We start from the raw sequence: 55116 nt of genomic DNA, 5'->3' as shown, positions 1-55116 counted from the left end.
TTAATAAAAAGGGAGGAAAACAATTAATGGATCATACAAGAAAAAAGGAGGGGGAAAAGAAAAATCATGGATTTTGAGTTTATCCGTGCCTATACTCCGCTGTATGTAGAGGCGGCAGGTATGACACTTCGAATATCTTTTCTGGGAATCCTGCTGTCAGCAGCCATTGGCCTTTTGTGCAGCCTGGTCAAGATTTTTAAGATACCGGTGTTAAAGAGTATTGTAAATGGCTATATTGAGGTATCCAGAAATACACCTCTTTTGATCCAGTTATTCTTTTTATACTTCGGACTTCCTAAAATCGGTGTTGTTTTAAGCTCTGAAAGCTGTGCTGTGACAGGGCTGGCATTTTTAGGAGGAAGCTACATGGCGGAAGCGTTCCGCACAGGAATTGAACAGGTACCGGTCATCCAGTCAGAATCGGGTCTCAGCCTGGGACTTACAAAAGGGCAGGTATTCCGGTATATTATCCTTCCTCAGGCGGTCACCACTTCAGTCCCCGTATTTTGTGCCAACATCATATTTCTTATAAAAGAAACATCGGTGTTCAGTGCGGTGGCACTGGCTGACTTAATGTTTGTGGCAAAAGATCTCATAGGAATTTATTATAAAACAGATGAGGCCCTCCTAATGCTGGTGGCAGCATACTTAATCATTTTGCTGCCAATATCCTTACTCTGTTCCTGGGTAGAAAGGAGGGTCCGCTATGGAGAATTTGGGAATTCGGATACTGTTTCAGGGAAATAATTTTTTAAGGCTGTTAGGCGGCCTTTGGGTGTCTCTCCGGATTGCGGTCATATCCATGATTTTATCCGTGGGTCTTGGAATCCTCCTTGGAATGGTGATGACCAGCAAAAAAAAGCCGGTCCGGTTTTTTACAAGGATCTATCTGGAGACGGTCCGGATCATGCCTCAGCTTGTTCTTTTGTTTCTTGTTTACTTCGGGGCTGCAAAGCATTTGAATGTGAATTTCTCCGGAGAAATGGCAGCAATCATTGTATTCGCCTTTTGGGGAACGGCTGAAATGGGAGATCTGGTGCGAAGCGCCCTGGAATCCATACCGGTCCATCAGTATCAAAGCGGCTTTGCACTGGGTATGACAGAGCTTGCAGTATACCGGTATATTGTGATCCCCCAAACCATTCGAAGGCTGCTTCCGTCGGTCATGAACCTTTTAACCAGAATGATCAAAACCACGTCTCTGGTGGTATTGATCGGCGTGATTGAGGTGGTCAAGGTTGGAAAACAGGTCATCGATTCATCCAGGTACACGGTTCCTGATGCAGCCCTCTGGATATACGGGGTGATCTTCATCCTGTACTTTGCTATCTGTTACCCGTTTTCCAGGGCAGCAGCCCTCCTAGATAAAAAAATAAAGGATTGAGAAAAATGAATCAGGAAAAGATTTTAAAGACAGAAAATCTCAGGAAGTCCTATGAAAACGGGCAGCCGGTTTTAAAGGATATTTCCTTTACCTTGGAAAGAGGAGAGGTCGTGGTGGTGGTTGGGCCTTCCGGCTGCGGAAAAAGCACCTTTTTACGATGCCTTAACATGCTGGAGCCCATTGATTCCGGTACGATCCAGTTTAAAGACCGGATTGCCGACAGGAGTAAACGGGATGTTTATGAAATAAGACAGAAGATCGGCATGGTATTCCAAAGCTATGATCTGTTCCCTCACAAGACCATTCTGGGGAATATTCTTCTGGCTCCTTTAAAGGTGCAGAAGAGAGATAAAAAAGAAGTGTCGGAGGAAGCACAGCAGCTTCTGGCCAGGGTAGGCCTCCTGGATAAAAAGGATTCTTATCCAAGGCAGTTGTCCGGCGGGCAGAAGCAAAGAGTGGCCATTGTACGGGCGCTTATTATGCATCCGGAGATCCTGCTCTTAGATGAGATCACGGCGGCCCTTGACCCGGAAATGGTGCGGGAGGTTTTACAGGTGGTGCTGGAGCTGGCAAAGGATGGAATGACCATGGTCATCGTCACCCATGAAATGGAATTTGCCAGGGCTGTGGCTGACCGGGTCCTGTTTATGGATCAGGGCGTCATAGTGGAAGAGGGCCGGCCGGAAGAGTTTTTTACCTCTCCCCGTACGGACCGGGCAAAGCAGTTTTTAAATACGTTTCATTATGAAACGTTATAAAATAAAAAATCAAATGGAGGATACAATTATGAAAAAGAAATTACTGGGCGCATTATTAGGCTTAACCATGGCAGCAGGTCTTTTGACAGGCTGCAGCCAGGCAAAGGATAATGCAGGAACCACTGGCGGGGCATCTGCAAAAGCAAGAACCTTATCTGAGATCAAGGAAGACGGAACCATCAAGATCGGCGTATTCAGCGACAAGAATCCATTTGGATATGTGGATTCCAACGGAAAAATCCAGGGCTATGATGTGTATTTTGCTAAGCGCCTGGCAAAGGACTTATTGGGAAGCGAAGACAAGGTGGAATTCGTATACGTGGAGGCAGCCAGCCGGGTGGAATATTTAAAGTCCGCCAAGGTGGATGTGATCCTGGCTAATTTCACTGTGACAGATGAGAGAAAGGAGCAGGTGGATTTTGCCCTTCCTTACATGAAGGTAGCTCTTGGCGTCGTATCTCCTGATGCTGCTTTGATTACCGATGTGGCGCAGTTAAAGGATAAGACACTGATTGTGGTTAAGGGAACAACGGCGGAAACTTATTTCTCCGAAAACCATCCAGAAGTTAAGCTGTTAAAGTTTGATGAGTATCAGGAAGCCTATGATGCCCTTCTGGACGGAAGAGGAGAGGCATTCTCCACTGATAACACGGAGGTTCTTGCCTGGGCGCTTCAGAATAAGGGATTTGCCGTAGGGATCGAATCCATCGGAAATCTGGATACCATTGCTCCGGCTGTTCAGAAAGGAAACAAGGAGCTTTTGGACTGGATCAACAGTGAGATCGAAACTCTTGGCAAGGAGCAGTTCTTCCACAAGGATTTTGAGGAAACCTTAAAGTCTGTGTATGGAGATGAAATTGATCCGGAAAATCTGGTTGTGGAAGGCGGCCAGGTTTAAGAGCCGGGATCTGAGAAAAAATATCATCAGCCGTTTTTTGTGGCTTAATGAGAAAAATAACCGGCAGGGCGTCTTGACGTCCTGCCTTTTTCATTTCATAATAGCATTGTTATATAACAGTGTTATAAAAAAGGAGAAGAAATGAGCGCTCAGGTAAATGATACACGTCTGGCCCTTTTGGAGGCGGGCAGGAAGGAGTTTTTGGAGTATGGCTATGAAGGAGCTTCCCTAAGAAGCATTGCCAGGGAGGCCTCTGTGACAACAGGGGCCATTTACGGGTATTTTCCCAGTAAAGAAGCGCTGTTTGATGCCTTGACAGGGGATGTTGCCGATGGGCTTTTGGAAAGGTACAGACAGGTTCATGAAGAATTTGCCGGTCTTCCTCCCAATGAACAGGCGGCTTCTCTGGAGAATATTACCGATGATACCATTCCGTGGATGATCAATTACATTTATGACCAGTTTGATATATTCAAGCTGTTATTTTGTAAGGGCAGCGCCGGAAGCTGCGACAGCTATTTCGCACAGCTTGCCCGGATCGAAGAGAAGTCAAGCTGGGATTTTATCGAAGCCATGAGGGAATTGGGGCATGAGGTCATGGATATTGACGGCACCCTGATCCACATTCTTTCCCGCTCATTTTTCCAGCAGATCCTGGAGTTCGTGGCCCATGATGTCCCCAGAGAAAAGGCACTTTCCTATTCCCTGGTGCTGGGGAGGTTTCAGCACGCCGGCTGGAAGAAGATCATGGGGCTTTGATGGAGTCCATCCTTGAAGTCTGGCAGCCGGAGACGATTGATCTTATACTTAAAAACTTTTTGCCGGAGGATGTTTCCTGGTTCTTTGGGAAAGAGTTTGCACCTTGGTTAGTTAAAACTAACCAAATGTTTTCAGCTCTTCCAACCTGTGAGCAATGTGTTTTTTCTCAATGAAACCTAAGCCCCTGGCAATGGGACCGTGACGATTGACTGGGATGATGTCATCGGTTACGGGCCTTTGGAAGCCATTATGAAAAAAGCAGCATTTTACAAAGAAAGGTGGTTCGTTATGAAACAAAATAATTCTGTGGCAGCTAAGCCCAAAACCGGTATGGCCAGGTTAATGGAGCTTGCAGCTACTAAAAAGCCTCTTATGGTCTCTTCGGTGATCTTGTCGGCGCTGGCGTCTGTCGCCTCGTTTATCCCTTATATCGCCATATACTTTGTGGTGAGGGAAGTCATGGGAGTGTTTCCTGATTTTGAGAATCTTGACTTACAAAGGACCCTTGGGTTCGGCTGGCTGGCGTTTGGGGGCATCCTGCTCAATGTATTGCTTTATTTTGGGGCGCTGATATGCTCTCATCTGGCCGCTTTCGGCACGCTGTATGAGCTGAAGGTGAACTTTGCCTCCCATCTTGCCGGACTGCCCCTGGGATTTCATATGCTGGTGGGCAGCGGTAAGCTGCGAAAGATCATGGATGAAAACATTGAGAAGATCGAAGGTTTTATCGCTCACCAGCTTCCGGACCTGGTGGCTTCCTTTGTGGCTCCGGTGGTCATGGTGATCATTCTTCTGGCAGTGGACTGGCGCTTTGGGCTTGCCGCTGCGGCAGGCATTGTCATTGCTCTTATAATCCAGATGAAAGCCTATGGCAATGACGGGGCGAAAGCCATGATGGGGAAGTATCAGAGCGCCCTGGAGGATATGAACAATGCTTCTGTGGAATACGTCCGGGGGATCACCGTTGTTAAGGCTTTTAAACAAACAGTCTATTCCTTCCGCCGTATGCACAGCGCCATTAAGGAATACACCCGGATGGTCATTCCTTATACCTTAAGCTGGGAAAACTACATGTCATCCTTTCACACAGTCATCAATAACATTTACCTGTTCCTGATTCCTGTGGGGATTCTCATAGGGATGAATACGTCGGATTATGCCGGTTTTGCCACCACATTTATCTTTTACCTGATTTTTGCTCCTTCCATTGCCTCCGTTTTGATGAAAATCATGTATGTTTCCTCCAGCGGTATGCAGATCATCGGCGGAGTGGAGCGCATGGATGAGATCCTGCAGACTCCGCAGTTGTCTCAGCCCCAAAATCCCAAGAAAATCACCGGCCATGAGATCGTATTTGAAAATGTGTCCTTCTCTTACACAGGTCAGGAGGCACAGGCGGTTTCAGATATTTCCTTCCGGGCGGAGGAAAACCAGATCACTGCCATCGTAGGCCCTTCTGGAGGAGGAAAAAGCACCATCGCCCATCTCATTCCCCGGTTTTTTGATGTGACGGAGGGAAGGATCCTGATCGGAGGCGTTGACGTGCGCCAGATGAAAAGTGAATACCTGATGGAAAAAGTCAGCTTTGTATTCCAGGATGTGTTCCTTTTTAAGCAAAGCATTATGGACAATATCCGGCTGGGGAACCAGAGTGCCACCGATGAGCAGGTGATCGCCGCAGCCAAGGCGGCCCAGTGCCATGAATTTATTGAAAAGCTGCCGGAAAAACACCATACAGTCATAGGCACAAAGGGCGTCCATCTTTCCGGGGGAGAACAGCAGCGCATTGCAATCGCCAGAGCTATTGTAAAAAATGCGCCCATCGTGCTTTTGGATGAGGCAACCGCATTTTCAGATCCGGAGAATGAGCATCTGATCCAGCAGGCATTTCAAAAGCTGATGCATGGGAAGACGGTGATCATGATCGCCCACCGCCTATCAACCATCCGCAGTGCGGATAAAATCATAGTCGTAGACAAGGGCAGGCTTATTGAGCAGGGCCGCCATGAAGAATTGCTGGAGAAGCAGGGGAAATATTCTGATATGTGGAACGTGTATACGAAAACTCTTGACTGGAAGATGGACAGAAAGGGGATAAAAAAACATGTATAAATGGAAGGAAGTATTAATGCTCACTGACAAAGGGTATTCAGACCTAAAGAAAGCAGTTGCCGCCTGCACAATCACTAACCTGGCCCTTATGCTGCCTTTTATGGTGACCATCCAGGTGTTTGGCGAGCTGCTAAAGCCGCTGATGGCGCAGGAGATATCCTGGTCCAGGATGTGGTTTTTGTTTGGCTGCGGCATTGGTGCGGCAGTGCTGGTATTTTTAGCCAGTAAAAATGATTATAAAAAAACATACGTTACCTCTTATCTGGAAGCGGAGAATTCAAGGATCAGTGTTGCCGAGCGGATCAGGAAGCTGCCCATGAGCTTTTTTAATTCAAAGGACCTTTCTGAACTGACTACAAACATCATGGCCGACTGTTCCACAACAGAGCATGTTTTAAGCCATATCATTCCGCAGCTAAGCGCCAATGCCATCTCCATTTCCATCATCTGCATCATGATGGCCACTTTTGACTGGAGGATGGCTCTCTCCGTGTTCATTACCGTGCCTGCCGCGCTGCTCATCATCCTGGGCAGTAAAAAGATCCAGGCCCGGTTAAGCGAAAAGCAGGTGGAAGCAAAGCTGAAAGCCTCCGATCAGGTGCAGGAATACCTGGAAGGGATCAAAGTCATCAAGGCCTGCGGATTAGACGGCTCAAAGTTTTCTGCTCTGGATAATGCCCTGCACCTGATGAAGAAAATGGCGATTAAAATGGAATTTGGTACCGGAATTTTTGTTACAGGAGCACAGATGATCTTACAGGTGGGTGTGGGGCTTACGGTTTTTACAGGGACGTACCTGCTGACAGGAGGAAACATCCAACTGATCCCCATGCTGATGTTTTTTGTCATCGTTGTCAGAATATACGGCCCGGTCCTTGTGGAATTCACCCTTTTGCCGGAGCTGCTTTACCACAGGGTCGCCACAAAGCGGATGCGCACGCTCATGACCGTTCCTGTCATGGAGGGAGAATCGGAAACGCCCCTGACACACTGGAATATTGACTTTGAAAACGTTTCGTTCGGTTATAATGCGGAAAATTCCAGGGAAAATATGGTCATTAAAAATCTTACCGTATCCATTCCTTCTGATTCCATTACAGCACTGGTAGGGCCTTCGGGCTGTGGGAAAAGCACCATTTCAAGGTTGATTGCCCGGTTCTGGGATGTAAACCAGGGCAGTGTAAAAGTCGGCGGAATTGATGTAAAGACCCTTGATCCGGAACACCTGATGAGCTATATGTCTTTTGTATTCCAGGATGTGGTGCTGTTTAACGACACAGTCTACAACAATATCCGTATCGGAAACATGGAAGCTACGGAGGAACAGGTCTTAGAAGCGGCAAAGGCCGCCTGCTGCGACGGGTTTATAAGCGCTTTGTCCGATGGATACCAGACAATGCTTGGGGAAAATGGCAGCACCCTTTCAGGAGGGGAGCGGCAGCGCATCTCTATTGCCCGGGCACTTTTAAAAAATGCACCTGTGGTGCTTTTAGACGAAGCCACCGCCTCCCTTGACCCTGAGAACGAGGCTCTTATTCAGCAGGCGATTTCCAGGCTGATTGAAGGCAAAACGGTCATCGTCATCGCCCATCGCTTAAGAACCGTGTCAGGCGCAGATAAAATCATTGTACTCAATGAGGGCAGGCTGGCAGAGGAGGGCACCCATGAAGAACTGATGAACAACAAGGGGCTTTATGAAAGGCTGTACCGGATCCAGCAGGAAAGCATGGGCTGGAGCGTCTAAGAAAAAAAGAAGGAGGTATATGAAATGAAATCGGAATTAAATTCCCAAACCGTACAAAATACCATGCTTTTACCGCTGTGGGGCCGTGCCACGGCCAGTGCGAAAAACCTTGAAATACTAAATGATAAGGAAGCCATTGAAATCATCAAAAGCTGTAATTATGATTTCAGCACCATTGCCAAAACCTTCGGTGAATTCGGCGGAATCTGTTATATCGTCCGTGCCCGGAAAATTGATGATGCCATCCGCAAATTCATCCGAAAGCATCCCCGTGCTTCTATCGTAAATATCGGGGCAGGGCTGGATACCACCTTTTCCAGGGTGGATAATGGAACGATCAACTGGTATAATCTTGACCTGCCTGATGCCATTGCTTTCCGTCAGAAATTCCTTCCCGATTCCCCCCGTAACACAAGCATTGCCAAATCCCTGTTTGATACTTCCTGGTTTGATCATGTTGTTTTTAATCACAGGGACGGCATATTATTTGTGTCGGCCGGAGTATTTTATTATTTCAAGGAAAAACAGTTGAAAGCAATCTTTGAAGCGATGGCTCACCGTTTTCCCGGAGGTGAAATTTATTTTGATGCGGAATCAAGGCAGGCGGTTAAGAAGTCAAACCGTATGGTTGAAAAGACCGGGAATAAAGGCGCCATGATGCATTTTTACGTCAATGATTTAAAAGATCTGGAAAGCTGGTCCCCGGACATCCAAGCCATTGCCTGTGAAAAATACTTTAAGGGCATACCGGTTAACAGGCAGTGGAGCTTTGGTATCCGATTTATGATGAAAATTTCGGACCGGATCAATATGATGAAATTCATTCATCTGCGTTTTTCAGAATAAACAATCAGGTTAAGAATTGCTCCAAAACAGATAGGAGGAGTGAACCCAGGTGAAAACCAGCCATATTATATATAACGTAGATGACTTGTACCAGGCAGTAGAAGAATTTAAGGAAAAGGGATTTGAAGTGGAATATGGGACGAAGAAAAACCCATATAATGCGATTATTTATTTTTCCCAAGGACCTTATCTGGAGCTGCCTGTTTCCCCATGAAATGCAGCTTCCCTTCCTCATGACCTATTTTAACATTGATCCTAAACCTGAGAACTTTATACACCCCAACGGTATAAGACGGATAAAGAACATATCCTTTGGAACGAGGGAAGAGTTGATACCGATTATCAAGGAACTATGTGACGATCCTGTACTGACCCTGTTTACAGGGAACGGAATCAAAGATCTGGAATTTGAATATGCAGTTAAGGAATTATAAAAATTTCATAGCCGCCCTTTCCGATGGACTGCCTCAGCGGAAAGGGCGGCTTTTACTGTTGGGGATTATGGATTATGTACATGTATATTTGGAAAAATAATAAAAAATAGTGCAAAAGTTCAGGATGACAAAAGAAATGTAAGAATATTAAATGGAAAAGTGCACATAAAAATCTTATAATTAGACCATGGGAATTAAAACATTCCTATATAATCGTGAATTCAAATAATTTTATAAAGGAGAGGTTAAATATGAAAAAAAGATTATTAACAGCTTCACTGGCAGCACTGGCAGCATTAAGCTTATCCGCCTGCAGCGGCGGAGGAAAGCCTGCAGAAACTACGGCAGCTCCCCAGGCTTCTGCAGAGACCACGGCTGCTTCTGCCGAAACAAAGGCAGAGGAGTCCAAGGCAGGAGCAAAGGCTCCCGAGGATTACAAAGGAACCGTTGTGGTATATTCTCCCCATGATGCGGACCCGCTTAATGCAGGGGTAAATTTATTTATGGAGAAGTATCCCAACGTTAAGGTGGAAGTAGTGGCAGCCGGTACAGGAGAGCTGTGCAACCGTATTGCAGCCGAGTCCGCGAATCCCATTGCAGACGTATTGTGGGGCGGCGGTGCCGACTCTCTGGCAGCGTTTAAGGATTATTTCGCTCCCTATGTATGCGCCAACGACGAGTTCATCGGCGATGCTTATAAGGATGCCGGTGACATGTGGATCGGTGAAAGCCCCCTGCCTATGGTTATCTTTTACAACAAGGATCTGATCCAGAAGGATGGCCTTGCCATTCCTGAAACATGGGAGGATTTGACAAAGCCCGAATGGAAAGGCAAGATCGCATACTGCCTGCCCTCTAAGTCCGGCTCCGCGTACACCCAGTTGTGTACCATGATCCTGGGCCATGGCGGCAAGGAAGCAGGCTGGGATTTCATTAAGAAATTATATGACAATCTGGACGGCAAGATCGTAGACTCTTCCGGCAAGTGCCACAAGATGGTTGCAGACGGCGAGTTCTACGTAGGACTGACTCTGGAAAAATCCGCAGTCCAGTATAAGGAGGATCCGTCAGTTGGATTCGTATATCCCAAAGACGGAACCAGTGCAGTACCAGATGGGGTTGCTCTTGTAAAGGGCGGGCCCAACGAGGAAAACGCAAAGCTGTTTATCGATTTCGTCACATCAAAGGAGTGCCAGACGGAGCAGAGCAAGAACTGGGGACGCCGTCCGGTAAGAAGCGATATGGAAGTAGGCGAAGGGATGGCGAAGTTACAGGATATCGTGCTGGTGGATTATGATTTTGACTGGGCGGCAAATGAAAAAGAAGTCATTATTGAGAAGTTTAACGACATTATGGTCAATTAATAAAAGGATAGGAATACATTCTGACGAAAAAAGACTGTCCCGGCCCTTCGGGGACAGGACGGTCTTTTGCTGTAAAAGGCAGGAAGGCAGCCGAAGGTTTAAGGAGGAGCGAAAGGTATGAGCCATGCAGTTATTATTAAACAGGCCGTGAAAAAGTACGGTGATTTTACAGCGCTAAATGGGGTGGATTTAGAGATGAAGCCGGGGGAATTTTTCACGTTGCTTGGTCCATCCGGATGCGGCAAGACGACGCTGCTTCGTATGATCGCAGGATTTAATTCTGTGGATGGCGGGGAGATCTGCTTTGATGACAGGGTGATCAACAACTTAGATGCCCACAAGAGGGATATCGGCATGGTGTTCCAGAACTACGCCATCTTTCCCCATTTGACTGTGGCAGAGAATGTGGCTTACGGCCTGAAAGCAAAAAAATATCCAAAAGACCAGATTACAAGCAAAGTGGGGGAGGCCCTGGACCTGGTTCAGATCAGAAACCTAAAGGACAGAAAACCAAATGAGCTGTCCGGCGGCCAGCAGCAGCGGGTGGCCCTGGCCAGGGCATTTGTCATTGAGCCGGGAGTGCTTCTCATGGATGAGCCCTTATCTAACTTAGACGCAAAACTCAGAGTACAGATGAGAACGGTTATCAAAAAGCTGCAAAAACGGCTTGGGATCACCACCATTTACGTTACCCACGATCAGGAGGAGGCTCTGGCTATTTCCGACCGGATCGCAGTCATGAAGGAAGGCAATATCATGCAGGTAGGATCACCGGAGGAGATTTATAAGAAGCCCCGGAACACCTTTGTAGCCGGATTCATCGGAGTATCTAACTTCATTGACTGTGAAGTGGACGGAAGTGACCCGGACAGGGCCGTTTTAAATATTAAGGATGAATGCAGCTTAACCTGCAGGCTGAAATCCGCCTATAGGGGAAAGGGGATTATTTCTGCAAGGCCGGAGCAGATGTTTTTTCATGAAAGGGAGGGACTGACCGGCCGGATCGTCATTTCCACCTTCCTTGGGGATTTCATTGAGTATGAAATCCAATTGAACAACGGGCAGACCATTCAGTTAAATGAATACACAAAGGATGCCGGCGACCTCCGGCCAGACGGTCAGGAAGTGCGGGTGAACTTTGATATCAGTGCGGTAGGTATTTACGATGCCCAGACCCAGGAGGTGATATCATGGTAAAGAAAGGCTGGAAGCTGGACTTCTGGTTCTGGGTGAAAGTGGTGGTGGTTGGATTTATGCTGCTGTTTCTGATTTATCCGTTCTGCACCCTGATTACGCGAAGCTTCTTCTCCGGTAAGGTGGAAGGCTTTACCCTTGAGAACTACATCCGGTTCTTCACGAAAAAGTATTATTATTCCTCTCTTGGGCGAAGCCTGTTCGTCTCCATTATTACCACGGCTACGACTCTGGCCGTAGGGGTTCCCATGGCCTATCTGATGTCCAGATACAACGTTTTTGGAAAACGTCTTGTTCATATATTCATCATTATGAGCCTTATGAGTCCGCCTTTTATCGGCGCTTATAGCTGGATCATGCTGTTTGGGCGTGCTGGTTTTGTGACCCGGTTTTTTGAAACCATAGGCATCCATCTTCCCAGCATTTATGGAAAGCTGGGCATTATTCTTGTTTTTACCTTCAAGCTGTTTCCCTATGTGTACTTATATACATCAGGGGCAATGGGAAGCATTGACTCCAGCATTGAGGAGGCGGCGGAAAATTTAGGAAGCAACAAGCTGCGCAGGCTTTTTACCATCACCATACCGGTCATCCTGCCCTCCATCGCTGCCGGAGCCATTATGGTATTCATGACCAGCCTTGCGGACTTTGGCACACCCATGCTCATCGGTGAAGGCTATATGGTTCTTCCCGTTCTGGTATACAACGAATATATGAGCGAGATCGGCGGAAATGCTCATTTAGCCAGCGCCCTGTCTGTGATTGTGGTACTCTGTTCCACAACTGTGCTTTTGCTGCAGAAATATTTCATAACCAGAAAGAATTATGTCATGACAGCCATGAGGCCGCCTAAGGAAGAGCAGCTTCACGGCCTGAAACGCTTCCTGGTAACATTGCCGGTTCTCCTGGTGACCTTTATCGGCATCCTTCCCCAGATCGTGGTGGTAGTCAGCAGTTTTGTGAAAAGCGATTTTACAGGCTTTAAAAAGGGCTTCAGCATAGAAAGCTATGTGACGATTTTTAACAGGCTGTGGACCAATATCCGCAATACCTTTCTGTTCTCTGCCTCAGCCATTGTGTTCATTATCGTGCTGGGCATGCTGATATCCTACATTGTGGTGCGCCAGAAAGGAATCGCAGGACAGTTGATGGATCTTCTCATTATGTTCCCCTTTGTCATTCCCGGCGCCGTACTGGGCATCAGCCTGATCGTAGCATTTAATAAGCAGCCCATGATCCTTACGGGTACGGCCGCTATTATGATTATCGCCTTTGTAGTCAGGAAGCTGCCCTATACGGTGAGGTCGGGAAGCGCATTCCTGCAGCAGATGGACCCCAGTGTAGAAGAAGCCTCCATCAGCCTGGGTGTGTCCCCCATGAAAACCTTTGTCAAGGTAACAGCAAGGCTTATGGCCCCAGGCATCCTGTCAGGAGCTATCTTAAGCTGGATCACCTGCATCAATGAGCTGTCCTCCAGCGTTATGCTTTACGGCGGCAAAACAAGTACCATATCCGTAGCCATCTATACAGAGGTCGTCCGAAACAGCTATGGAACGGCAGCAGCACTGGCCTCCATATTGACAGTCAGTACGGTCATATCCCTGCTTATCTTCTTAAAAGTAAGCAAGGGGAGAGTTTCGGTTGTATAGCATTCGCCCAAAGTTTTCTTAAGAAGGCTTTGGGCATTTTCAGAAAACAAGGAGGGATACAAAGGATGGTAACATTTGGCACCGGTGGCTGGAGAGCCATTATCGGAGAAGATTTTACAAAAGAAAACATCCAAAAGCTGGCCCTTGCCGTCAGCCTAAAAATGAAAGTGGAACAAGCAGAAGGAGAAGGTATCGTCATAGGATACGACAGACGTTTCCTGTCCAAGGAAGCGGTCATATGGGCCTGTGAAATATTCGGAAAACAGGGAATCAAGGTATTTTTCATAAACCGCAGTTCCCCCACGCCACTCATCATGTTTTATGTAATGAAGCACCGTCTAAGTTACGGCATGATGGTAACAGCCAGCCATAACCCCGCCATTTATAACGGGATCAAGGTATTTACCTATGGAGGGCGTGATGCCGACGAGAAACAGACCCGCGATATTGAAACCTATCTTTTAGAAGCAGAGAAAACGTACCAGCCAAACCACCAGGAGTCCGGACAGATGCCGCCACCCTCCTATTTAGAACTCGTAAAAAAAGGAGTAGTAGAGGAAATCAATCCGTTAAACGAATACCTGGACAATATCATATCCGTCATTGACATGGAGGCCATCCGTTCCCGGGATTTCCGTGTTGCCATTGACCCCATGTACGGAGTGAGTCTTACAGCCTTAAGCACCATCCTTTCCGTTGCCAGGTGCACCATTGAAACCATCAACGACCAGCATGACACGTTGTTTGGCGGAAAAATGCCTGCGCCTACAGAGCAGACCTTGCGGAGTCTGCAAAATTATGTACTGGACCGTTACTGCGATATCGGAATCGCCACAGATGGAGATGCAGACAGGCTGGGAGTCATTGACGATCAGGGCCGTTACCTCCATGCCAACAACATTCTGGTGATGCTGTATTATTATCTTCTGAAATACAAGGGCTGGCGTGGGCCGGTGGTTCGAAGCCTTTCCACCACCCATGTGCTGGACCGTGTGGCAGAAAGCTTCGGACAAAAATGTTACGAGGTTCCCGTGGGATTTAAATTTGTATCTGCAAAGATGCAGGAGACAGATGCCATCATAGGCGGAGAGTCCTCCGGCGGCCTTACAGTTAAGGGACATATTCATGGCAAGGATGGAATCTATGCTGCCTCCCTTCTCATAGAAATGATGGCCGTATCAGGGAAAAAGCTGTCTGAGATAGCAGCAGACATTCGCAGGGAGTACGGGGCAATCCATATGACAGAACGGGATTACCGTTTTACAACCGAGGAAAAGGAGAGGATCAGCCGGATTCTGATGATTGACAAGAAGCTGCCCCAAATGCCATTTGAGATTGATAAAATCTCTTATATAGATGGCTGTAAGGTTTACTTTAAAAACGGCGGATGGGTGATTGCAAGATTTTCCGGAACAGAGCCGCTGCTGCGGATCTTCTGCGAGATGGGGGCAGAGGCGGATTCTGTAAGCGTGTGCAGTTTATTTGAGGAGTATCTGGGGCTTTAAGAGGGTTAGGAAAGTGAAAAGGCTGCTGCAAAAGGAAATCATTATTTTTGCAGCAGCCCCTCTGTGCTTTCTTCATCAAGTATCGAAGCGGATATAGGTGCGGTCGTCAAAGCTGTCATTTCCATTAACCAGACCTTTTGTACCCTTATTTTCCCGAAAACACAGAGGATCTTTTTCTATAAGCGCCCTAAGTACAGCCTCGCTTTCTTCCAGAGTTTCCTTAAGGACGGGATAGCCGTCGCTTGCCAGGACTAACCGGGAGTGCAGAGGTACGGGATAGATGATCACATGACCCGGGTGAATGGGAAAACCGTTCAATACATCATATCCGTAGGCAGAGTCCTCATTGGCGAAAAGAAGCTGGCGGCGCAGGAGGGGAAGGATATATTCCCGTCCTGTATCGTGGTGGGAAAGAGACGCTTCTGTCCGGCTTAAAAGCAGCTCTGTCTGAATATAAAGGCTTCTGATCTGGGATAGCAGGCTGTCAATGGCTTTGCCATGGTGGTAATGGATGCCGTTAATGAGGCACTGACAGTCACCAAAGGCCCATACCTCCCTGCGGCGGAGGCTGTACAGGATGATGACTGCCTGCAGGCGTTCTTCGGGCTTTTCTTCCAGGAGGGAACGGCGTGTGCGGCAGGCCCGGGCCAGGGCTCCGTTTAAATAGTCCATGGCACCGGCTCCGTCAATATTGGGAGCCATGGCGCTTAAGGCGTCCAGCAGCACCTCTTTTGCATAGCGGCCGCTGGTCATATTTCCAGATCCGGTCTGGACGTTTTCAGGCCAGGTAAGGACTCCCTTGCTTGTAACTCCGTCAATCACGGCAATAAAGTTCTCATTTACAAACAACCCATCCTCACACAGGCTGCTTCCGGCGTGTTTTGGGATAAGGGATTGTTCTATGATATGTATTGCCATGGCAGGCACCTCCTATTGTTTATTAGGTAAAGTCTACCATAAATACGGTCTTTTGCCCATGGCAAAATAAGCATATTTTTGATATAATGGATAAAACAAAGCCATATTGCAGACAGGAGAGAGGGAGGCGTCTATGAGACTTACTAACAGCACCAGGAGAAAATGGCCGGCGGTGTGTACGCTGTCTCTTATTTGCTGCGTCCTGCTGTCTTCCTGCCGGACGGAAGCGGGAGGACCGCCCATGGTTTCCCAGGCTGATCTGGTGGTTTACACGGTCCAGGAGGAAGGAATTTATGAGCCTGTAGTCAAGGAGTTTGAGGAGCGCACTGGCTTGAATGTAAAGGTGGTAACCGGGTCTTCAGAGGAGTTTTTTAAAACGTTAGAGGATAGCAGCGGCCCATACGGTGATGCCGGAGAAACATGGGATGTGGTATTTGGCGTGGGAATTGAGACTCTGGAAGAGAAAAAGGAATACTGGGAGGCTTACGAAAGTCCTGAAATCCCATCCATAGCCGGTGGGTTCCGGTGCAAAGATCATAAGTGGACCGGCTTTTCCGCCTGCCCCCTGGTCATCATGTACAACACCAATGTAGTGACATACCGGGAAGTGCCTGCGGGCTGGACCAGCCTGTTGGAGCCAAGATGGAAAAGCCGGGTCGCTTTTATGGATCCCGGCCGGTCGGATATCTATTCTTCGGCTCTGGCTTCGGCTGTCTATACGTACCGGGGAGAGGGAGACTATATGGAACAGTTGGCGGATAACTTAGAATATGTGAGCCTTTCCAGCTTATCAGAGGTAAATTCCGGCATCCTGGATGGCCGGTATTCCCTGGGAGTCACCATAGAGGGAGCGGCCCAGGCCCTGCGCTCCGGGGGAGCAGATGTGGACTACATTTACCCGAAAGAAGGGACCACTGTGCTGGCGGATGGCACGGCCATTGTAAACGGCTGTCCCCACCCGGAGGCAGCCAGGCTTTTTTTGGATTTCACAGTCAGTAAGGATACCCAGAGGATTCTTGTTTCAGATTTAAACAGGCGCTCCGTGCGCATGGATGTACCTCCTCTTCCCGGACTTTCCCCTGTCACCAGGCTTCCCGTCATTGATATGGATTTAAAAGGGCTGTCCCAGGAAAAAGAGGAAATTCTGAAACAGTGGAATAGGGTCCTGTCCATGCACAAAAGGGGGGCCGGAGGATGAGGTGGTACCAAAGGTTTTCTTTTAAGACACGGGTGTTTTTGGGATGTCTGCTGGTCGCTCTGGTGCCTCTTACCTTTTCAAGCGTGGTGGTGACCAGGCTTTTTACCGCTTCCATTAACCGGCAGTTGGCTGTGGAGGGAAACCGGCAGTTGGAGGAGGTAAGCGCAAAGCTCACCCAGCTATTTGAAAGCTGTGAGAAAGCCTGTGAGACTTTTACAGCAGACGGTACAGCGGCCAGGGTGATGATCGACAAGGATGCCATTGAGATGCAGAAGGATTTGTACTTATCCTTATATCAGGCGGTCCAGGAAATATACAGCAGCGCCCAGTTCAGTATTTATGATTCTGGCGGAAAGCTGCGTTTTACAACGGATACCGGTTCCAAAAACACCTACCTCCCCGTCCGCTGGGGGCTTTTAAGGAAGGTCCAGGGAGTGAGGGGGATCACCTATTACAGGACCGATCCCCATCTTCCGGGAACGGATAAAAATATTCTGATGCAGGGAGCCTATTCCCTGGAAAATTCTCATGGAGCCAGAACCGGGTATGTTGTTCTGGATTTTTCCCGGGAAAATTTTAACAATCTGTTAAATGGCTTCTATTCCTCAAGGGATACCTTTCTGTTGCTGGATTCCCATCAAAGGCCCATTTACTGCTCAAGACCGGAGTATGGGGAAGAGGAGATCAATGACATCATCCTCCATGGAATGTCAGGACAGGAGGGCGAAAAGGGGAGGGGAGTGTATACCAGATACTTATGGACCAGGGAACCCTCTCATGGAATCTATGTTATTTTAAGGCGTTCCGCACCGATCAGTGCCGGAGCCATCCGCACCATGGGGACGGTAAGCATTCTCTTATCAGCTCTGGGCCTGATCCTCTGCCTGATGATTTCCGGTGCTCTCTCCAAAGGCATTGCCCAGCCCGTGAGCCAGTTGGATAAGGCTATGGCAAAGGTAAAAAAGGGGGATTTATCCATCCGCATTCATACAAACCGGCAGGATGAGCTGGGAAGGCTGACGGAAAGCTTTAACCAGATGACAGGTGACTTGCAGAAATACTTAGAGGACACGGTTCAGAAGCAGAAGGATTTAAATAAGACCACCATCAAACTGTATCAGACCCAGCTAAACCCTCATTTTCTCTATAATACTCTGGATACCATTAAATGGAATGCCAGAATCAACCAGATTCCGGAAATTGCCATATTGGCAGAGAATCTGGCGGTGATCCTGCGAAAAAGCATTTCCAGCCGCCCCTTCATCACCTTAAGGGAGGAGCTGGAAACCATTGAAAGCTACATACAGATCCAAAAAATCCGTTTTACAGGACGTTTCCTCTATGAAACCGAGATACCGGACCAACTGGAGGACTGCATGGTGCCCAGAATGTTTTTGCAGCCATTGGTGGAAAACGCCATTATCCATGGGCTGGATGGATGTGAGAACGGATACATCTGCATTTTTGCAGATGAGAAAGACGGAGTGTTAAGCATTTCCATCACAGATGACGGGTGCGGGATGGATAAGGAAATGGTGGACTGGATCAACAGTGACAATCCTTTCAAAAGGGATGGGCACCTGGGTCTTTACAATGTGATCCGTATACTGAAAATTTATTACGGACAGGAATACGGGATCAGGGCAGAAGTGACAAAGGAAGGAACCACCATTGCCTTAAGGCTGCCGGTCCAGAGGGAGGTGACGGATGTATAAAGTCATAGTTGTGGAAGATGAGACGATGGTCCGCCGGGGAATCATTTTGACCATTAACTGGGAGGCTCTGGACTGTGTCATAGCAGGTGAGGCTGCCAACGGGGAGGAGGGGGCCTTCCTGGCCAAACGCCTCTCCCCGGACATTATTGTGACGGATGTGAAGATGCCCCGCATGGACGGGGTGGAGATGATCACCAAGCTGCGGGCAGAAGGGTGCGGAGCCAGGTTCATTATCCTGACTGCTTACGGGGATTTTAAGTATGCACAAAGCGCATTGCGCTTAGGGGTCAGTGATTATCTTTTAAAGCCCTTAAAGGATGGGGATCTGGAGCAGGCCATTCTTCATATCAGGAGCCAAATGGAACAGGGAACGGAAAAGTCAGCAGGCGAGGCTGCTGCACCGGTGCTCCGTTTTAATGCAGACAAGAAATCCAAAAATAAATATGTGGCCGAGGCCATCCGGTACATCCGGAAGCATTATCAGGAGAACATCACCATCAGCACTGTGGCGGAATATTTAGAAATCAGCGAAGGATATTTAAGCCGTGTGCTGAAAAAGGAAACGGATTATACATTTACCAGCTACCTCACCTTTTACCGGATGCAGGTAGCCATGTCCCTCCTAAAGGACTGCCGGGTCAAGGTGTATGAGGTGGCGGACCAGGTGGGGTATTCGGATACGGCCTATTTCAGTGCACAGTTTAAAAAGCTTTTGGGAGTGTCGCCTTCGGAATACCAGGAACGATGCGGGAAGTGAGAAGAGCGGTCCTTATGGTATCAGTTGGAATCTATTGTAAATTATTGAATTTTATGGTATAGTGAGAATATAATTCAATAAGGATTCAAAAGACGAAGGAGGTCATTATATGAAATTTTTGAAATGTAACCGTTGTGGTAATATTGTGGCGGTTGTAGAGGAAAAAGGCGGTACGATTACATGTTGTGGAGAAAACATGCATGAGTTGGTAGCCAATACAACAGATGCTGCAACTGAGAAACACGTTCCTGTTATTGAGATTGACGGACAGCATGTGAAAGTTACTGTTGGTTCCGTTGAGCATCCAATGCTTCCTGAACATTACATAGGCTGGATTGCATTAGAGACCGAACAGGGCAATCAGAGAAAGGTATTAAGCCCGGGAGATAAGCCGGTGGCTGAATTCATGCTTTGCGACGGAGATGAAGTAGTTGCTGCATACGAATACTGTAATCTTCACGGGTTATGGAAAGCAGATAAATAAGAAAAAGTGAAAAAGCTCACAGGCCTGACGTCCTGTGAGTTTTTTTTCGGAAAATGGTTGATTTCAGCGGCAGCATAGACGTGAGTACCTGCTTATGGTAGAATGTGAGAAACACAGGAACCAACGCGCTTTTTATGGGAAGTTTGAGAAGTGACTTCAATAGATTATTCTCAGCTTCTGACAGATTATGTAACTAAGGGGGGATTCGTATGAAAGAGGTGTCACCCATGATGATGTGTTTACATGCAAGCCGGGCAAATATAGCAGTTATAGACAATGCGCTTGAGCATCTTCCAATAAAAATAAACCATCACGTTGATGAAGAGCTGATTAAAATGATCCGGGAAGGTGAAGCACAGGAGAAACTGCGTCTGCGTGTGGGAAAGCAAATCAATGAACTAATTGCCCAACAACCGGATTTTATTTTAATTACCTGCACAAATTATATCGCTTTATTGGAAGATATTTCTTTAGGAAGCGAGATACCTATATTAAAAATAGATGAAGTGTTATTTAAGGAATTAGCTGACATTCAGGAGCCATTAAAAATAGTATTTACAAATGAGGCAACTATACAAGGAACCATGGACCGCTTGCAAAGGTTTTGCCAAATGGAGCAGGAAATAGAAATCCTCCTTATTGAAGATGTCTTTGAATGGTACTTGGCAGGAGATATAGTGTCTCATAATCAAAAAGTACTGGATACCTTATTGGAACTTGATGCTGTTAACCATACAATTGCAGTTGCACAATTATCTCTGGCATATGCTGCAGAAATGTATAATCATTTAGCAAATAAAAAGGTAATCAGTCCCCTAAGTGCATTGGAACAATACATTACTCAAGCCATCACATAGGTTTATTTAGCTTTGCCGAAAACAGGGCAAGCCTCTTTGGAAACTGCCTTAAAGGAAATGATAAACAATGGAGAATTTTTGGTGATACCAATTCTTGACTTCTGCCCTGATTTGCTCTAGTATTATTTTGCAGCTTTACTTTAGGATAGGAGAAGACCGTAGAATGAATAAGAAAGAAGCCAATGAAATAAAGAAACTTTTTACTCCGGCCAACTGTGCCATCAGCCGTATCTGCGGCTGCTATGTGGACGGGGAAAAGAACAAAAGAACGGAGATTAAGGAGGCATTTTTATCCCTCCCGGAAGAAGAGGCGTTTAAGTACTTTACTATTTTCAGAAGCGCCCTGTCAGGAACCGTCGGCAAGAACATGGTCAATATGGAATTTCCCTTACATACAGAGGCAGAGGGCGGAACCCAGAATTTTCTGCTGAAGCTTCGGGACAGCCAGTTAAAGGATGATGTCCTCATTGAGGAATTCTATGATAAGGTCATCGCCGGCTACGATTACGGTGAGAATTATTACATCATCCTCATCCATTGTGCCTATGATATTCCTGCAAGGTCCTCAGACGGCCTGGAACTGTATGACGCCTCGGATTTTGTGTATGAATTCATCCAGTGCACCATTTGTCCGGTGAAGCTGTCAAAGGCAGGTCTTTGCTATAATTCTGAATCCAATGTGATCGAAAACCGCAGCAGGGACTGGATTGTGGAGGCTCCTGATACCGGCTTTTTATTCCCATCCTTTACGGACAGGAATACAGATATCCACAGCCTTTTATACTATGCCAAAAACCCGGAGCAGATGCCGGAACAACTGATCGACGAACTGCTGGGATGTGTGATCCCCATGTCAGCCAAGAGCCAGAAGGAGACGTTCCAGGCCATTGTGGAAGAAACTCTGGGAGATAACTGCGACTTTGAGACGGTCAAAAGCCTTCACGAAAATTTAAATGAGATTCTTGAAGAAACAAAGGATGAACCGGCTCCCTTTACCCTGGACAAGTATCAGATGAAACGGCTGTTGGAGAACAACGGAGCCAGCCAGGAAAAGCTGGAAGAGTTTGAACAGCGCTATGGAGAGGACGAAGAACAGTCTGTACCGCCCTTCCTGGCTTCCAATGTGGTCAACACCAAAAGCTTTGAAATTAAAACTGCGGATGTGAGCATCAAGGTAGCGTCTGATAAGACCCATCTGGTGGAAAACCGGATGATCGACGGACGTCCATGTATTGTCATCGGCATCAGCGAGCATGTGGAAATCAACGGGATCACCGTAAGGCCCATTGCAGCGGAAAGGGCGCCGGAGCCGGAGGAATAAAATCACCGGCTTTTAAATGGATGGGCCAGGCCTTTAAAAAAGCTTTGAATGCAAAGGACCACGGTCTGGTCAAAGAGGAAGGCGGCTGCGGCAGATAAAGTCAGGACAAGGCCAAAGGACAGGACGGTACTGCCGGCCATTCCAAAGGCAGGCCAGGCGATGCCAAGCCGTTCCCTGACAAAATAAAGAATTGCCCAGTGGATTAGCAGGATGGAATAACTGTACCGGATTAGGAAGCCCATGAGAAGTCCGGGCTTTGGAAGCCTGTTTTCCAGGGAGCGGAGGAGAAGAAATGCGGAACCTGCCATGAGGGTCATGGCAGGAGCGCCTTTTGCCAGTAAGATAGCTTTGTAATCAGGCCGAAGGGCGGTGCAGAGGATGGTAAACAGGCAGGAGGCAATACCAAGACCCCACCAGGCTTTCCTGTATTTCATGGAAATGGGATGGGAGAAGTAATAGCCAAGCAAAAACACCCCTTCCCATGGACTGATCATCAGCTCAAGGTTTACGGGCAGGCCCAGGGCAGGCAGATAAACCGCCAGACAGCCAAAGACCAGGATCAGGACGGCCAGCCGGTGAAGCATAGGGTCAGGAAGATGCCTTAAGAGAATGGAAAAAAACGGAGCCAGGATATAAAGGGACAAAATGACATAGATCACCCATAAGTGGGGCGCCCAGTCAATGGGACCTGCCGCTATGTCCCTGAAGGCTTTTAAGATCCCGTTTATGAAGCCGGAATTGAAATACTGGCAGGAAAGCAGGATATAAAGGCTGTAATAGCAGAAAAAGGGAAGGGCCACCTGGAGGAATCTTTTATAGTAAAAGGCCCCTAAGCCATCCCTTTGCCTCCTTAGAATCAAAGCTCCGCTGTTCATAATAAACAGGGTGTTGCAGATTAAAAGGATGGAGGAAAGGGACTGCACCCCTATCCAGGCCGTTGTTCCTTCCGGGAGCCTGGCTGTGGAAAAATCCAGGCAGTGGACGAAAATCACAAAAAGGGCGGCCATCAGGCGGATATAATCCAGGTAGAGAATCCTGTTTTGTCCGGCGTCATTTCCCAGAAACAGGTGCTTTATGTAATCTCTGTCCTGAAGCTGCCGCCTGATATGGATACAGCAGGAAATTGCCCCAAAAGCCAGTATTGTCATCTGTAATTTTCCCATAATCTATGTTCCCTTCTTATCCTGTCTTTTTAGGTTTTTACCATTATATCACAGGACGCCATCCATAACAAACCAAACCCTTTGAGCCTTCCATGGAAAATGATCTGGTCAATTCCTGGGGGGCTATGGTATACTTAAAAAAAATACAGAGAGGAAATAACAGTGGCAGATCGGACATTTGGCTGGGTACAGGAGGCCTATACCCTGGAAAATTTAAAAAATGTGGTATCCGCATTTGTGCCGGATTCAGAGATCAACCGGATCCTGCGCATGGATAAGATCCCCAGGCTCATATCGGAAAAAGACGGGAGAGATGAGTTTATACGGGAATTAGGCGGAGAAGAGATTTCCATTCCCTATACCCATTTAAAGGGAAAGGGGACACCTGTAGGCTATACAAGGAGCAATGCCCCCTGTTCCGGGATCATCCAGGCGGTCCTGCCGGGGCAGCGGAAGGAATACCAAAGCGACTGGCCTGCAGATTCCTTTCTAAGATGGGCAGTCAGCATCGGCTTTCTTCATTACAGCAGGAAAGAGGATGTCTGTTCCCTGTCCCCTCTGGGACGCCGGTATGCGGCTGCGCCTGCAGGAAGCGAAGAGGAGGCCTTCGCATTAAAGACTGCTTTCCTATCCTATCCTCCCGTATGCAGGGTCCTGTCCCTGCTGGGGGAAGAAGGGCATCTGACAAAGTTTGAGATCGGGGCAAGGCTTGGCTTCATCGGAGAGGCGGGTTTTACTTCCATTCCCCAGTACATGATCCTTCAGGGGCTGACGGAAGCGGAAACCAGGGAAGAGAAGACAAAGCTTTTACAGGATACGGAAGGGACCAGTGACAAATACGTCCGGACCATTTGCAGTTGGCTCTTACAGATGGGCTGGGTCAGCAAGGTGCCGAAGGAGGTAACCATTTCCATAGGAGGCCATGTTTATAGGGGAACCATCCCCCAGTCTTACCAGTTGACCTTAAAGGGAAGGACCATATTAAAGCATGTTGCCGGTGTTTCAAAATTTCCCAAGATCCCAAAGCGGGTGATGTGGGACATGCTGGCTACCAAGGTGGCGGACCGGGAATATTTACGCAGCCGGAGGGCCCATATCATAAAGTATCTGGAAGGGTCCTACCGTTCTCCATTGCAGGTAAAGGAGCATTTAAAAGGCGTTGGCATGGAAGAGGAAGAAGAGACCATCCTGGATGACATCCGAAGCCTTGAAAATATTGGACTGCATGTGAAGAAGACAGGAAATGCCTATCGGATCATGGATGAAATAACCGGTCTTGAGGTGCCTTGTGCAGACCAGGGACCTGCACCGGTGAAATCAGAGGTGTCCCTTTCCAAGGATTATTTAAGATCCCATTTGACCCATGTGGATCATAAATACCTGATCCTTTTGGATCTGGGATTTGACGGCACTTCAGACAGGGATTATGAGATACAGACGGCCCAGCTTCTGACCGCTGAGCTGGATTTTAAGGGAGCCAGGCTTGGGGATACGAGAAAACCGGATGTGTGTGTGTATTATGGGGAAGACGGACTGATCATTGATAATAAGGCTTATGGAAAGGGATATTCCCTTCCGATCAAGCAGGCTGATGAGATGTACCGCTACATAGAGGAAAACAAGGAACGGAACGAAAGACTTAATCCAAACAAATGGTGGGAGATTTTTGACGAAGGTGTGATTCACTATCGTTTTGCTTTTGTTTCAGGGACCTTTACCGGCGGATTTAAGGAGAGGCTTGATAATATCCGGATGCGTTCGGGAATCTGCGGGGCAGCAGTCAATTCCATGAATCTTCTTTTGATGGCGGAAGAACTGAAATCCGGAAGACTGGGCTATAAAGAATGTTTTGAACTTTTTGACTGCAATGATGAGATTGGGTTTCAATGTTTTTAGGCACATGGAGGTTTGATGATATGGTGTTGGGAGAATACCTTCCTTTCTGGAATAAGCTGACGGAGAACCAGAAAATGCTCTTAAAAGAAAAAGCCAGGGAAGCCAGGTTTGAAAAAGGAATGCTGGTCCATGGCGGGGCTGACGGCTGCAGCGGGCTTTTGCTTGTGACTGCAGGGCAGCTTCGGGTTTACATGATATCCGATGAAGGGCGGGAGCTGACCCTTTACCGTTTGCTTGAAAGGGATATTTGTCTTTTTTCCGGTCCCTGTATGGTTAAAAATATCCAATTTGATGTAACGGTGGAAGCGGAGCAGGACTCTGTGGTTTCTGTGGTGCCGCCTGAGGTTTACAAGAGACTGATGGAGCAGTCGGCGGCTGTCTCCAATTTTACCAATGAGCTGATGGCTTCCCGGTTTTCCGATGTTATGTGGCTGATGGACCAGGTCTTAAACAAGAAAATGGATGGCCGTCTGGCTGCCTTTCTTTTAGAAGAAGGAAGGCTTACAGGCTCCAAGGAGCTCTCCATCACCCACGAGCAGATCGCCCGTCACCTGGGAACTGCAAGAGAAGTGGTGACCCGGCTTTTGCGTTTGTTCCAGACGGATCATTTGGTAAGGCTCACCAGGGGAAGCGTGGAGCTGCTTAATGAAAAAGCCCTGGAACTGCTGGCTGAGAACAGCTTAAGGTAAGAAGTGTTGTATTATTTAAAGAACATGGGAAATTTCCTTGCATTCTTTTCTTTTCACAGCTATATTAGAAAAAGTTTATAAAAAATTTATAACATAAAGAGGAACAGGAAAGATGAAGGATATTATCCCACAGTTTTTTTTATCAATGAAGCATTACACAAGGGAGCAGTTTATAAAGGATGTCATTTCAGGAGTTATTGTGGCGATCATTGCCCTGCCCCTTTCCATCGCTCTTGCCCTGGCTTCCGGCGTGACGCCGGAGCAGGGACTTTATACAGCCATTGTTGCAGGCTTTGTGATCTCCTTTTTAGGAGGCAGCAAGGTGCAGGTCGCAGGACCTACGGCGGCATTTGCTTCTATCGTAGCAGGTATTGTCTTAAAAAACGGGCTTGACGGCCTGGCTGCTGCCACCATCATGGCCGGGATCATCATGATCATCATGGGATTTTTGCGGCTGGGAAGCTTAATCCGTTTCATTCCATATACCATTACCACCGGTTTTACCACTGGGATCGCGGTGACTATTTTTATCGGCCAGATAAAGGATTTTCTTGGGCTGACCTTTGAAAAAGCGCCGGTTGAGACCATGGAAAAGCTGGAGCAGGTAATCCTCTGTCTGGGAACCTTTAATCCCATGGCATTGGCAATTGGAATGACAGCCCTTGCCGTACTGGTGATCTGGCCAAGGTACTTTAAGAAGGTGCCCCCGTCTTTGATCGCGGTCATTCTCACTGCTGTCTTGGTAAAGGTCCTGGATCTTCCGGTCTACACGATTGGAGATTTATATGCCATTTCTCCCAGCCTTCCTGTGTTTCACATTCCCAAGCTGTCCTTTGCCATGATGCAGAGGGTCATGCCGGATGCAATGACCATTGCGCTGCTGGCAGCCATTGAATCCCTGCTGTCCTGCGTGGTGGCTGACGGTATGGTGGGCAGCAGGCACAATTCCAACATGGAGCTGATCGCCCAGGGAGTGGGCAATACCTGCTCCGCTTTGTTTGGAGGAATCCCGGCTACAGGCGCCATTGCCCGGACGGCCGCCAACGTTAAAAACGGAGGGAGGACTCCGGTGGCGGGAATGGTTCATGCCGTTCTGCTTCTGCTGATCCTCGTATTTCTCATGCCTTATGCGGCTCTCATACCCATGCCGGCCATTGCGGCCATCCTGTTTATGGTTGCCTATAATATGAGCGAGTGGAGAGAATTTGTATCCATTATAAAGACCTCTCCCAAAAGTGACTGGTCGGTGCTTTTGGTTACCTTTGTCCTGACTGTGGTATTTGATCTGGTCATGGCCATTAGCGTTGGCCTGGTATTTGCCTCCCTGCTGTTCATGAAGCGAATGGCGGATGTGGCCGAGGTAAACGGCTGGAGGTATCTGGAAGAGGGCGCAGAGGAGTATGACGGAGATTTCGTTGACTTAAAGCCGGTTCCAAGGCATGTGGCCGTATTTGAGATCAATGGCCCCATGTTCTTCGGAGCAGCCGATAAAATATCCAAGGTGATTTTGGAAGAAGGCAAGCGGGTGTTGATCCTTCGGATGCGCAGCGTTCCGGCGATGGATGCCACCGCCTTAAAAAGCTTAAGAAAGCTTTACCACAATTTAAAAAGAAAAAATGTCATACTGGTATTGTCCCATGTAAACGAACAGCCTATGTCCATGATGGAAAAGGCGGGATTTTTAGATGACATGGGAAAAGAGAATATTGCGGGGTGCATTGATGAGGCTTTGATGCGCGCCGACCTTTTATAAAACACCGGCAAGGCGGAAAGCAGGCCATGAATTTCTCATCTGTGAGGTGGCGGGACTGGATGTTAAAATCAATACAGGCAGGTTTTGGTTTATGTAATTGTTTGGGTTTCATCGCTTAACAATATACGATAAATTCAAAAGCTGCCCTGTTTATTTTATGGGGCGGTTAAAAACAGAGGAAATGCCGGCGATGAAATAGAAAAACGGGAAGGAAAGGTATTGACGCAGATAAAAAGGTCATCCTCTAAGGTGGTTTTATGCTTGATTGCAACTTCAAGGAAATCAGTGTTTTAAATATGCTTTTGGAAAACAGCTATGTGGAAAATGAGAAGATCATGGAAATGTTCGATATCTCCCTGCGCACGGTACAAATAGAAATTGCGTCACTGAATGACAAGTTAAAACAATATGGAAGAGCCAATGTCAGGATACGCAACCAAAGGGGAAAGGGATATTTTCTGGAGTATCCCACTGAGGACAGGGGGTGGATCCATGAGCTGAGGTGTTCCTGCTGCGGCTATCTGAATCTGTCCTTGAACCGGCTTCTGGGGCATAAAGAAAGGGTACAGCATATCATCCGCCGCCTTGTGTCCTCTGTAAACGGCATAAAGGCAGAGGATCTGGCCGACATGCTTAATGTCAGCCCTGCGACCCTGAATAAGGATATGAGAGCCGTAAGAAAATATCTTCTGCTGTACCAGATACAGATTGTTTCCATCCCATATCACGGGATGAAGGTGACGGGAGAAGAACTTTCCATCCGTTCCTGCCTCATGGATTTTTGTGATATTTACAATGATTTGGAACAGAACATCTTTCTTTTTCGCTGTTTAAAGGAATACGGCATTGCCATGGAGGACATCAGGCAGAATATTGCAAGGCTGAAACAGGTTTTAGATGAGACAGGGTACCGGGTGCCTGATACGGGATTTAAGAGGCTGGTTCTTTATCTGACGATTCTGCCTTTAAGATCAGGCTCCGGACAGATGAAAGTGCAGGATTTTCCTCCTCATCTTGAAGAATTGAAGGAATTTTCCGTGGGTCAAAAAGTTCTGGGAGAAGGAAAGGAGCCTGCCGAATACTATTACATGGCGGTTTTTCTTTTAAGCAACCGGGAATTGTTTGAAGACGGGGCCTGCGAAAGCTATGAGAAGGTGGTGCCGGAGGGGGTGGAGACCTATAAAAAGGTCATGAATTTTTTAAAGGACAGTATTTTTTTGGATCTCACCCCCTATAAAGAGGTCAGTGACCACCTTCTTCTGTTTTTTTACAAATGGCAGCTAAGGAATCAGTTTGGCATCGTGGAACTGGAATTTCCCTATTCCATAAAATACAGGACCAACCGGATGATTTCCTCCCAGGCACTGGCAAATTATATTTACAATGAGCTTCCAGGACACAGAACCGATGAGATACAGGACATGATGTATTACGAGCTGATCATTCTGATCTATAATCTTGTATACCGCATCCGGAACCAGTATGAACCCACCAATGTCATTCTGATCAATGAAATAGGGAAGTCGGCCGTTCCCACGGTCATAAGGCGGCTGGGGTTAAATGTGGATGATTTGAATATTCATTTTCATTCCCATTATTTATATGAGACAGAGGGACTGGATTATTCAAAGTATGATTACGTCTTTTTGCCGGAAGGAATGAAATTTAAGCCGGATCATTTTCCCATTCCCACTTACCACTACGATTTTTTCAGCAAGGTTTCCTATGACCTTTGGGCCAAAGTCATCGCAAAGAAGAGAAAGGTGGGAGCTATTTTAAATTACATGGGATCTCCGGATATGGTCCGGTTAGACTGCGGAAAAGAAAACTTGGCGGAAACCATTGCAGAGCATTTCTGGCGGGAAATCATTGCTTTCGGCTATACAAAGCTGCAGTTCTGTAAATTGATCCACAGCGCCATTTACCATACGGATTATGTGGCTGAGGAAAAGAAAAAGTACATTACTATTTTTACAGGAACCGAGCCTCGCCAGCAGTATTATATCTTCTTTCTGCCACAGGATATCCTGTTGAATGGAGCCGCCGTAAAAGAGATCCATTTCATTCTCCTGGACTTAAGGAAAGGACTGGTGGAAGTCAAGAACGGGGATTCTGAGCTGCGCCACTATATCGATGGCTGATCCTGTCACAGGACCAGCCTTTCCCTATTTTTTTGCGCAATAAGGCGCAAATATTTCCTGGTAAAATCATGCGCGTTCCGTGATGAAAGTAGACGTTGAGGTGAGGCCGGTTTTGTGTTATTTTTTGGATATCAAACAAAGGGGGTTTACAATTATGGCAGTTTGGCAGGCGCTACTTATAGCGGTATGGGCTGGGTATTGTTCATTTGACGATCAGGGCCCGCAGATGCTCCGGAGACCTTTGCTCGTAGGTCCGTTGGTGGGAATCATATTAGGAGATGTAAAGACAGGACTGATTATCTCCGCAACTCTGGAACTGATGTGGATGGGACTGGGAAACATGGCCGGTTACAAAACGCCGGATATGATTATCGGAACCATCGTGGGAACAACTATTTCCATTACAAGCACAGGAGCTACGGCAGAGGGGATTGCAGCAGGCGTGGCCGCGGCCACGACAGTAGCGGTTTTAGCCCAGCAGTTACTTCTGATCTTTGACTTTGTCCGTCAGTTCTTTGCAGTATGGGCTGACAGGCTGGCGCTGACAGGAGATTTTGACAGCATTTTGCGGGTGAATTATGTAGCCATTGCATTCCAGTTCCTGCTCCGTGCGGTTCCAACCTTCCTGGTGGTCTATTTTTCAACAGGAGTGGTGGATAAGATCTTAAATGCCATTCCCAGCAATATTTTAAAGAGCTTAAGCACTGCCTCCGGAATATTGCCGGCAGTCGGTTTGTCCATCCTCATGACAATGATGATGAAAGGCTTTATGTGGCCGTTCCTGATTTTCGGTTTTGTGCTGTCCACCTATCTGGGACTTGGGATTTTGCCGGTGACCCTGATTTCTCTGTCATTTGCAATGCTGTATTCGGTCATGATGGAGATTAAGGACCGCCAGAATGAAACACCGGTGATCGTTTCAGGGCGGGCAGATGACGAGGATGGAGGTTATGACTTATGAGTGCAGGGAAAGAAAAAGTGGCCGGATTGGATAATCCCAATACACAGGCAAAAGGAAGTTACATAAAAATAACCCGCAAGGATTTGAATGCAGTCTACTGGCGTCTGCAGATTTTCGGCCTTGGGATCACCGTGACCTCAAGCAATGCCCAGGCCATCGGATTCATTACCGCATTGGCGCCGGTATTAAAAAAGGTTTATAAGGATGCAGGAAAAGCCGCCAGGGTTGAGGCCATGCAGAGGCATCTGACTTACTTCCTATCCCAAAACACGGCTACAGGCATGATCCTGGGGATCACCGCGGCCATTGAGGAAACCACGGAAGTGGATGAAAAGGATGCGGTAGTTGCGGTGAAGGCGGGCATGATGGGGCCTTTGGCAGGTATTGGGGACAGCGTATTTAAAATCACCATCCAGGCCATTGCAGGCAGTATCGGTGCAGCCTATGCTCTGCAGGGGAACCTCATCGGTCCCATTCTGATGTTCCTGATTTATAACGGCATCAACATAGGCGTTAAGTATTTCGGTACCATCATGGGATATGAAAAAGGCATCGAGTTTGTACAAAGCGGGGAACAGGCAAAGGTGATCCAGAAGATCATCAATATTTCCACCATGGTGGGCGTGATCGTGTTAGGGGCCCTCATAGGAAATTACGTGAAAATCAACGTGGGTACGGAAATCGTCATTAATGAGACCGTTGTAAATATTCAGGCCCTTTTAGACGGGATCCTGCCGAAGCTGCTTCCTTTTCTGTTTACCATCGGGCTTTACAAGCTTCACAGCCGGATGCCGAGAAAATATCTGATCCTGCTTATTTTCGGCATTTTGATCGTAGGAACTTTGCTGGCAATGGCCGGTATTCTGGTTTAGTCCAATGCCCACAGCAGGCTGCAGGGATTGGACCCTTGCAGCATTGGCAAGATGGAATGGGCGTATTGGTTGAAGAAATAAAAAAGGGGAGAAAAGATAGATATGGGAATTCACATGATTCTGGCAAGCCATGGCCTATATGCCCAGGAGGCTTTAAATACGGCCGGATTAATTATAGGGGATATTGCAAAATATGTTGATGTCATTTCCGTGACTGCGGAGAAAACCTATGACCTGTGCCTTAAGGAGCTGTTGGATCTGTATGCTTCCTATGAAGACAAGAGGTCGGGAGTTTTGATTTTAACGGATATTTATGGTGGGACACCGGCCAAGGCGGCCACTTACTTAGCCTTGACAGAGCCTGACATTCTGGTGTACTCCGGGTTTAGCATGCCGGTATTAATGGAACTGTTTATTGCTCAGCCAAAGACACTGGAGGAGGCAGGCACCATTATTGAGAGAGCCTATGAAATGGGCCTGGTCTGCATCAACGATAAACTGAAAGAAAAGGGGGAACAAGATGGCGATCAAATGGATTCGTATTGATGACCGGTTAATTCACGGTCAGGTAGCAACTTCCTGGTTAAGCCACATCGGGGCGGAGCAGGTGATCTGCATCAGCGATGCCGCTGTGGAAAATCCCGTGCAGGTACAGGTACTGAAAATGGCGGCGCCTGCCTATATTGTCCACGTATTCGGCGTGGATAAGTTCATCAGGGTATATGCAAACAATCCCATCAAGAAAAATACATTTCTTATTATGGGAAGCTTCAGCGATGCGTTAAGGCTGAAAGAGGGAGGCGTGCCCATTGACCACATTAATTTCGGAGGGATGAGGACGACTCCGGAAAGGACCATATCCTATGACCATATCATCTGCCTTTCCCCAAAGGAAGAAGAGGATTTTAATAAACTCCTGGATATTGGGGTCAAAATCGAATATCAGATAGCTGCCTATGATGCCCCTGTGGACATGAAAAAGAAGATTGAGCAGCTTAAGAGGTAGTGCCATGGAGATAAAATATGTCGAGGCCTTTCCTCTTGATAACGGCAAAACAGAATTAAACATTGTTTCCGGTGCAGAAACCATGGAAGAATACCAGCTTTACTGGACTTATGAAAAGGATCCCTTTACCAAAAACCGCAGTTTTCTCCTCTCATCCCGGGAAAAAAAGCTGACGTTTGATGCTGCGCCTGAAAAAAGAAAACAGGTTTATTTTATCATTGAATGGAAAAACCAGGCGCCCATGGTGTTTGGATACCGGATCCTTCCGGTGGACGGAATGTATAACCTGCGGGACATGGGAGGGTATATGACCGGGTCAGGAAGGAGAATAAAATGGGGCGTAGGATTCCGCTCCGATTATTTCGCTTTTCTGGAAGACACCGGACTGGAGTATGTAAAAAGCCTGGGAATCAAAACCATTATTGATTACAGAAATGAGGAAGAGATAAAAAGAAGCCCAAACCGAAAACTGGGAGAGGGTGTGACCACTTATTCCTGTGATCCCAACGCCCAAACGGCCATGGTGGCAGGTCTCCTTCACAATAACGAAAGCCTTACAAAGGATGAGGCCATCATAAAGCAGGCTATAATTGCCGTAGAGGAGAATCCCAATGCCGGGGATTTGAGGATGATACAGCAGCAGTTGAATTTTGTCATGTCCGAGGAAAGCCGGAAGGCCTTTGAAACCAGCTTAAGGATTCTGGCCCTGGGGTCAAACAATCCCAGCGTCCAGCATTGCAGAGGAGGAAAAGACAGGACCGGATTCGGGGCCATGCTTTTGGAAGGTATCCTGGGGGTCCCGAAGGATATGATGATCTATGATTACATGCTCACCAAAAGGGCAAGAGCGGAAAAGAATGTCCGCTATTATCAAAAATATCTGGAGCTGGCAAAGGATAAACGGGTCGCTGACTATCTGTTTTCCCTCTTTGATACAAAACCGGAGTATATCGAAGCCTCCATCAATAAGATCCTTAAGGATTACGGCTCGGTCAGGGAGTATGCAAAAACGGCTTTGTCACTGGAGGACACCGTCATCAGGCAGTTGGAGGATATTTTTCTGGAGTGATAAATATTCCTTTTTATGACTGTGAGTGAAAAGGGGTAATATGCAACCCCCATATAGGACAATGAAATGTAAAAGTCCTGTATGGGGGCATTTTTTATGTTATAAAAGCTATTTTATCAGGCAGACCCGCTATTCAGCGGCCAACTGATCCAGAGATTTAAACTGATAGCCCATTTCCTCCCACTTGGTCATCAATTCATCAAGGATCTGGGCATTGGTGCTGGAAGTGCTGTGTAAGAGAACAACAGCGCCGGGATGGATCCTGCCCAGAAGCTTTTTAAAGGCTTCTTCCTTTGTGGGCTGCTTATCCTGATACCAGTCAACATAGGCAAGGCTCCAGAAAAAGGTTTTGTACCCCATATCCTTTGCCATCTGTAAGTTGGACTCACTGTATTTTCCCTGAGGAGGGCGGTAGTATTTTTTCATGGGCTGCCCCGTGGTCTTTTCAAAAAGGCTTTCCAGATCCTTAAGCTCTTTTTCAAAGGCTTCCGTTGAAGAGATTTTGGACATATCCGGATGATGATAGGTGTGGTTGCCTACGGTATGGCCTTCCTCCACCATTCGCTTCACCAGTTCCGGAGACGTTTCTATGTAATTTCCTACCACAAAAAAGGTAGCGGGAGCACTGTGTTTCTTTAATGCATCCAATATGGCTGCGGTATTTCCATTTTCGTATCCGGCATCAAAGGTCAGATAAAGAACTTTATCCGGGGTTTTTTCAGCATAATAGGCATTGAACTTTTTTAAATAGTCCATGGTTGCATTGGCTACCGGCGGCTGGCCCTCCTGCTGGAAGCTTAGCCCCCAGTTTCCATCCGCCGCAGTTTCCACTGCTTTATGATGCTCTGCCAGCATGGCTCCAAGGTGTCCGGCCAGAAAGGCACAGAGAAAGAGCAGGAATACCATGACTGCCTTTTTTCCTGTTTCGGAAGACACCGAAAGCTTTCTGATTCTTTCTGCAATCTTTAATTTTTGCAAAAATTTCATTTATAAAGCTCCGTTATATTACATTTGCTTCAATATATGAAGGTGACCTCTGTCCATATTCAAAAAAGGTTGCGGGAGCTTTTCTTTCAGCCGTTTTATGCTTCTTTTATGGTTGTGCCTGCTTTTCCTTCCAGGCTTGCATTAGCCTTATTAAGAGAGGTGATGATAGCCTTCCGGTTCCTGCCCTGGCGGATAAAGTCCACAGAGGCTTCGATCTTGGGAAGCATGGAGCCGGTCTCAAACTGCCCATCCTGAATGCCGGCTTCCGCCTCTTTAAGATCCATCTGGATGATGGGGCGCTCATCAGGCGTTCCGAAATCTAAGGTGACATTGTCGACGTTTGTCAGGATCATGAGCACATCGGCATCAATCTCCTTTGCCAGAAGGCCGGCCGCCCGGTCCTTTTCAATAACTGCGCTGGCACCCTTTAACCGGTAGCCCTGTTCCATGACCGGTATGCCGCCTCCGCCGCAGGCGATGACGATCTGGTCGGCATCCATAACTGCCTTGATGATGTCGATTTCTACAATGGATACGGGCTTTGGAGAAGCCACCACTCTGCGGAAGCCCATGCCGGGCACCTCTTCCACATAATTCCCCTTTTCCTCCTCCTCTTTTGCGTCCTCCGCCGACATAAAGCGTCCGATGGGCTTCATGGGAGTATAGAATGCCTCGTCATAAGGGTTTACCATCATCTGAGTCAAAATGGTGGCGGCCGATTTATAGATGCCCCGCTTTACCAGTTCCGCTCTGATGCCGTTTTGTAAGTCATAGCCGATGTAGCCCTGGCTCATGGCAGAACATACGGACATGGGCGCTGAAGTATAACCGTCATGGAGCTTACCGAATTCATTCATAGCTGTGTGGATCATGCCCACCTGGGGGGCATTGCTGTGGGTAACGGCCACCTGCCAGCCGGCTTCAATAAAATCTGCGATGACCTTGGCTGTTTCGGCAACCGCTTTTTTCTGTTCCGGAAGATTTGTTCCCAAAGCATGATGTCCCAAAGCCAGGACAATACGTTTTTTTGCCATATCATTTACCTCTCATTTCCGTATAGTTTGATCAGAAAGTATAAAGATATTATATGATCAGACAATAAAAAAATCAATAGATTTCATGAGATGAGGGTCTTGGAAAACAGATTGAGACGATATTTAGAAAGAATTAAAAAAATTTTGGTAGATATCCTGTAATCAAATGGTATAATGTTTAGGAAGATACAGAAAATGAAAGGACACCTTGTTTATGATATCGATCATCCTGCATCTGATCCTTCCCATGTTTTTTTATACCGCAGTGACCACTGCCCTGCTTTTAAGCTTAAACCTGGGCGCTCTGGAAGCCACCGCTTTATCTGCGCTTCTGGTTTCTCCTGTGCTTTATTATTTCTATTATACAGACCAGAAACGCCGGGGAAGGGTTTTTGCAGCAGGATTTTCTCTTCACGGCTGCCTGGCCTATATTTTAATATTCGGTGGGGCTTTGTGTGTGCTTGGTAATTATATGGTGGAAGCGCTGGGACTGGCTGAGATGTCTGTATCCTATAAGGAGGCAGAATGCTATCTGTATTCGGCTGCCTTTCCCATCCAGCTTCTGTCTTCCGGCGTTTTGATCCCTTTTACGGAAGAGGTCATTTTCCGGGGACTGGGTTTTGTGCCCCTTCGGGAAAAGCTCCCTTTTTGGCTGTCTGCGGCCCTGTCTGCGGCATTGTTCGGGCTTTACCATGGAAATCTTCCTCAGGGGGTCTATGCCTTTCTCCTTGGCCTGGCTGTTGCCTGGCTGTATGAGGTCTCAGGGACCCTGCTGGCTCCTTACCTATTTCACGTATCAGCCAATGTATTCTCGCTTTTTGTGATGAACACACAGCGTTTGAATTCCTTGTTTCATACGGAAGGCCGGCTGGTTTTGGCGGCCGCATCTGCGGCGGTGTCTGTTATATGTGCGATCCGGATTTACCGGAAAAACAATTTAAAGGAGGATATTGTGTGAAACTTTTATCTGTGGCAATTCCATGCTATAATTCTGAGGCCTATATGAGGCACTGCATTGAATCCCTGCTGCCGGGAGGCGAGGAAGTGGAGATCCTCATTGTGGATGACGGGTCTGCCAGGGATCGTACGGGGGAAATTGCGGATGAATATGAAAGAAATTATCCGGAGATCTGCCGGGCCATCCATCAGGAAAACGGCGGCCATGGAGAGGCGGTCAATGCAGGATTAAGAAATGCTACCGGAATTTATTTTAAAGTGGTGGACAGTGATGACTGGGTGGATGAGGCGGCTTTAGCGGAAATCCTGAACACCCTGCGGCGCTTTGTTTATGGGGAAAAGACCCTGGACATGCTCGTCAGCAATTTTGTTTATGAAAAACAGGGGGCAGATCGGAAAAAAGTCATGAATTACCGCACCGCCCTTCCGGAGAATGAGCTGTTTAGCTGGAAGGATGTAAAGGTGTTCCTGCTTGGGCATTATATTCTCATGCATTCAGTGATTTACCGGACAGAACTTTTAAGGCAGTGCGGCCTGGAGCTTCCCAAGCATACCTTTTATGTGGACAATATCTTTGTGTACCAGCCCCTGCCCCACGTGAAAACCATCTATTACTTAGATGTAAACTTCTATCGTTACTTTATCGGAAGAGAAGACCAGTCTGTCAATGAATCCGTCATGATCGGCCGCATTGACCAGCAGCTCAAGGTGACAAAACTGATGCTGGGCTATTACGATGTGACAAAGATCAAGGAGCGGAAGCTGCGTCATTATATGGTGCGGTATTTAGAGATCATGATGACCATATCCTCCATCCTTGCCATCAAGTCGGATAGTGATGAAAATATGGAGAAGAAAAAGGAACTGTGGCAGCATCTGCGCAAGCAGAATTTACCGCTGTACCTAAGGCTCAGATGGGGCTTTATGGGACAGGGGGTTAATTTACCGGGAAAGAGCGGAAGGAAATTCCCCATTGCCATCTATCATATGACCCGGAAATTTTTCGGTTTTAACTAGAGTAAACCAGACGTAAAAACAAATATCCCCTGGGCCTTTTTTAAATGAAAGGCCCAGGGGCTTTGTTATGGATTAACTGATGGCTTTTTGGGAAACCTTTTCCCTGCTGGGTACATAAGAGTCAGAGTATACAAAGTGGTACATGACATAAGCCATAACCAGGGAGCCAAGGCCGTCAAAAGCAGAATGCTGCTTTAAGAAAACAGTGGCAAGACAGATGGAGATCATTAGCAGCAGAGAGCCGGTCTTAAGAAGCCGGTATTTTTTTAAGCGTTCGCTGTGGATCACTGCAATATGCACACAGATGGAGTTATAAACATGGATGCTTGGGAATACATTGGTACAAGTATCCGTGGAATAGAGGATCCCCACAATGGTTGAGCAGATATTTTTGCCAGGATCGATCACAGGGCGGAGATCCGTGCCGTTTGGAAACACGGTGCAGACCACCAGACTGATGGTCATTCCTGTGAACAGCATGGTGCACAGCCTGTAATAATCTTTTACATTGGTAAAGAAAAAGTACCAAACAGCGGCGGCGATATAGGCAAACCATAAAAGGTATGGAATAATGAAATATTCATTAAAAGGTATCAGGTCGTCTATGGCAACATGCATGATGTGGTAGTGGTTTGTCACTGTTTTTTCCAGGTAGATAAACCACGGAATATAGATAAAGGCGTAGCTGAGTATCCAGATATGCCTGTATCTGTGAAGCAGATTTTTCATATGGGTCATCCTTTTCCGTTCTGGTGGTTGGTATTATGATTATTAACTTTGGAGGATTATATCATACTCGTTTTGACAGTACAATAGTATTTCAGAAATGTTAATATTTATTTCAGAGAAGATTAAGTTGAAGGCCTCTCTGTTTCTACAATATATGGTATATGCATAAAGGAGCATTCTTTAACACCCTTTTCCAGGACCCCTATGAAAATATAATCTTTTTATAAAATGGTTGATAGACGGTCCATCTTTGTGTATAGTATAAAGGCAGACTTATATACGAAAGGAATGGGCTATGTTACAAAAATATATGACTGTTTTCTTTATCTCCATGGTTCCATTAATCGAGCTTCGAGGTGCAATTCCGTATTCAACGGTCATGGGGCTTCCGCTTTTCCCGTCCTATATCGTTGCTATTCTTGGAAACATGCTTCCAGTACCCATCATTTACCTGTTTGCGAGAAAGGTCCTTGAATGGGGGGCGGATAAGCCGGTAATCGGCGGCTTTTTTTCCTGGTGCCTGGAAAAAGGAAAACATGGCGGCGAAAAACTGCAGGCGAAAGCTGGACAGGGGTTGTTTATTGCGCTTTTGTTATTTGTGGGAGTTCCCCTTCCGGGAACCGGTGCCTGGACAGGCACCTTGGCAGCCAGCCTGCTTGATATTGATTTTAAATCCAGTATTTTAGCCGTGATGGGAGGCGTCCTTGTGGCAGGGGTCATTATGGGACTTGCCAGTGCAGGACTTTTAGGCGCACTCCGGTCCGTGGTATTCTAAGATTCTGGTAGGAAGAAGGGCAGAATGGAACGAAGGAATGAAGAGGGATTAACGGAGAAAGAGTTTCTTTTGCAGTATCGCCCGGGGAATTACGAGCGCCCGTCGGTGACGGTGGATATGTTGATTTTTGCGGTGGATGAGGAGGCGACGGAAACAGAAGTCCTGCTCATTAAACGGAAAAATCATCCCTGCATCGGACAGTGGGCAATTCCGGGAGGTTTTGTAAATCCCAATGAATCTCTGGAGGAAGCGGCAGCAAGGGAGCTTGAGGAAGAGACCGGGGTAAAGGGCATTTGCCTGGAACAGCTTTACACCTGGGGGAACATAAAGCGTGATCCCAGAACAAGAGTTATCTCAGTATCCTATATGGCCGCAGTGCCAATAGACCAGTTGGTTCCAAAGGCCGGCGACGATGCCGCAGAGGCCTGTTGGTTCCAGGTCAGGAAAAAGAAGCTGTCCGAGCTGGAAAATGGAGCCACCTATGCGCTTACCATTGAAAATGAAGAGGAACATATTTTTATGAGCTATCGGATCACCGAAACCTATGAACGCCAGGGCCTCATGTGGAAAAAGGAGACGGAGATCGATCTTTTACCGGCCATTGATGTGCTGGACCAGGAAAAGCTGGCTTTTGACCATGCCGAGATCTTAAACGTGGCAATGGACAGGCTGGAAGAGCTGGAAAAGGACTACAGAGACCAGATTTTTTAAACGATACCACCGCCTGAATAAGGCGGTGTTTTGTTTGCGCGGGCAATTATGGTTACCAAAGCCGATTCTTCCTTCAAATTTGATAAAAGTTTGTAAGAAAATTTTAATCGGAAAATTATGGATTTTATGCTATACTGTTGTAAGAAATAATACTTGCACCCAGAAATACACAGGAGATAACAGAATATGGCAAAAAAATCATGCAGGCTATGGAGCCTGGTAATCAGTATCAGCATTCTCGCAGCTTTTATCTCATACGGGGATATGCCTCTGGTACAGCCCTTCCCGGAAGCAGGGGGGAAGACAGAAGCCGTAAGCGGGCCGGCAGGAAGCGCTGCCAATGAGATAGGGCCGGGAACCGGCAACGGAACCGGAACCGGTACGGGAAATGCTCAGACGGGAACGGTCCCCAATGGTGCACAGACACAGCCTTCGGGAGTATCACAGCCGGAGATCCAGTCAGAAGGGGCGGTCCTTATGGATGCGTCTACAGGAACCCTGCTTTATTCAAAAAACGGGGACACAAGATATTATCCTGCCAGCATTACAAAGCTCATGACGGCCCTTCTTGTTGCGGAAAAATGCAGTTTGCCGGATATGGTGACCTTCTCAAAAACCGCCACTACAAACCTGGAATCAGGTGCTGTGACCCTAGGGCTTTCGGAGGGGGACAGGCTGACGGTAGAACAGAGCCTCTACGGCCTTATGCTGAAGTCCGCAAACGAAGTGGCCAATGGTCTGGCAGAACACGTTTCAGGAAGTGTCAGCGCATTTTCTGTCCTGATGAATGCCAGGGCAAAGGAGCTTGGATGTACTGGGACCAACTTTGTCAATCCCAATGGACTTAACAGCTCCAGCCATTATACCACGGCTCACGACATGGCGCTCATAGCCAGGGCTGCATTCCAGAATGACACAGTAAGAAAGGTGTCCTCCACCCTGAGCTATCAGATACCGGCGACAAAGAAAGCTTCGGCAAGAACCGTGACCATGGGCCATAAAATGCTCTATCCCGGAGATTCCAGATATTATCCGGGAGTCATCGGAGGAAAGACCGGCTATACCTCCCTGGCAGGCAACACTCTGGTCACCTGTGTGGAGAAGAACGGGGTCCGGCTGATTGCTGTCATCATGAAGAGTAAATCAACTCATTATGCGGATACAAAATCTCTTTTGGATTACGGGTTTGCCTTAAAGGCGGCCGGGGGGCAGGGGGTACAGGCTTCGTCCCCAGGCTGGGTCCAGGAGGGTTCCAAATGGTATTATAGAAAACAGGATGGAAATAAGGCCTGCAATGAATGGCAGAAAATAAACGAAATTTACTACTGGTTTGGCTCAGACTCTGTCATGGCAGAAAACCTTTGGGTGGAGAGCAGCGGGAAATGGTTTTATCTGGGCAAAGATGGAGCCATGCTTAAGGATACCGTTACACCCGATGGATACCGGCTGGATTCTTCAGGCGCATGGATCCGGTAGGAACATGGATATTTTGGCATAGAAAAAGAGCCTATAGGCTCTTTTTCTATGCCAAATCCTCTGAAGGAGCTGAATCACCCTTTTCTGCTTCAGGTACGCATTCCGACCCCAGGGCGGCTTCGCTTATATCGGCCCGGTATTCCATGATTTCTTCCACACTGCAGTCTAAGATCTTGCAGAGCATATCAATGGTGTGAGTGGAAACAAAGTTGTTTTTCTTAAGACGTCCGATTTGCCCGGCACTGACCTTGCAGTACTTTATCAGATGGTACTGGCTGATGCTTTTCTTTTTCATGGTTTCCCAAAGTCTGTCATAAACGATCATGATTTATCACCTCTGGTCTTAATTAAACCGTGATTATCCAGTATTGCATATTATCCATAAGTGGTTTATATTATGGGAAAGGAGGAATACATCAATGAAAAAAAATATTTTTAATGTGCTTTTTTACCTAATCTGCTTTTTCGTCCTCTGCAGATCCATCTACCGCCTTGCGTTTACTGTGCCCCCGGCCCCGGGAACACCAGGATATCAGGAATATTTCTGCGGTACCATCCTCATGAGCATTGGAATCGGGCTTATGGTAATTGTGCCCAATCTCATCATCGAATATCTGGTGGGCAACTGGACCTCTTAGTCTTGACTCAGACAGGCTCTTCATTGTATGATGGGGAGATAAGGAAGAAATGAGAGAAGAAGAGGGAAAATCAGATGTGGTTTGCTGCCGGAGTTCTTTGCGCCGCAGGCGCAGGCTTATATTTGCGTTCTGAGTATGAAAAAGAACAGCTTTCCATAGAGAGAACTGTTTTGAAAAGCCCTAAGATCAAAAAGGACCGTACCCTGGTGTTCCTTTCCGATCTTCATGAACACCGGTTTGGAGCCGGCAATGAAAGGCTTTTGGCCGCTGTGGATGAGGTGGCTCCTGATCTTGTGCTGGTGGGTGGTGATATGATCATCAGCAGAGGCAGAGCCCATACGGCTGCCGCTTTGGAGCTTTTGGAAAAGCTGGCCCGCCGGTATCCTGTATTTTGCGGCAACGGCAATCATGAAAACAGGCTGCTTTGGGAACGCCAGGTGTACGGCAGGGCGTATGAAGACTATGTGAGCAGCTTAAAAAGGTTTGGAATCAAAATCCTGGAAAACCGGACAGAACGGTATGGGGAAGATTTGGCTGTTACAGGGATTGATCTGGAACCGGGAGTTTACCGGAAATTCCGCCCGGACCATTTAACGGAGGAGGAGATCGGGGAAAAAGCAGGAAAGGCATCCAGGGAGCGGTTTCAGATTCTGCTTTGTCATTCTCCTCTTTTTTTCCGCCCATGCAGAGACTGGGGGGCGGATTTAACTCTGTCCGGCCATTTTCACGGAGGGACCATAAGGCTTCCGTACCTGGGAGGAGTCATGACGCCTCAATATCAGTTTTTCCTTCCATACTGCGCCGGCGAGTTTCATTCAGAAGAAAGGCATATGATCGTGAGCAGGGGGCTTGGGACCCATTCCATCAACATTCGCTTAAACAACAAACCTCAACTGGTAGTGGTGGATTTAAAAATGAAATCATGATTTAGGGCCTTCCATATATTTACAGATGAAGAAGGATTTGATATACTGGTCAAAGGCATGCTTTCGTCTGCCTTGGAGGATTTTATGGGAATCTCATATAAATTGGATAATTTCGAGGGTCCGCTGGATTTGCTGCTTCATTTGATCGATAAGAATAAGGTGAACATCTACGACATTCCTATTGTGACGATTACGGAGCAGTATCTGGACTATGTAAATAACATGGAAACAGAGGATTTAAACATTGTCAGCGAGTTTCTGGTTATGGCTGCGACCCTCATTGATATAAAGGCACGTATGCTGCTCCCCAGGGAGACCAATGAGGAAGGTGAGGAGGAGGACCCAAGGGCAGAACTTGTGGCACGCCTTCTGGAATATAAATATTATAAATATATGTCTCTGGAGCTTAAGGACCGGGAAGTGGGAGCTGACCGTTTGATGTACAAAGATCCCTCCATTCCCACCGAGGTGGCAAGGTATGAGCCGCCGGTGGATTTGGACAGGCTTCTTGACGGCCTTACCCTGGCAAAGCTCCAGGAGATTTTCCGGGCTGTCACGAAACGTAAGTCGGACCGGGTGGATCCGATCCGGAGCCGGTTCGGCAACATCCGGAAGGAATCCATAAGCCTGGAGGATAAGATAAAATCGGTCATGGATTATGCCAGGAAGCACCGGAAATTTTCTTTCCGCAGGCTGCTTGAGCAGCAGCCGGACCGGACTCTTGTTGTTGTGACATTTTTAGCGCTTCTGGAGCTTATGAAGATCGGCAAGATCACGCTGACCCAGGAGCATTTGTTTGATGACATGCTCATTGAAACCCTGGAAACAGAAGGGGAGGACGGGGAGTTTGATTTAACGGATCTGCAGGAGGATTCAAAAGGATTTAAGGGAGAGGAACCCCCTTCCAGGGATACTTTTATGCCCGGAGAAGACGGGCAGGAAAGAGGAAATTAATGGATAAGGAAACTCTTGGGGTTGAGGGGCCGAAAAAGAGCACAAAAGAAGAAAAAACGTGGGAAGCCGTGATTGAGGCGGTTCTTTTTACCATGGGAAATTCCGTTGAACTTAAGGCTCTGGCTGCAGCCATCGGTCAGGATGAGGCTACGGCAAAAGAGGCAGTCCTCCGTCTGATGAAACGCTACGATACGGGGAAAAGAGGGATGCAGATCCTGGAGCTGGAGAACAGTTACCAGATGTGTACACGGTCTGAGTATTATGAGAATCTGATCCGCGTGGCATCTGCGCCTAAAAAGCAGGTTCTTACAGAGGTGATTCTGGAGACTCTGTCCATCATAGCCTATAAGCAGCCGGTGACAAAGCTTGAAATAGAAAAAATAAGAGGCGTCAAGTCGGATCACGCAGTCAATAAACTGGTGGAATACAATCTGGTATATGAAGTGGGGCGCTTAGATGCGCCTGGCCGTCCGGCATTGTTTGCCACCACAGAGGAATTTTTAAGAAGATTCGGCATCGGCTCTACCCAGAGCCTTCCGGTGGCCGATCCGGTGGTCGCAGCAGAGATACGCATGGAAGTGGAAGAAGAACTTTCCCAAAGCGGGGATTTAATTCCCGGAGAAGATAAAAAAGAAGATGACATTCAGGAGGAAACCCCTTTCAGGGATACCTTTGTGCCCAAAAGCGGGGCAGAAAAGAGGAAATAAGGTGACAAAAGCCATAAGAATTAAATATTTTACGGATAAAATCGAACGTTTACGCTACATTGACGGTAAATCAGACTGGATCGATCTGCGTGCAGCAGAAGAAGTGGAGATGAAAGCCGGTGAATTTAAGCTGATTCCCCTTGGGATCGCCATGGAGCTGCCGGCCGGGTATGAAGCCCATGTGGTTCCCAGAAGCAGTACATTTAAAAATTACGGCGTGATTCAGACCAACAGCATGGGGATCATTGATGAAACTTATTGCGGGGATAATGACCAGTGGTTTTTCCCGGCCTATGCCCTCCGGGACACGGTGATCCATGGAAACGACCGCATCTGCCAGTTCCGTATTATGGAACACCAGCCGGCTTTATGCTTTGAAGAAGCAGAGTTTCTGGGACATGAGGACAGGGGCGGCCATGGAAGCACGGGAAAACAATGACATTCATACCTTGGCATAATTTGTGAAAGCAGGCGGAGTGCAGCTTAAATTTATCAAATTAGCCGTTCAATGAGCCGATGGCGAATCGAACTTCCTAAAAAGGAGATAATAGCATGAGAACAAAGACAGGATATGCGGCTGTCATCCTTGGACTGGCCCTGACAATTGCCATAGGAGCAGGCGGCTGCGGGAAAAAGGAAAATAAATATTCTTACCGGACCGCCGGGATCGAAGCCCTTAACCAGGGCAATTATGACGGCGCCGTGGAAGCCTTTGACCAGGCCATCAGTTCTTCCAAAGGGCTGGTGGGGAAATTTGATGTTGATGTGTTAAAGTACCGGGCAGAAGCGGAATACCTTGCAGGCGATTATTCTTCCGCCTCAGACACTTATGACATACTCATAAAGGTGGATGGGGAGAAGCCGGAATATTTAAATATGCGTTCTGTTTCCAGGGCAGGAGCCGGGGATTTAAAGGGCTCTATAGAGGATTATAAACGAAGCGCCCAGCTAGATACAGAAAAGAAAGCACCGGGCAGGCTGAAAGCCCTTTTAGCCGCCGGGGAGGCCATGGAAAAAGAAGGGGCGGCTCCCGATGCCATGAACCTCTATGAAGAGGCTCTTAAGGAAGGGGAGCAAAGCGCCCAGCTTTACAACCGGATGGGCTTATGCAGGATAGCAGGAGAGGACTGGGATGGAGCGGCCGAATATTTTAAGAAGGGTCTTTCGGCACCAGACAGCTCCCTGGTTCCGGAACTTTTGTTTAACCAGGCTGTTGCCGAAGAATATAAAGGTGAATTTAAAACAGCCCTGGATCTGATGCAGCAGTATATCTCTGCCCACGGCCCTGATGAGGAAGCGGAGCGGGAGATCACATTTTTAAAGACAAGATAGGTTGGAGTGATTGATGGCAGAACTGATTGAGTTAAAAGAAATAGAAGAACGGGTGATCCTGGTGGCTGTCAGTACCGGAGATGAAGATGACGCAAAAGGGTCTCTTGATGAGCTGGAGGAGCTGGTGAAAACGGCAGGGGCCGTTACCCTTGATAAGGTGATCCAAAACCGGGATAGGATCCATCCGGGGACTTATCTGGGAAAAGGAAAGATTGAGGAAATAAAGGACTGGATCTGGGAGCTTGACGCAACGGGAATCGTCTGCGACGACGAACTGTCTCCGGCCCAGTTGCGGAATCTGGAAGGGGCATTGGATACAAAGGTCATGGACCGGACCATGGTGATCCTGGATATCTTTGCTTCCAGAGCCATCACCAGAGAAGGAAAGATACAGGTGGAGCTGGCCCAGCTTAAGTACCGGTCGGCCCGATTGGTGGGACTTAGAAGCTCCTTATCCCGTCTGGGAGGAGGGATCGGCACCCGCGGACCGGGAGAGAAAAAACTGGAGATGGACCGCCGTCTTATCCATGACCGGATCGGGATGCTGAAGGCTGAATTAGAGGATGTGAAGCGCCACAGGGAGGTGGTCAGACAGCAGCGGGATAAAAACCATGTACCAACCGCCGCTATTGTAGGCTACACCAACGCCGGGAAATCCACCCTGTTAAACCGACTTACAGATGCAGGGATACTGGCTGAGGATAAGCTGTTTGCCACCCTGGATCCTACCACCAGGAATTTAAGCCTGCCGGGGGGACAGCAGATCCTTTTGACGGATACGGTAGGATTTATCAGAAAGCTTCCCCATCATTTGATCGAAGCCTTTAAAAGCACTTTGGAGGAAGCCAAATACAGCGATATCATCCTTCATGTGGTGGATTGCTCCAATCCCCAGATGGATATGCAGATGCATGTTGTATATGAAACCTTAAGGGAGCTTGGTGTTTGTGATAAACTCATGATCACGGTGTTCAATAAGATGGATGCGGCAGATGCCGGCGTGATCCTGAGAGATGTTTCTTCGGACCATCAGGTGAGGATATCTGCAAAAAACGGAGAAGGTCTTGACGAACTTATAAATCTTTTGGAAACCATTCTCAGAAATCAGAAGGTGTATTTGGAAAGGGTCTATTCCTATAAGGAAGCAGGGAAAATTCAGTTGATCCGCAAATACGGCCAGCTTTTAAAGGAAGAGTATCAGGAAGACGGGATTCTGGTGAACGCCTACGTGCCATCGGAGCTGTTTGCCTCTCTGGCAAGCAATGCCGATGCTCTTGATGAATAAAAAACACAATATGTGGATTGGCGATAAAAAACCAAACTACATATTGTGTTTTTCTTTTTGGTCTGCTATAATGAAATATATGGTAAAGACAGAATCATAAAGGGCTTTGCAGAGGAACGCCCTGTGGGCATACCTCTACACCCGATACACCCGATAGTGCGGGGTGCGCTGAAACGGGGTGGGCCTGCCCGGAAAGCTGGGCAGGAAAGTGGAAAGGAGTTTGGTTGTTATGATCCAGGTAGTAAAGAGAAATGGGGAAAGTGCTGAATTCAGTCTGAATAAAATCACAGAAGCGATTAAAAAAGCATTTAAGGCCACTGAGAAAGAGTATAATAATGAAATACTGGAGCTGCTGTCTCTTCGGGTAACCGCTGATTTTCAGGGAAAGATGTCAGGAGGAGAAGTCACGGTTGAACAGATCCAGGACAGTGTGGAGCACGTTCTTGAGCAGGCGGGATATACGGATGTGGCAAAGGCCTATATTTTATATAGAAAGCAGAGAGAAAAAATCCGGAATATGAAGGATACCATCCTGGATTACAAGGCTGTAGTGAACAGCTACGTAAAGGTGGAGGACTGGCGGGTCAAGGAAAATTCCACGGTCACCTATTCCGTGGGAGGGTTGATATTAAGTAACTCCGGTGCTGTTACGGCCAATTACTGGCTGTCTGAAATTTATGATCAGGAGATCGCAAATGCCCACAGAAATGCGGACATCCACCTTCATGATTTGTCCATGCTCACCGGATACTGCGCAGGCTGGTCTTTAAAGCAGCTTCTTCTTGAGGGACTTGGGGGGATACCGGGAAAGATCACTTCATCCCCTGCAAATCATTTATCCGTACTTTGCAACCAAATGGTCAATTTCCTGGGAATCATGCAGAATGAATGGGCAGGAGCCCAGGCCTTTTCTTCCTTTGACACCTATCTGGCTCCCTTTGTAAAGGCCGACCATTTATCCTACCGGGAAGTGAAAAAATGCATTGAATCCTTTATCTATGGGGTAAATACCCCAAGCCGCTGGGGGACACAGGCTCCATTCTCCAACATCACCCTGGACTGGACCGTTCCGGCCGATATGGCGGAGTTAAATGCCACTGTAGGAGGAAAAGAGGCGGACTTTAAGTATAAGGACTGTAAGGCAGAGATGGACATGATCAACAAAGCCTTTATTGAAACCATGATCGAGGGCGACGCCAATGGCCGTGGCTTCCAGTATCCTATTCCTACTTATTCCATTACTAAGGATTTTGACTGGTCCAATACAGAGAATAACCGGCTTCTGTTTGAGATGACCTCCAAATACGGAACTCCTTACTTTTCAAATTACATAAACAGCGATATGGAACCAAGCGATGTAAGAAGCATGTGCTGCCGTTTGCGTCTGGATTTAAGGGAACTTAGGAGAAAGACCGGCGGATTCTTTGGATCCGGCGAAAGCACCGGTTCCGTGGGTGTTGTGACCATCAACATGCCAAGGATCGCGTACCTTGCCAAGAACGAAGCCGATTTTTACAAGCGTCTGGATCATATGATGGACATTTCGGCCCGGTCCTTAAAGACCAAGCGGGAAGTCATAACAAAGCTTTTGAACCAGGGACTTTATCCTTATACGAAGCGGTATCTGGGCAGTTTTGAAAATCATTTTTCCACCATCGGCCTCATCGGAATGAATGAGGTGGGCTTAAATGCCAAATGGCTGGAAAAGGATCTGACAAGTGAAAAAACCAGACAGTTTACAAAGGATGTGTTGAATCACATGCGGGAAAGGCTGTCAGATTACCAGGAGAAGTACGGAGATCTTTATAATCTGGAGGCGACCCCGGCAGAATCCACCACATACCGTCTGGCAAAGCATGACAAGAAGCATTATCCCCATATCATCACGGCCGGCAAGGAGGGAGATACTCCGTATTATACCAACAGCTCCCACCTGCCTGTGGATTATACAGCGGATGTCTTCGATGCTCTTGAAATTCAGGATGAGCTCCAGACCCTTTATACCTCAGGAACCGTGTTCCACGCATTCCTGGGTGAGAAGCTTCCTGACTGGGAAGCGGCTGCAAAGCTGGTGCACACCATTGCGGAGAATTTCAAACTGCCTTATTATACCTTGTCCCCCACCTATTCCATCTGCTCAGAACACGGATATCTTTCCGGAGAGCATAAGGTATGCCCGGTCTGCGGAAAAAGCGCTGAGGTATACAGCCGGATCACCGGTTATTACCGTCCGGTACAGAACTGGAATGAGGGAAAGACCCAGGAATATAAGAACCGGACCGTCTATGAGCCTGCCCGCTCCGTGCTGAAAAAAGGAGCTGCAGAGGAAATCATGGATAAGGTGACGGCGAAAAAGGCGGAGATCCCTGCAGGAGCCTATCTTTTTACAACAAAAACCTGCCCCAATTGCCGGATGGCAAAGCAGTTTTTGCAGAATATGGATTATGAGGTAGTGGATGCGGATGATAATGCGGAGCTTGCAACAAGGTTTGGAATCATGCAGGCGCCTACCCTGGTGGTTGTAAAGAACGGTCAGGTCCGGAAGATCACCAATGCCTCTGAGATCAGGAAATATGCAGAAAGCCCGGTCTGCTGAAGGAGTTCCCTTTCTCTGCCGGTCTGTCATTAAGATATTGATATGGTAATCAGTAAAAAGATTCTATGCTATAATGGCATGGAATCTTTTTCTGGAAAATGACAGTGCTTTCTGTAATATATTTGACCGGAATTCCGTCTGCAGGGATTAATCGGGGGAGCAGAAGATGAGGCCACTGACCGGTCGGCAAATCCGCCGGTTTAAAAAAGTTCGTGTTCCCCAGGTTAAGGAGAAAGCACGAACCTTTTGCATACCATTGTTTAGATTTCGTAATAATTGGCCTGGCCGTCCAGTCTTTTTTGTTCTTCCACCAGATCTGCCAGAGTAATGCTGTCCACCACATCGGAGATGGCATGATCCAGCTTTCTCCATACCATGAGTGTGGCACAGGTCTGGGAGCGGCTGCAGGGGTTGACTTCTTCCTCCAGGCAGGTCACTGGAACCAGGCTTCCCTCCGCAAGGCGCAGTATCATGCCCACGGTATACTCTGAAGGATCCTTTGTAAGATAATAACCACCCTGGGCGCCTCTTCTGCTTTTCACATAACCGGCTCTGCTTAAGATGGTGACAATCTGCTCCAGGTACTTGTCCGATATATCCTGGCGCTCCGCCACCTGATTGATCTTTGTGCATTCACCGGGATGAAGTGCAAATTCAAGCATCATGCGAAGAGCGTAACGTCCCTTGGTAGAAAATTTCATGGTTAAGACTCTCCTTCCTAATTATTCTTATCTGTTTAGTAGGATATAAAAATATTGTACACGAAACCTCTGGAAAAGTAAACCTTAAATTATCCGGCTTCCCAATTTATGAAAATGGATGTATACTAATACTCATTGGGGAATTGGGAAAAGAAGGGAGAATATTTGTGAAGAAGAAACAAAGTACAAACCAGGTCATTATGACTGAAGGTGTGATCTGGAAACAGCTCCTGGCTTTTTCCCTGCCTCTTCTGGCGGGAAACTTATTTCAGCAGCTTTATAATACGGTGGATTCCGTGGTGGTGGGTAATTTTATCGGAAGCGATGCACTGGCTGCCGTAGGCTCAAGCAATTCCCTGATCAATCTGATCATCGGCATGTTTATGGGGATCGGCACAGGGGCGGGAGTTATCATATCCCAGTATTACGGGGCAAGGGATGAGGAGAAACTCCACTGGGCGGTTCACACAAGCATGGCATTAAGCCTGGCCGGAGGGGGGATCCTCATTGTCGTGGGGGTGTTCATGTCGCCTTTGATTTTAAGCTGGATGGGAACTCCGGAAGGGGTTATGCCCAGCTCTGTGGCATATTTAAGGATATTTTTCTGCGGCTCTTTATTTAATCTCGTATACAACATGGGAGCAGGAATCCTAAGGGCCGTAGGAGATGCCAAAAGGCCTCTTTATTATCTTTGCGTGTCTTCTGTGGTGAATATTGTCCTGGATCTGGTTTTTGTGGTGGTCTTTGGAATGGGAACGGAAGGCGTGGGATATGCAACGGTCATTGCCCAGGCGGTATCTTCTGTGCTGATTGTCCGGGCGTTAATTAAAACAGACGATATTTACCGGCTGATTCCGGAAAAGATCCGGATAGACAAACGGATGATGGTGCGCATTTTAAAGCTTGGTATTCCAAGCGGGATCCAGCAGTCCATTATTTCCCTGTCTAATGTCATTGTTCAGGCAAACGTCAACAGCTTTGGTTCTGCCGCTATGGCTGGATTCGGCGCTTACAGTAAAGTCGATGGATTCGCCATGCTTCCCCTTCAAAGTTTCTGCATGGCGGCAACTACCTTTACCGGGCAGAATATTGGGGCAAAGAAACCAAAACGGGTAAAACAGGGGGTATATCAGGGGATTGTCATAAGCATGGCTTATACGGCGGTCATCTCCGTAATTTTGTATCTGAATGCAAAGCATATCCTTAAGATCTTTTCGCCGGATGCAGAAGTCATTGCCTATGGGTATTCCACCATGCTTATATTGCTTCCGTTTTACTGGACTTTAGCCATTCATCAGATTTTAATGGGCAGTATCCGGGGCAGCGGGCGGACCATGGTTTCCATGCTGATCGGTGTGGGAAACATGTGTATTTTGCGCATGATCTACATTAATCTGCTGGTACCATTTTTACCCAGTTTTGGAGCAGTCATGTGGTGTTATCCTATAACATGGATTACAACCATGCTCATGGACTGCATTTACACCTTAAAGGCCAGGTGGATACCAAAGGGCACCAATGAATAGATAGGAGATAAAAGAGATGAACCATGGATATATCCGGGTTGCCGCGGCAACCCCTGATGTAAAGGTGGCAGACCCGGAGTTTAACAGAGAGCGGATCTGTGAACAGATAAAAGAAGGAATCAAAAATCATGCAAAGCTTATGGTGTTTCCGGAGCTTTGCTTAACCGCCTATACCTGCGGCGATTTATTTGGCCAGGATGCGCTGCTTAGAAGGGCGAAAAAGGAGCTTAAAGAGATTTTAAAGGAAACAAAGGGCCATGATCTCCTCTGCTTTATCGGGATGCCATGGGAGGAGAGTGGAAAGCTTTATAATACGGCAGTTGTCATTCAAAACGGAAAAATTCTTGGGATCGTGCCAAAGACATGTCTGCCCAATTATTCGGAGTTTTATGAGCTGCGCTATTTCCAGCCGGGGAACGAAATTCCGGTGATGGTAAAATGGGAGGAGACTCAAGTTCCCATGGGCGCCAATATTCTTTTTGCATGTGAGGATATTCCCCAGCTTGTTGTGGCGGCGGAGGTGTGCGAGGATGCATGGGTTCCCAATCCCCCATCCATACGCCATGCCATTGCAGGAGCCACGGTGATTGCAAACTGCTCTGCCAGCGATGAGACCACGGGAAAGGATATTTACCGGAGAAGCCTCATTACGGGGCATTCCGCCAGCCTGGTATGCGGCTACATCTATGCCAATGCCGGAGAGGGGGAATCCACCCAGGATCTGGTGTTCGGAGGCCAGAACCTGATCACGGAAAACGGCACCCTTCTCGGGGAATCCAAACGTTTTGGAAATGAAACCGTATACGGGGACATGGATCTGGAGCGGCTGGTTCATGAAAGGCGCCGGATGACCACATTTCCTGCAGCAGACCGTAGCAATTATCTGGTGGTTCCCTTCCAAATGAAGAAGGAAGAACTGGAGTTAAAGAGATTTATTGATCCCAGGCCCTTTGTCCCGGACAATGAGGCGGAGAGGAACCGCAGGTGTGAGGAGATCCTCTCCATACAGGCCATGGGATTAAAAAAGAGGCTGGCCCACACCGGCTGTAAACATGGGGTCGTGGGAATTTCCGGAGGCCTTGATTCCACCCTGGCTCTTCTTGTGATGGTCCGCGCCTTTGACATGCTGGAGATTCCAAGGGAACAGATTCATGCAGTGACCATGCCCTGCTTCGGGACCACAGACCGGACGTATCAGAATGCCTGCACCCTGACCAGGACCCTTGGAGCGGAGCTTACTGAGATAAACATCAGGGAGGCCGTAAGCCTTCATTTCCGGGATATCGGGCAGAGGGAAGATGTTCATGATATAACCTATGAAAACTCCCAGGCAAGGGAGAGGACCCAGATCCTGATGGATATGGCCAACCGGTTAAACGGAATGGTCATTGGAACAGGGGACATGTCTGAGCTGGCTCTTGGCTGGGCCACCTATAACGGGGACCATATGTCCATGTACGGAGTCAACGCTTCGGTACCAAAGACCCTGGTCCGCCATCTGGTCCGCTACTATGCAGATACCTGCGGGGAAAATGCCTTAAGCGGCGTGCTCCTTGATGTTCTGGACACGCCGGTAAGTCCGGAGCTTCTTCCCCCCAAGGATGGGGAAATCACCCAGAAAACAGAGGACCTGGTAGGCCCTTATGAGCTTCATGATTTCTTCCTGTATCAGATTTTAAGGTTCGGCTTCCGGCCGGAGAAGGTCTGCCGCATGGCGGTTTACGCTTTTTCCGGGAAATACGGGAAGGACGTTATTTTAAAATGGTTAAAGGTATTTTACCGCAGATTTTTCAGCCAGCAGTTTAAGCGCTCCTGTATGCCTGACGGACCCAAGGTAGGTTCAATCGCAGTATCTCCCAGAGGGGACTTGCGAATGCCCAGTGATGCCGTAAGCCGCCTGTGGCTGGATGAACTGGAAAACTTATAAAGAGAGGTACATTATGATAACCAGCAGCGCCAATGCAAGAGTGAAACAGGTGATGAACTTAACAAAGAAGGCCAAAGCCAGAAAATTAAGCGGCCTCTTTGTGGCGGAAGGTCTTCGCATGTTTAAAGAAATTCCAGTGGACAGGCTGGACAGCGTTTTTGTATCGGAAGGCTTTTTAAAGGATGAGGCTCATAAAAGGCTTTTGTCGGAAGTGAAATATGAGGTGGTTTCCCAGGAGGTGTTTAAGGTCATGTCAGATACCCAGACCCCTCAGGGGATTTTAGCCCTTGTCAGGCAGCAGGATTATAAGACGGAGGATCTGCTGGCTGCTCCCGGCCCGGCCTTTTTGATGGTCCTGGAAAATATCCAGGATCCGGGAAATCTTGGAACAATTCTTAGGGCAGGAGAAGGAGCGGGGGTCACCGGCGTGCTCATGAGCGATACCACGGCAGATATTTACAACCCCAAAGTGATCCGCTCCACCATGGGTTCCATTTTCCGCGTTCCGTTTGTATATACGGAAGACTTAAGCCCAGCTTTAAAGGCCTTAAAAGCCGGCGGGGTCAGACTGTATGCGGCACATTTAAACGGCAGGAATAATTATGAAAAAGAGGATTATACTGTTGATACAGGGTTTTTAGTGGGAAACGAAGCAAACGGCCTGACAGACGAAACGGCAGCCCTGGCGGATGCCTATGTAAAGATCCCCATGAAAGGAAAGGTAGAATCCTTAAACGCTGCAGTTGCTGCTTCTGTGCTGATGTTTGAGACGGCCAGGCAGCGGCGGGGATAATCGTCAGAAAATTGTAAGGCTTTTTACAGGAGGAAATGTTGAGAAATACTGGAATATATAGTATGATGGTATCAACAGCTAGATTTGCCGGGCAGCTTTGCCCACAATGGCAGGGAAGGGGAATGATGAGATGGCAGCAGTCTATTGGCTTATTGCATTTGTAGTGCTTCTGGGAATTGAGGCGGGGACCATGGCTCTGACGACCATTTGGTTTGCGGGAGGAGCGCTGGTTGCATTTGTGCTGGCGCTGTTTGGAATCAATATCCAGGTGCAGTTGTCGTTATTTGTAATTGTATCCTTTGTACTTTTATTCTTTACCAGGCCTTTTGCTTTAAAGTATGTAAACCGTAACACAGTAAAGACCAATATGGAAAGCCTGATCGGAAAAAGCGCCAGAGTTACAGCCACGATCAACAACGTGGAGGGAAAGGGTGCTGCAATCCTTAACGGCCAGGAATGGACGGCCAGGGCCCTGGATGAGGATAAGATATATCAGGTAGGCGCTATGGTGGAAGTAAAAGAAATCAGAGGCGTTAAATTAATTGTGAGTGAGAATCAGGAGGAATTATAGTATGGGAGTAGTTGGATTTACTACGGT

The 55116-nt window shown here is 47.5% G+C and carries 53 protein-coding genes (1 of these 53 running past the window's edge); 46 read left to right on the top strand and 7 right to left on the bottom strand.

Features of this window, described 5'->3' with window-relative positions; all coding sequences use genetic code 11:
- Nucleotides 1–66: 66 nt before the first annotated feature.
- The 13 genes from ACYVD3_RS00765 to ACYVD3_RS00705 all read left to right on the top strand — a co-directional run bounded on the left by ACYVD3_RS00765 (nt 67) and on the right by ACYVD3_RS00705 (nt 14647).
- The gene (locus ACYVD3_RS00765; RefSeq protein ID WP_460640598.1) at nt 67–747 is read left to right on the top strand and encodes an amino acid ABC transporter permease; all 681 of its coding nucleotides are present in this window, start codon (nt 67–69) and stop codon (nt 745–747) included.
- Nucleotides 707–1384: an amino acid ABC transporter permease gene (locus ACYVD3_RS00760; protein ID WP_460640597.1), complete on the top strand. Its 678-nt coding sequence runs from the start codon at nt 707–709 to the stop codon at nt 1382–1384. The genes ACYVD3_RS00765 and ACYVD3_RS00760 overlap by 41 nt, the downstream gene beginning before the upstream one ends.
- 5 nt (nt 1385–1389) lie before the next feature.
- Nucleotides 1390–2142, top strand: coding sequence for an amino acid ABC transporter ATP-binding protein (locus ACYVD3_RS00755; RefSeq protein WP_460640596.1), 753 nt, complete (start codon nt 1390–1392; stop codon nt 2140–2142).
- A 28-nt stretch (nt 2143–2170) separates the two neighbouring features.
- On the top strand, nt 2171–3040 hold the full coding sequence (locus ACYVD3_RS00750) for a cysteine ABC transporter substrate-binding protein (protein ID WP_460640595.1): 870 nt from the start codon (nt 2171–2173) through the stop codon (nt 3038–3040).
- 141 nt (nt 3041–3181) lie between these two features.
- Nucleotides 3182–3799 (top strand): TetR/AcrR family transcriptional regulator, encoded by a 618-nt coding sequence (locus ACYVD3_RS00745; protein WP_460640594.1) that lies wholly within the window; start codon nt 3182–3184, stop codon nt 3797–3799.
- A 288-nt stretch (nt 3800–4087) separates the two neighbouring features.
- Nucleotides 4088–5911, top strand: a complete 1824-nt coding sequence (locus ACYVD3_RS00740) for an ABC transporter ATP-binding protein (RefSeq protein WP_460640593.1) — start codon at nt 4088–4090, stop codon at nt 5909–5911.
- Nucleotides 5904–7655 carry an ABC transporter ATP-binding protein gene (locus ACYVD3_RS00735; RefSeq protein WP_460640592.1) on the top strand — a complete coding sequence of 584 codons (1752 nt, stop codon included), beginning with the start codon at nt 5904–5906 and terminating at the stop codon, nt 7653–7655. Before ACYVD3_RS00740 ends, ACYVD3_RS00735 begins: the two co-directional genes overlap by 8 nt.
- Nucleotides 7656–7679: 24 nt before the next feature.
- On the top strand, nt 7680–8501 hold the full coding sequence (locus tag ACYVD3_RS00730) for a class I SAM-dependent methyltransferase (protein WP_460640591.1): 822 nt from the start codon (nt 7680–7682) through the stop codon (nt 8499–8501).
- Between the two features lie 49 nt (nt 8502–8550).
- On the top strand, nt 8551–8715 hold the full coding sequence (locus ACYVD3_RS00725; RefSeq protein ID WP_460640590.1) for a VOC family protein: 165 nt from the start codon (nt 8551–8553) through the stop codon (nt 8713–8715).
- 471 nt (nt 8716–9186) lie between these two features.
- Nucleotides 9187–10299 carry an ABC transporter substrate-binding protein gene (locus ACYVD3_RS00720; protein WP_460640589.1) on the top strand — a complete coding sequence of 371 codons (1113 nt, stop codon included), beginning with the start codon at nt 9187–9189 and terminating at the stop codon, nt 10297–10299.
- Between the two features lie 117 nt (nt 10300–10416).
- Complete coding sequence (locus ACYVD3_RS00715; RefSeq protein WP_460640588.1) at nt 10417–11496, top strand: ABC transporter ATP-binding protein; 1080 nt, start codon at nt 10417–10419, stop codon at nt 11494–11496.
- Nucleotides 11490–13142 (top strand): ABC transporter permease, encoded by a 1653-nt coding sequence (locus ACYVD3_RS00710; RefSeq protein ID WP_460640587.1) that lies wholly within the window; start codon nt 11490–11492, stop codon nt 13140–13142. Before ACYVD3_RS00715 ends, ACYVD3_RS00710 begins: the two co-directional genes overlap by 7 nt.
- A gap of 65 nt (nt 13143–13207) precedes the next feature.
- Nucleotides 13208–14647 (top strand): phosphoglucomutase/phosphomannomutase family protein, encoded by a 1440-nt coding sequence (locus ACYVD3_RS00705; RefSeq protein WP_460640586.1) that lies wholly within the window; start codon nt 13208–13210, stop codon nt 14645–14647.
- Between the two features lie 75 nt (nt 14648–14722).
- On the opposite strand, the gene ACYVD3_RS00700 is transcribed toward ACYVD3_RS00705, so the two are convergent.
- Nucleotides 14723–15565 (bottom strand): hypothetical protein, encoded by an 843-nt coding sequence (locus ACYVD3_RS00700; RefSeq protein ID WP_460640585.1) that lies wholly within the window; start codon nt 15563–15565, stop codon nt 14723–14725.
- A gap of 133 nt (nt 15566–15698) precedes the next feature.
- Between ACYVD3_RS00700 and ACYVD3_RS00695 the strand changes: the two genes are divergently transcribed.
- From ACYVD3_RS00695 to ACYVD3_RS00670, 6 genes are all read left to right on the top strand, one after another.
- Complete coding sequence (locus tag ACYVD3_RS00695) at nt 15699–16763, top strand: extracellular solute-binding protein (protein WP_460640584.1); 1065 nt, start codon at nt 15699–15701, stop codon at nt 16761–16763.
- Nucleotides 16760–18478 (top strand): histidine kinase, encoded by a 1719-nt coding sequence (locus ACYVD3_RS00690; protein ID WP_460640583.1) that lies wholly within the window; start codon nt 16760–16762, stop codon nt 18476–18478. The genes ACYVD3_RS00695 and ACYVD3_RS00690 overlap by 4 nt, the downstream gene beginning before the upstream one ends.
- Nucleotides 18471–19235 (top strand): response regulator transcription factor, encoded by a 765-nt coding sequence (locus ACYVD3_RS00685; protein ID WP_460640582.1) that lies wholly within the window; start codon nt 18471–18473, stop codon nt 19233–19235. Before ACYVD3_RS00690 ends, ACYVD3_RS00685 begins: the two co-directional genes overlap by 8 nt.
- Before the next feature lie 109 nt (nt 19236–19344).
- Complete coding sequence (locus ACYVD3_RS00680) at nt 19345–19719, top strand: desulfoferrodoxin family protein (RefSeq protein WP_460640581.1); 375 nt, start codon at nt 19345–19347, stop codon at nt 19717–19719.
- Nucleotides 19720–19928: 209 nt separating this feature from the next.
- Nucleotides 19929–20576 carry a hypothetical protein gene (locus ACYVD3_RS00675; RefSeq protein ID WP_460640580.1) on the top strand — a complete coding sequence of 216 codons (648 nt, stop codon included), beginning with the start codon at nt 19929–19931 and terminating at the stop codon, nt 20574–20576.
- A 163-nt stretch (nt 20577–20739) separates the two neighbouring features.
- Nucleotides 20740–21897, top strand: coding sequence for a DUF4317 domain-containing protein (locus ACYVD3_RS00670; RefSeq protein ID WP_460640579.1), 1158 nt, complete (start codon nt 20740–20742; stop codon nt 21895–21897).
- Nucleotides 21898–21899: 2 nt separating this feature from the next.
- On the opposite strand, the gene ACYVD3_RS00665 is transcribed toward ACYVD3_RS00670, so the two are convergent.
- The gene (locus ACYVD3_RS00665) at nt 21900–23060 is read right to left on the bottom strand and encodes an acyltransferase (RefSeq protein WP_460640578.1); all 1161 of its coding nucleotides are present in this window, start codon (nt 23058–23060) and stop codon (nt 21900–21902) included.
- Nucleotides 23061–23222: 162 nt separating this feature from the next.
- Here ACYVD3_RS00665 and ACYVD3_RS00660 point away from each other — a divergent pair, with 162 nt between their 5' ends.
- The 9 genes from ACYVD3_RS00660 to ACYVD3_RS00620 all read left to right on the top strand — a co-directional run bounded on the left by ACYVD3_RS00660 (nt 23223) and on the right by ACYVD3_RS00620 (nt 33447).
- Nucleotides 23223–24956: a restriction endonuclease FokI C-terminal domain-containing protein gene (locus tag ACYVD3_RS00660; RefSeq protein WP_460640577.1), complete on the top strand. Its 1734-nt coding sequence runs from the start codon at nt 23223–23225 to the stop codon at nt 24954–24956.
- Between the two features lie 20 nt (nt 24957–24976).
- Nucleotides 24977–25645 carry a Crp/Fnr family transcriptional regulator gene (locus ACYVD3_RS00655; protein ID WP_460640576.1) on the top strand — a complete coding sequence of 223 codons (669 nt, stop codon included), beginning with the start codon at nt 24977–24979 and terminating at the stop codon, nt 25643–25645.
- A gap of 112 nt (nt 25646–25757) precedes the next feature.
- Complete coding sequence (locus ACYVD3_RS00650; RefSeq protein ID WP_460640575.1) at nt 25758–27398, top strand: SulP family inorganic anion transporter; 1641 nt, start codon at nt 25758–25760, stop codon at nt 27396–27398.
- A 257-nt stretch (nt 27399–27655) separates the two neighbouring features.
- Nucleotides 27656–29539 (top strand): BglG family transcription antiterminator, encoded by a 1884-nt coding sequence (locus ACYVD3_RS00645; RefSeq protein ID WP_460640574.1) that lies wholly within the window; start codon nt 27656–27658, stop codon nt 29537–29539.
- Between the two features lie 154 nt (nt 29540–29693).
- Complete coding sequence (locus tag ACYVD3_RS00640) at nt 29694–30500, top strand: PTS mannose/fructose/sorbose/N-acetylgalactosamine transporter subunit IIC (RefSeq protein ID WP_460640573.1); 807 nt, start codon at nt 29694–29696, stop codon at nt 30498–30500.
- Nucleotides 30497–31372 carry a PTS system mannose/fructose/sorbose family transporter subunit IID gene (locus ACYVD3_RS00635; protein ID WP_460640572.1) on the top strand — a complete coding sequence of 292 codons (876 nt, stop codon included), beginning with the start codon at nt 30497–30499 and terminating at the stop codon, nt 31370–31372. The genes ACYVD3_RS00640 and ACYVD3_RS00635 overlap by 4 nt, the downstream gene beginning before the upstream one ends.
- Before the next feature lie 102 nt (nt 31373–31474).
- A complete protein-coding gene (locus ACYVD3_RS00630; RefSeq protein WP_460640571.1) occupies nt 31475–31918 on the top strand; it encodes a PTS sugar transporter subunit IIA in 444 nt (147 codons plus the stop codon).
- Nucleotides 31893–32378 (top strand): PTS system mannose/fructose/N-acetylgalactosamine-transporter subunit IIB, encoded by a 486-nt coding sequence (locus ACYVD3_RS00625; protein ID WP_460640570.1) that lies wholly within the window; start codon nt 31893–31895, stop codon nt 32376–32378. The genes ACYVD3_RS00630 and ACYVD3_RS00625 overlap by 26 nt, the downstream gene beginning before the upstream one ends.
- 4 nt (nt 32379–32382) lie before the next feature.
- The gene (locus tag ACYVD3_RS00620) at nt 32383–33447 is read left to right on the top strand and encodes a tyrosine-protein phosphatase (protein WP_460640569.1); all 1065 of its coding nucleotides are present in this window, start codon (nt 32383–32385) and stop codon (nt 33445–33447) included.
- A gap of 129 nt (nt 33448–33576) precedes the next feature.
- Here ACYVD3_RS00620 and pdaA read toward each other — a convergent pair whose 3' ends face one another.
- Nucleotides 33577–34353 (bottom strand): delta-lactam-biosynthetic de-N-acetylase, encoded by a 777-nt coding sequence (pdaA, locus tag ACYVD3_RS00615; RefSeq protein ID WP_460640602.1) that lies wholly within the window; start codon nt 34351–34353, stop codon nt 33577–33579.
- 176 nt (nt 34354–34529) lie between these two features.
- Nucleotides 34530–35468, bottom strand: a complete 939-nt coding sequence (gene arcC / locus ACYVD3_RS00610) for a carbamate kinase (RefSeq protein WP_460640568.1) — start codon at nt 35466–35468, stop codon at nt 34530–34532.
- A gap of 214 nt (nt 35469–35682) precedes the next feature.
- Here arcC and ACYVD3_RS00605 point away from each other — a divergent pair, with 214 nt between their 5' ends.
- Together ACYVD3_RS00605 and ACYVD3_RS00600 are read left to right on the top strand one after the other, a co-directional pair.
- Nucleotides 35683–36426, top strand: a complete 744-nt coding sequence (locus ACYVD3_RS00605; protein WP_460640567.1) for a lysostaphin resistance A-like protein — start codon at nt 35683–35685, stop codon at nt 36424–36426.
- Nucleotides 36423–37442, top strand: a complete 1020-nt coding sequence (locus ACYVD3_RS00600) for a glycosyltransferase family 2 protein (protein WP_460640566.1) — start codon at nt 36423–36425, stop codon at nt 37440–37442. Before ACYVD3_RS00605 ends, ACYVD3_RS00600 begins: the two co-directional genes overlap by 4 nt.
- Before the next feature lie 72 nt (nt 37443–37514).
- Here ACYVD3_RS00600 and ACYVD3_RS00595 read toward each other — a convergent pair whose 3' ends face one another.
- The gene (locus tag ACYVD3_RS00595; protein WP_460640565.1) at nt 37515–38171 is read right to left on the bottom strand and encodes a phosphatase PAP2 family protein; all 657 of its coding nucleotides are present in this window, start codon (nt 38169–38171) and stop codon (nt 37515–37517) included.
- A 295-nt stretch (nt 38172–38466) separates the two neighbouring features.
- Between ACYVD3_RS00595 and ACYVD3_RS00590 the strand changes: the two genes are divergently transcribed.
- The 3 genes from ACYVD3_RS00590 (at nt 38467) to ACYVD3_RS00580 (ending at nt 41133) form a co-directional block, all read left to right on the top strand.
- Entirely contained in the window at nt 38467–38946 is a 480-nt protein-coding gene (locus tag ACYVD3_RS00590; protein ID WP_460640564.1) for a COG2426 family protein, read from the top strand.
- Between the two features lie 24 nt (nt 38947–38970).
- A complete protein-coding gene (locus ACYVD3_RS00585) occupies nt 38971–39657 on the top strand; it encodes an NUDIX domain-containing protein (protein ID WP_460640563.1) in 687 nt (228 codons plus the stop codon).
- 186 nt (nt 39658–39843) lie between these two features.
- Nucleotides 39844–41133 carry a serine hydrolase gene (locus tag ACYVD3_RS00580; protein WP_460640562.1) on the top strand — a complete coding sequence of 430 codons (1290 nt, stop codon included), beginning with the start codon at nt 39844–39846 and terminating at the stop codon, nt 41131–41133.
- 46 nt (nt 41134–41179) lie between these two features.
- On the opposite strand, the gene ACYVD3_RS00575 is transcribed toward ACYVD3_RS00580, so the two are convergent.
- On the bottom strand, nt 41180–41458 hold the full coding sequence (locus ACYVD3_RS00575; RefSeq protein ID WP_460640561.1) for a helix-turn-helix domain-containing protein: 279 nt from the start codon (nt 41456–41458) through the stop codon (nt 41180–41182).
- A gap of 94 nt (nt 41459–41552) precedes the next feature.
- Here ACYVD3_RS00575 and ACYVD3_RS00570 point away from each other — a divergent pair, with 94 nt between their 5' ends.
- The 8 genes from ACYVD3_RS00570 to ACYVD3_RS00535 all read left to right on the top strand — a co-directional run bounded on the left by ACYVD3_RS00570 (nt 41553) and on the right by ACYVD3_RS00535 (nt 49571).
- The gene (locus ACYVD3_RS00570) at nt 41553–41771 is read left to right on the top strand and encodes a hypothetical protein (protein WP_460640560.1); all 219 of its coding nucleotides are present in this window, start codon (nt 41553–41555) and stop codon (nt 41769–41771) included.
- Nucleotides 41772–41845: 74 nt separating this feature from the next.
- Nucleotides 41846–42697, top strand: a complete 852-nt coding sequence (locus ACYVD3_RS00565) for a metallophosphoesterase (RefSeq protein ID WP_460640559.1) — start codon at nt 41846–41848, stop codon at nt 42695–42697.
- An 84-nt stretch (nt 42698–42781) separates the two neighbouring features.
- Nucleotides 42782–43651, top strand: coding sequence for a segregation and condensation protein A (locus ACYVD3_RS00560; protein ID WP_460640558.1), 870 nt, complete (start codon nt 42782–42784; stop codon nt 43649–43651).
- The gene (gene scpB / locus ACYVD3_RS00555) at nt 43651–44358 is read left to right on the top strand and encodes an SMC-Scp complex subunit ScpB (RefSeq protein ID WP_460640557.1); all 708 of its coding nucleotides are present in this window, start codon (nt 43651–43653) and stop codon (nt 44356–44358) included. Before ACYVD3_RS00560 ends, scpB begins: the two co-directional genes overlap by 1 nt.
- A 1-nt stretch (nt 44359) precedes the next feature.
- Complete coding sequence (locus tag ACYVD3_RS00550; RefSeq protein WP_460640556.1) at nt 44360–44797, top strand: dUTP diphosphatase; 438 nt, start codon at nt 44360–44362, stop codon at nt 44795–44797.
- A 113-nt stretch (nt 44798–44910) separates the two neighbouring features.
- The gene (locus ACYVD3_RS00545) at nt 44911–45690 is read left to right on the top strand and encodes a tetratricopeptide repeat protein (protein WP_460640555.1); all 780 of its coding nucleotides are present in this window, start codon (nt 44911–44913) and stop codon (nt 45688–45690) included.
- 13 nt (nt 45691–45703) lie between these two features.
- Nucleotides 45704–46975, top strand: coding sequence for a GTPase HflX (gene hflX / locus ACYVD3_RS00540; RefSeq protein WP_460640554.1), 1272 nt, complete (start codon nt 45704–45706; stop codon nt 46973–46975).
- Nucleotides 46976–47204: 229 nt separating this feature from the next.
- The gene (locus ACYVD3_RS00535) at nt 47205–49571 is read left to right on the top strand and encodes a ribonucleoside triphosphate reductase (protein ID WP_460640553.1); all 2367 of its coding nucleotides are present in this window, start codon (nt 47205–47207) and stop codon (nt 49569–49571) included.
- A gap of 260 nt (nt 49572–49831) precedes the next feature.
- Here the strand turns inward: ACYVD3_RS00535 and ACYVD3_RS00530 are convergent, their stop codons facing one another.
- Nucleotides 49832–50272: an RrF2 family transcriptional regulator gene (locus ACYVD3_RS00530; RefSeq protein WP_460640552.1), complete on the bottom strand. Its 441-nt coding sequence runs from the start codon at nt 50270–50272 to the stop codon at nt 49832–49834.
- A gap of 167 nt (nt 50273–50439) precedes the next feature.
- Between ACYVD3_RS00530 and ACYVD3_RS00525 the strand changes: the two genes are divergently transcribed.
- From ACYVD3_RS00525 to ACYVD3_RS00505, 5 genes are all read left to right on the top strand, one after another.
- The gene (locus tag ACYVD3_RS00525) at nt 50440–51798 is read left to right on the top strand and encodes an MATE family efflux transporter (RefSeq protein ID WP_460640551.1); all 1359 of its coding nucleotides are present in this window, start codon (nt 50440–50442) and stop codon (nt 51796–51798) included.
- Nucleotides 51799–51814: 16 nt separating this feature from the next.
- On the top strand, nt 51815–53725 hold the full coding sequence (locus ACYVD3_RS00520; RefSeq protein WP_460640550.1) for an NAD(+) synthase: 1911 nt from the start codon (nt 51815–51817) through the stop codon (nt 53723–53725).
- A gap of 13 nt (nt 53726–53738) precedes the next feature.
- Nucleotides 53739–54518 (top strand): TrmH family RNA methyltransferase, encoded by a 780-nt coding sequence (locus ACYVD3_RS00515; RefSeq protein WP_460640549.1) that lies wholly within the window; start codon nt 53739–53741, stop codon nt 54516–54518.
- A gap of 130 nt (nt 54519–54648) precedes the next feature.
- A complete protein-coding gene (locus ACYVD3_RS00510; RefSeq protein WP_460640548.1) occupies nt 54649–55089 on the top strand; it encodes an NfeD family protein in 441 nt (146 codons plus the stop codon).
- Between the two features lies 1 nt (nt 55090).
- Nucleotides 55091–55116, top strand: partial view of an SPFH domain-containing protein gene (locus ACYVD3_RS00505; RefSeq protein WP_460640547.1) — the beginning only. The gene runs 913 nt beyond the window's last position; the window shows 26 of its 939 coding nt (coding positions 1–26); the start codon lies at nt 55091–55093; its stop codon lies off the right edge, out of view.

The organism is Lacrimispora brassicae, assembly GCF_054772055.1.
Note: the sequence above shows the minus strand (reverse complement) of the source record. Positions and strands in the feature narration are given on the sequence as shown.

Excerpts from the sequence above, each read along its gene's own strand:
- ACYVD3_RS00765 (WP_460640598.1), top strand. The coding sequence starts at position 67 with ATGGATTTTGAGTTTATCCGTGCCTATACTCCGCTGTATGTAGAGGCG.
- ACYVD3_RS00760 (WP_460640597.1), top strand. The coding sequence starts at position 707 with ATGGAGAATTTGGGAATTCGGATACTGTTTCAGGGAAATAATTTTTTA.
- ACYVD3_RS00755 (WP_460640596.1), top strand. The coding sequence starts at position 1,390 with ATGAATCAGGAAAAGATTTTAAAGACAGAAAATCTCAGGAAGTCCTAT.
- ACYVD3_RS00750 (WP_460640595.1), top strand. The coding sequence starts at position 2,171 with ATGAAAAAGAAATTACTGGGCGCATTATTAGGCTTAACCATGGCAGCA.
- ACYVD3_RS00745 (WP_460640594.1), top strand. The coding sequence starts at position 3,182 with ATGAGCGCTCAGGTAAATGATACACGTCTGGCCCTTTTGGAGGCGGGC.
- ACYVD3_RS00740 (WP_460640593.1), top strand. The coding sequence starts at position 4,088 with ATGAAACAAAATAATTCTGTGGCAGCTAAGCCCAAAACCGGTATGGCC.
- ACYVD3_RS00735 (WP_460640592.1), top strand. The coding sequence starts at position 5,904 with ATGTATAAATGGAAGGAAGTATTAATGCTCACTGACAAAGGGTATTCA.
- ACYVD3_RS00730 (WP_460640591.1), top strand. The coding sequence starts at position 7,680 with ATGAAATCGGAATTAAATTCCCAAACCGTACAAAATACCATGCTTTTA.
- ACYVD3_RS00720 (WP_460640589.1), top strand. The coding sequence starts at position 9,187 with ATGAAAAAAAGATTATTAACAGCTTCACTGGCAGCACTGGCAGCATTA.
- ACYVD3_RS00715 (WP_460640588.1), top strand. The coding sequence starts at position 10,417 with ATGAGCCATGCAGTTATTATTAAACAGGCCGTGAAAAAGTACGGTGAT.
- ACYVD3_RS00710 (WP_460640587.1), top strand. The coding sequence starts at position 11,490 with ATGGTAAAGAAAGGCTGGAAGCTGGACTTCTGGTTCTGGGTGAAAGTG.
- ACYVD3_RS00705 (WP_460640586.1), top strand. The coding sequence starts at position 13,208 with ATGGTAACATTTGGCACCGGTGGCTGGAGAGCCATTATCGGAGAAGAT.
- ACYVD3_RS00700 (WP_460640585.1), bottom strand. The coding sequence starts at position 15,565 with ATGGCAATACATATCATAGAACAATCCCTTATCCCAAAACACGCCGGA.
- ACYVD3_RS00695 (WP_460640584.1), top strand. The coding sequence starts at position 15,699 with ATGAGACTTACTAACAGCACCAGGAGAAAATGGCCGGCGGTGTGTACG.
- ACYVD3_RS00690 (WP_460640583.1), top strand. The coding sequence starts at position 16,760 with ATGAGGTGGTACCAAAGGTTTTCTTTTAAGACACGGGTGTTTTTGGGA.
- ACYVD3_RS00685 (WP_460640582.1), top strand. The coding sequence starts at position 18,471 with ATGTATAAAGTCATAGTTGTGGAAGATGAGACGATGGTCCGCCGGGGA.
- ACYVD3_RS00680 (WP_460640581.1), top strand. The coding sequence starts at position 19,345 with ATGAAATTTTTGAAATGTAACCGTTGTGGTAATATTGTGGCGGTTGTA.
- ACYVD3_RS00675 (WP_460640580.1), top strand. The coding sequence starts at position 19,929 with ATGAAAGAGGTGTCACCCATGATGATGTGTTTACATGCAAGCCGGGCA.
- ACYVD3_RS00670 (WP_460640579.1), top strand. The coding sequence starts at position 20,740 with ATGAATAAGAAAGAAGCCAATGAAATAAAGAAACTTTTTACTCCGGCC.
- ACYVD3_RS00665 (WP_460640578.1), bottom strand. The coding sequence starts at position 23,060 with ATGGGAAAATTACAGATGACAATACTGGCTTTTGGGGCAATTTCCTGC.
- ACYVD3_RS00655 (WP_460640576.1), top strand. The coding sequence starts at position 24,977 with ATGGTGTTGGGAGAATACCTTCCTTTCTGGAATAAGCTGACGGAGAAC.
- ACYVD3_RS00650 (WP_460640575.1), top strand. The coding sequence starts at position 25,758 with ATGAAGGATATTATCCCACAGTTTTTTTTATCAATGAAGCATTACACA.
- ACYVD3_RS00645 (WP_460640574.1), top strand. The coding sequence starts at position 27,656 with ATGCTTGATTGCAACTTCAAGGAAATCAGTGTTTTAAATATGCTTTTG.
- ACYVD3_RS00640 (WP_460640573.1), top strand. The coding sequence starts at position 29,694 with ATGGCAGTTTGGCAGGCGCTACTTATAGCGGTATGGGCTGGGTATTGT.
- ACYVD3_RS00635 (WP_460640572.1), top strand. The coding sequence starts at position 30,497 with ATGAGTGCAGGGAAAGAAAAAGTGGCCGGATTGGATAATCCCAATACA.
- ACYVD3_RS00630 (WP_460640571.1), top strand. The coding sequence starts at position 31,475 with ATGGGAATTCACATGATTCTGGCAAGCCATGGCCTATATGCCCAGGAG.
- ACYVD3_RS00625 (WP_460640570.1), top strand. The coding sequence starts at position 31,893 with ATGGCGATCAAATGGATTCGTATTGATGACCGGTTAATTCACGGTCAG.
- ACYVD3_RS00620 (WP_460640569.1), top strand. The coding sequence starts at position 32,383 with ATGGAGATAAAATATGTCGAGGCCTTTCCTCTTGATAACGGCAAAACA.
- pdaA (WP_460640602.1), bottom strand. The coding sequence starts at position 34,353 with ATGGTATTCCTGCTCTTTCTCTGTGCCTTTCTGGCCGGACACCTTGGA.
- arcC (WP_460640568.1), bottom strand. The coding sequence starts at position 35,468 with ATGGCAAAAAAACGTATTGTCCTGGCTTTGGGACATCATGCTTTGGGA.
- ACYVD3_RS00605 (WP_460640567.1), top strand. The coding sequence starts at position 35,683 with ATGATATCGATCATCCTGCATCTGATCCTTCCCATGTTTTTTTATACC.
- ACYVD3_RS00595 (WP_460640565.1), bottom strand. The coding sequence starts at position 38,171 with ATGAAAAATCTGCTTCACAGATACAGGCATATCTGGATACTCAGCTAC.
- ACYVD3_RS00590 (WP_460640564.1), top strand. The coding sequence starts at position 38,467 with ATGTTACAAAAATATATGACTGTTTTCTTTATCTCCATGGTTCCATTA.
- ACYVD3_RS00585 (WP_460640563.1), top strand. The coding sequence starts at position 38,971 with ATGGAACGAAGGAATGAAGAGGGATTAACGGAGAAAGAGTTTCTTTTG.
- ACYVD3_RS00580 (WP_460640562.1), top strand. The coding sequence starts at position 39,844 with ATGGCAAAAAAATCATGCAGGCTATGGAGCCTGGTAATCAGTATCAGC.
- ACYVD3_RS00575 (WP_460640561.1), bottom strand. The coding sequence starts at position 41,458 with ATGATCGTTTATGACAGACTTTGGGAAACCATGAAAAAGAAAAGCATC.
- ACYVD3_RS00570 (WP_460640560.1), top strand. The coding sequence starts at position 41,553 with ATGAAAAAAAATATTTTTAATGTGCTTTTTTACCTAATCTGCTTTTTC.
- ACYVD3_RS00565 (WP_460640559.1), top strand. The coding sequence starts at position 41,846 with ATGTGGTTTGCTGCCGGAGTTCTTTGCGCCGCAGGCGCAGGCTTATAT.
- ACYVD3_RS00560 (WP_460640558.1), top strand. The coding sequence starts at position 42,782 with ATGGGAATCTCATATAAATTGGATAATTTCGAGGGTCCGCTGGATTTG.
- scpB (WP_460640557.1), top strand. The coding sequence starts at position 43,651 with ATGGATAAGGAAACTCTTGGGGTTGAGGGGCCGAAAAAGAGCACAAAA.
- ACYVD3_RS00545 (WP_460640555.1), top strand. The coding sequence starts at position 44,911 with ATGAGAACAAAGACAGGATATGCGGCTGTCATCCTTGGACTGGCCCTG.
- hflX (WP_460640554.1), top strand. The coding sequence starts at position 45,704 with ATGGCAGAACTGATTGAGTTAAAAGAAATAGAAGAACGGGTGATCCTG.
- ACYVD3_RS00535 (WP_460640553.1), top strand. The coding sequence starts at position 47,205 with ATGATCCAGGTAGTAAAGAGAAATGGGGAAAGTGCTGAATTCAGTCTG.
- ACYVD3_RS00530 (WP_460640552.1), bottom strand. The coding sequence starts at position 50,272 with ATGAAATTTTCTACCAAGGGACGTTACGCTCTTCGCATGATGCTTGAA.
- ACYVD3_RS00520 (WP_460640550.1), top strand. The coding sequence starts at position 51,815 with ATGAACCATGGATATATCCGGGTTGCCGCGGCAACCCCTGATGTAAAG.
- ACYVD3_RS00515 (WP_460640549.1), top strand. The coding sequence starts at position 53,739 with ATGATAACCAGCAGCGCCAATGCAAGAGTGAAACAGGTGATGAACTTA.
- ACYVD3_RS00510 (WP_460640548.1), top strand. The coding sequence starts at position 54,649 with ATGGCAGCAGTCTATTGGCTTATTGCATTTGTAGTGCTTCTGGGAATT.